Genomic DNA, 57039 nt, shown 5'->3' on the forward strand with positions numbered 1-57039 from the left:
AGCGTACCGAAGCGCTCACCATAACCAACGATATTCTGCATCAGGAAAAAGAGCTATTTCAGATTACGCTGGCAAGCATCAGTGATGCAGTCATCACCACAGATACGAATGGAAAGATTACTTTTCTGAATCCGACAGCGGAAAGATTTACCGGTTGGAGTAATGAGGAAATGCATGACACACCTCTACAGGAAGTGTTCAATATTATGGACATAGCCACCCATAAGCCGGCCCCGGATCCACTGGCAGATCACTTAAACGAACTTGAAATTTCTCCCAAGTACAGCGAATGTATATTGATCCATCGGGACAAGAAAGAATACATCATCGATTACTCCGTAGCACCGATCCAAAACGAACAAAAACATAGTATTGGTGCCGTGATAACGTTTCGCGATGTGACAGAACAACGTAAGCTGACGTTGAAACTTGCCTACCAAGCTGCACATGACTCGTTAACCGGTCTGCTCAATCGCAAGGAATTCGAGAATCGCCTCAGCAAAATCCTGACATCCATGCGCAAAAATGACATGCATGCGCTGCTGTATCTTGACCTCGATCAATTCAAAATTGTCAACGACAGTTGCGGCCACAGTGCCGGCGATAAGCTACTACGCCAAGTAACCGCACTATTACATTCCAAGCTGCGCGCAAGAGATACATTGGCACGTCTGGGTGGTGATGAATTCGGTGTTATTCTAGAGCACTGCCCCAAAGATCAAGCGCTAAAAGTAGCCGACACATTACGTGAGTTGGTACAAAATTTCCGTTTCCAGTGGCGGGGAAAAACTTTCACTATTGGGGTAAGCATCGGATTATTTCCGATCACTCATGAAAATCAAGGTCTTGAGCATGCACTCAATGCAGCTGACAACGCCTGTTATGCCGCCAAAGAACAAGGGCGCAATCGAGTACAGATATATCAATTCGTACCTCATCTGCAAGGTTCTGTTGAAATGCAGCAATGGTTGCCGCGTATTCAAAACGCCCTGACAGAGCAACGTTTTCAGCTTTATTATCAACCAATCCAATTAATCTCGTCGAAACACGCGGAACAAGAACAACATGGTGAAATTTTATTGCGCCTGCAAGATGAGAATGGTCAACTGATTATGCCTGGAGCATTTCTACCTGCGGCGGGGCGGCATGATCAAATACTGCTAATTGATCGCTGGGTGGTACAGCAGTCACTACAGCTCATAAAAGCGCATGCAACGCACACGATCAATGCAATCTACACCATCAATATATCCGGACAAGCACTGGTAAACGAAGATTTTCTTGATTTCACGGTAAACAGCATCAAAGCCAGTCAGCTGGATCCCGCTTGTATCTGTTTCGAAATCAGCGAACAGACTGCGCTGAACGATTTACAGCATGTCATACGTTTTGTCACCACCTTGAAAGAATTGGGCTGTCGCGTTTCCATCGATGATTTTAGCAGCAACTTATCATCGTTCAGTTATTTGAAAGATATTCCACTTGATTATCTGAAAATCGACGGACGATTGATCAAAAATATGCTTACTGATCCAGTCAACCAGGCAATGGTTGAATCGATTCATCACATCGGCCATATCATGCGGCTTAAAACGATCGCCGTATGGGTGGAAAATGATCAAACACTACAAATCCTGGAAAATATCGGTGTCGATTATGTACAAGGCTTCTGGGTAGCTGAACCCACACCCCTGAATGCGAGCTTACCCTTAACTGACAAAAAAGCTCAGGAATAATCCGCAACCCGCTTTCTTGTCTGCACTATACGCGTACAAACCAACTTTATTTTGAAATCCTTAGCAAAAGGATAAAAGCTTCAAATTGCGTTTTATCATTCATCATTCCCTTCTGCCCCGTATACTATTAAGTGTCGTATTGAGCGAAATACTTGCCGAGTATTCTTTTGTTCTGCTCCCTAACTACTCCATAACACTCGCAAGTGGTAGTCAACAACCCCTTGCGATCAAGCAATTCTATTTTACCCCGTGTGCGTTTAATAAGTCCTTTTTCCTGAAGTTGAGTAGCCGCGAGGGAAACACTTTCGCGGCGCACACCCAACACTTGTGAGATTCGCGCTTGCGTCAAATTAAAAACGGTAGATCGTAAAGTGTCGTTATAGATCAGTAGATATCGGCACAACTGCTGCTCAATGGAGTGCAGACGATTACAGATGATACTTTGCGAGAGTTGAACTATCAGCGTCTGGGTATAACATAAACAAATTTCCTGAAAACACGGTAATTCCTCAAAAAATTTCTCTACGTATTTAGCCTCCATGACATAAGCTTGACCAGGGTTCATGACCACTGCTCTTTTAGCCATTCGGGCATCTCCGACAAAGGTTACAATGCCAACCATACCTTGCCGCCCTGTCATTCCGACCTCAATCGAATTTCCGTCTTCAGTATCGTAGAGCATGCAGATCATGACAGTGGTAGGAAAATAGATATGCTTACGTCTTTCATCCATCTCCCATAAGACTTGATCCATTTCCAGATCGACCAGCCTTAACGAAGGCTTAATCGCGTCAAATTCGTTTTGTGGCAAAGCCGCTAAAAGCTGATTCTGTATTTTAGCGGTTACTTTTTCAACCGTAGACATATTGACATCTAGATTGCGATCTTTATCTGCATTGTCAGTTGACCCGAGAGCCTTTACTTTTAGAAAATCGTTAACGGTTTTGATACTAGCACATTAAAGTCTGATCAGTCATTATACTTTACCATTACTCAATATGAGGATGGCGATGGCAATCCATCTTGCGGGAAAACCCATAACACGGCCCACCTAACTCCATGCTTGGTATCGAGTAAATCACCACCGAAGTGCTATTAAGCCATATGATACAGACCAGCACTATCACTTATTTTATAAGGTTTATCTTTGAATTAGCTTGACTAATGGCTATATGCGTAAGCATATGATGGTATCTCGTAAAGTGGCTTGAGGGAACTACCACCAAAATTATGGTATGTAAAGCTTTCTTATGAGATTATCTGATATATAAATATGCATTAAAACTTAACGAATTCAATGCATTTGATACGATATGAAACTTTCTGAAAACCTTTATTGGTGCCGAGAGGGGGAATCGAACCCCCATGATGTTACCATCGCGGGATTTTGAGTCCCGATTTGATTTTATTGTTATTAATTAGTTATATAAAGAACCTGTTCCGCAAATCACTATGATTTGATGATCCAAGATCGTTTATCCATGCTGGGCAATTTATTTTTGCGGAATAGATTTATTTTCATTTTATTTGAAATAATGCTTGAAACTGTCGCAAATACGACATACAATAATCACATGCTTCGGAATTGGTTCGAAGCTACTCAAGGAGAGATAAAATGAAACAATATTACATTACAGAAGAATCAAACAGTGTTTGCGTTTGGAATGGCAAAACTGGCGAATGCGTGTTTCAAATATCACGATACGTTGATGGTTATACAGGTTACGAACAAGCTGTAGCAAAATGTGCAGAACTAAATGCTCAATAAAGAACTAAAAGCACTCAGGAAGATATTCTTCTTGAGTGTGGCAGAAGCAGCCGAGCATATCGGTTATGTTTCTGCGCGCACTTGGCAACGCTGGGAGTTGGGAGAATATAAAATTCCCGATGACGTTGAGAAAAAAATGAACGATTTGGCAGAGCGCAGACTTCAAATGATCGAATCTTGCGACGATGTCATGAGCGAACATGATCCGGAGTCGACTGTCTTTGATTTCGATATGACGTTTGATGATTACAGATCGCGGCATCCTGAAGCAAGCGTTATTGATTGGAAGCTTTCTCAAAGTGTTGCAGCATACTTCCTAGGCGAAGGTATCGCCAGTCTGAAATAATTACACCACCAAAACTAAATCCGGATTAGGATTCAGACCGCGCAAATTATCATTTTCAGTAGCTGTTATTTTTAGCCGGTAAGTGCCAGGATCCGTGATCTGATCATCCTCGATCCGGAGATTAATACTTGATCCCACCTTGGTAATCTGCCCGGCTTCCATGGTAAAGCTATAAACGTTTCCACTTTGACTTTCCAAAGCAATCGACATGTCCGTTATGTCGCCGACATCGATGCCGGTAACATTGATCGTTATATCGACGTCCGTTTGTTTAAATATTTTGATCGTCATGGCGTGGCCTGTATTGTTAAAGTTTCATATGCTGCAGATACTTCATGTTGTTCTAGCGCCGCATTGATCGAGTGCGTTTGGTAAGTTACATTGATAATTCCGGATGCTACTATTTCACCGTTACGGGTGCGGCCTGTAATGAGTGACCCTTGGCCAAGGAGATCACCGGCCGCAGTGTGAACAGTAACCGAGTCGGATCGATCAGCATCGCCGCTTAACTGTGCGCCCTGCCCCACCAACTCGCCGTCTGCATGGTGAGAGCGGTATCTAATTGCCAGGCCGAATAGTTCCGATCCTTGCCCGATCAGCTCCGCATTCGAGTCATGCGATCGATACCTGATGGCTTCGCCGCTGATATTACTTCCACCGGCAACCAAATTACCGGACGCATCTAAATGCCTGAATCTGCGTGCCGAGCCATCGATGTCAGATCCTTGACCTGATAACGCTCCCGATACTTCATGCGAGACATTATGGACCGCACTCCCCGCCAAGGTTGATCCTTGTCCGGATAGTGATCCACTGGCAGTATGGGTAACGGCGGCTTGCTTAAATGTCGCTACGGCCGCAACCCAGGTTTGTGCACTATCGATTTGCGCGGTGTAATCAACTGATGTATTTGCGTCAACAACCTGGGCAGCCAGTACGGTAGTATTTCTGGATGCCGTGGTACCGCCGGTTGATTGGGATGTGCCGACGATTGTTTGGCTTTGACCAAACGCTGTAAAATTTACAGTATCGCGCGCGCTGAAAAGATTAATAACAAGCTCCGCCGCTTGCGATAGTGTGCCAGTAGCGCCTGTATTTAATACTATGCTAGCAACGCCATTGTTGCCGTTGAATTTGTCCAGTGGAGTCGCATGAATTCCAGACCATTCGCTGGCCGCTCCGCTGGTTTTCTGACTCCCCGATAGCGTAAATTGCGCCGTGGTCGGTTCTGATGATCCAGCTATCTTGTAATAAATGGCGCCGTCAATGTTGGTACCATTGCCGGTACTAGCAGCAAGATTCCATCCCGACGGCACTCCGGTAACAGCGACATCGCCACGCCAAGCGAAACCTGCAACGAGTAAATTGCCGGGTGTCGGAGTATTCGGATAGTTGAATGTGACAGTTGTTAACTGACCAGCACCGACCGTATTGCGCTGCGCTGTGAGTTCAGTTATTGCCACGGCAATACCTTTATGCGGTCAAAGCGGTATAGGTAAGGCTCGACACTTCAACCGTATCACCAGGCGCAATAGTTAAACCACCCGTCATATTAATATCCGATCCGGATGCGCCAACTGCGCAATGAATAACAACGGTACCGCCCGAAGTTTCAAGCGTTGCATTGGCCACTGGCGATGCATTGCCTGTTGCATCCGTATCTGAACTGATGGCATTCGCCGTAGCCGTTCCATTCGATGAGTCACCGAATGCATCCGCTGACAATGGCAAAGTTGCAACCACCGCACCAGGCGCACCGATATTACCAGCCAATCTTAATTTTAAATTACCGGACGCTCCTATCAGGAGCGTCACTGCGTCCGTCGCTGCATCCCGCGCTGCCGTGCTGTGTGTCACTGTCATGCTGTTCTCCTAAATTATCTCCAAGCTTGCCAACCATGTTGTAAGTTTCCGCCCTTCCGGTGGCCGCTCTCGTTACTTTCAATTTGAATTTAAGCTCACCTTCCTGCCCGTGCAAATTCATTAATCCTCCAATTAGGTAATTACTTAAGGTCTGCAGAAAGTATTATTGTTCCAAGCCTTTTTACCTGCCAACAATACTGCAAAGAATCTAGCCCATATCCATGGATAAAACCAAGGCACGAATGAAAACAAACTCTTTAGCCATGCTAGTTTTGATTTCTTAAATGGATTTGAACTCACTACCATTCCGACCAAAAAACCCAAATCAGTAGCCCATTTGGTTGTTGGTCTCCCATAAAAGTCTAAGTGCGTGCGATACCTAAAATCATGCTTCTTGCATTCCCGCTTTAGGTATTGGCTTGCCCTACTACACCCATCCGAATGGACATAAAGCCCGATCAAGTCACAATCCTCATCGGTTAATTCCAGGTCATTACCGGTCGATAACTTCGACAGAAATTCTCCTACGTCATGATAGGTACCTAATTTGTCCGGCCAGAAGACATTCTTGATAGTGTTAAGAAGGAATACAATTATTTCTGTCATTTTTCAATAACCTTTTAATATCGATAAGTTAATCATCCTTTCCTTATCCGATTACTAATTTAAAGAAAATGCGTTTTCCTTTAAAATCTTCGTTCATTCGCTAACTTGTATTTGATTAATCCAAAGTTCACAAGAATTCGCTAGCGCTATTGCGGTTGACGCAATTGCTGTATCAATTGCATGATCCTCTCTTTCTCTGCTTTCGGAATCGTCAACGGTTCCGGGCATGGAGTTTCTACAGCGACCGGCACTGTTTGACATGCGCTTAGTAAGATTATCAACATCACGCTGAAATTTGCTCGCATGATCCGCGTATATTTCCGCTGCATTGTATGACCTCTCTGCGTTTTGTTTATTGATTGCGTCTACTTCTTTGTTCTTCTTATCCAAAAGCCGTTGCGTTGCTTTTTGATATTCTGATACGGCGCGGTCATAGCCGCCCTGATCAATTTTGTGATAGATGTAGGCCAGCGCAATTAATGCCGCAACAACACCAATTGCATGCGGAAGATATTTGAAAAATACCTCTTTGATTAAACTTGGCGGCATGGGAATCATCACCACACCCCCAATGTTTTAAGGGCTGTCACCAATCCAGCCAGGCTAAGTATTGAAACAACTACTATCTTCCACATGGTTCCGGTAATTTCCCACCAATCCACCGCCCTATCCCACCATGTCTGGAACGTTTTGGAACGCTTAACAATTGGATCGTGATCTTTTTCTACTTTTTCAGCCAAAGCGAAAACTGCCGCGGTAAGCTCGGTCATGGCTTTAGTCTGCTCAACGGATGCTTTAGTGTTCTGATCCAGAGCACTATCGCTGCGGCTGGCCCGCTCTTGCATATCTTTGTGCATCAGTTCACAAGATTCCATTTGCCCCTCGATCTTGGTCACCCTTTTGTCGAGGTCTTTTATAATCTCTTCGCTCATGGTTCCTCCGGAATCTTTACGCAAAATAAGAAGGGAAAGTACTTACCGGCCGCTCGGAAGGGTTGTTTGCTAGCAATAGCGGCAATATTCTTTGCCGCCACGTATCACCAGCAGTGCCGGAGACAGTAGCAACCACATGCCACAAAATGATATTGACACCTCGCGCACGCGCTTCCTGGGCGAGTTGAGACGGCGTTGCCGGAGGTGTGGGGTTCTGCTTATCCCCATTGCTCGAAAACAAAGACCCGCCATTTGACATATTTGTAAAGCGCGGTGTAATGCCAGCCATGGCATCGTTTGCATCGTAGCTAACATTAAGTGTCTGACCGACAATACCCGATCTCGGGTAGAAATCCTGCTCATGGCCACCGATCCCATTTGCAAGCATCCTTGCCTGAATCGTGGGATTGAAATCAGCAGGATCAAAAATACTTAATATGCCAGCAGCGGGGAAATTCGCCATCCATGTCATGGGCGTGGTCGGGAAAGCCGCCCTCGCGGCAATGACTGCATCCGACCATTTGTTGAAGAAATCACCCGTGACAGAAACGCTGGTTCTGGGATCAACCGGAGTCATGCCGGTACCAACTCCGCCAAGCATAGCGGTCTCATTAATCGTCATGCCCACAAGATCAGGATTGCCGTCGTACCTCTGCCCTATTGCAATCGCCGCATCCCTGTAACGATCGGCAACATCTTGCACCCATAGCTTGGCCTGGAATTGCTTGCCCGTCACGACGCCTTGAGCGTTTACTAAATCAGCACCTTTATATTCACCGTTGCGTGATTCGTTCGTGCCGCCAGTTGTGCCCGCATAATCCGTTCCCGCGGCTGACTGCATATAGGCTGGCACAGCACTGCTAAACCCGCCGTAAGTACGAGCTAAAAAATTGATCATAAATTTGCAGCCAGCACCGCCGATTCCAGACGGCGAGTTATTTATCAAGGCTATTTTGCTATCGATAAAATCCCAGTTATAAACACCCGGACTGGTTGGTTCGATATCATTCCAATAGACATGTATTTGGATATGCGGAGCCGGTGCGCCAGCCGCAACAATAGCCGGGATGTCAGTATTGAATAATTGATTGCGGCTTTGCGTACTTGTCCACATGCCCGGAGCCATCCAGAGCGCATGGCCAGGATGCCACTTGAGTGGATTGGCTTCGATTGAGATAGGAAGCTTTACATAAGACTGGGAGAATGGATTCATTACACCTCCCAGGCTGCTCTGATCATGTTGTAAGTAATTGATTCCGTACCAACCGGAACACTAGCATTCCCAAGAATCGCAATAATATTCATCGTTGTTGCAGCGGCATGAGCAAAGCTTCCGGTTGCCGGAACGGCGCTACTTGCCGCCTTACCTCCCGCAACACCGATTCCCAATGTCGCTTGTTTCAAAGTTGTACTATTGAGGTTGATAATCATCGGGCCTTGATAGGTAGCATCATTGCCTGACGTATTGTCATTTCTGTTGAAAAATCTGACACCTCCCCAGTCAACAACAGTCCTTTTGGTTTCTGTGCTGTCGTTATACAAGCTGGCGACAAACACTTCGATCGAGGATTTATCAGTTAAGGGCGGGATGCTGACGGTTTTTACTACTATCTCATCCGTCGCATTTCCTCGCGCAACCGTCGGTGTTCCCAGTGCGCCAGAGTAAGTCACATCCGGCAGATCGTAAGTGTTCGCGCTGACGTAAGTAAACCGGTAAAGACCTGCCGTCCAAGTTCCACCGCCAGAGATATAAATTCGTCCATTATTTTGCCCGGCGGTTAGTCCATGTGAGTTTGCCGTAACCCTGACCTTTCCTGATCCGTTGTCTGCAATTGCGGAGGCCAGCACCGCCGGGGCTATTACAGTTAATGGAAGTCCTGACGCTCTATAGATATTCGCCCTTCCATTCACTGGCCACCACTCGCCGCCATTCGCATAAACAAAACAATCTTGTGCAGTTACGTAATAAACATTTAGAGGTACTGTCGTCGGATCAGGCAGAGCGGAGAAAGTAGCAACGGCCGTGGTTCCTGATTTATCCACGCCATCGACCATCAGTCGACCCGTTACCGGATCGATATTGATATTGCTCGTGCCGTTGATCTGGAATACGCAGGGATCCTCATCAACAAATGCAGATTCCGAAATAGCCAGGTTGGTTATGGGTACGGTGAACCAGCCGGTATTGTTCGTCGGTGACTCGTCGAACTGAAACACAGCAAGCGTACTCCCCTCGGGCGAGTCAGTGCTGAGCATGAACTTGGCCCCGCCCGGTATTGCATTCAATAGAGCCGTCAAGTCCATTCCGGAGGGCGACATTGCCGAAATATACATTTCCGTTGCGAGGCCAGGGTTCGCATTGTTGAACTTAATGCCCCCCTGATCCGGCTGTGTTTCGTCAGTATCGGAACTGTATATGCAAGGAAAGCCGCCATTCTTACCGTTGATTCCGTCAGCCCCAGGAATGCTGACACCCGGCAATCCTTTTCTGTGGAACCACAATCCGGAGAAATCGGCGACCGTCAGCACAGCATCAGGCGCTGCAACTTTGATGGCAATGTATTCCAGTTCTGTAGAAGTTGTTAGGATGAAACCGGTACCGCTTGGATCCGAAGCGTAGGCAAAATGCGGGATCAATCCGCTGCCGCCGTTATTTTCTAAATTAATCGGGATAGGATTTCCATCAGCGTCAATAAATGCACCCTCTAAAAAACGGACAAAATTCTCATTCAAAATTTTTCTGATGATGTTTTCTATCAAGGTAGTTGCCATTAGTCGCCCCTGTAATTTACAAAATAAAAAAGCCGCTCTATGGCGGCTTGCGGTTTGCTGCTTAAATATTTGGTTATCTATCCAACCTCTATTGTCTTGGCGCTCAGGAAAGTCGAAGCGTTACGGGTTACTTGCATGACATGGGATGAATCAAGAACCTCACAGGCAAGATAACCAAGTGCATTTACCACGCCTGGATCAATCATCTCGGATGCTTTATTAATGATTACCTGATCATCGCTCGTGACGGTCAATATCATGGCATCGACTCCGCCGCTATACCCGCCTGTCCAGCTCAGATAGATTCTAGTAGGATCGAGTTTGACAGCAGACAAATTCGCCCCGGAGGTAAACAAGTCCGCCGGAATATTTTTAAAAGTAACAAGTACCGGAGTGCTGCCAGTTATGTTAATTAACCATAAAGTTATATCACCGTATGTACGATCATATGATCGGATCACAACAGCCCTGGAAGTATCTAAAATCACCACACAAAATGTTGCCGATGGCGCTGTGCTAACACTCGGGCCAGTAAGAATCAATGCAGACCCGGACGGAGCCGGAGTCGATCCGCTTACTGTTTGAAGTCTTAGCACAATCTGAAAAGATGGCCCTACAAAAGCAACTATGGATTTTGTCTCGCTGATGGATTCTGCGATTAAAAGCGGAGTATGAAGCGTTGAAAACGATGATGTATCCGCGGTCACTTCAGAATTCTCAGTGATCGTGGCACCGGACACATCGAGCACGCGCTCTTTGATTGTGGTCGCCCCGGAGTACATGTAAGCCAGTAACAGCTTGGTTGATGACAGCGCGGTCAATGATGTGCCATTAGCCCCTGTGGTTCCGGCCGCTGTCACGATTGTTTTAACGGTACCCGGCGTGATTGTGTTGCCGGAAATATCCAGCACATACCCTTTAATGTTCGTGCTGCCCGCATTCGCCTGGTATACCACAACGGCTTTTGTACCGGACAATGCTGCGATGCTGATGTTTTTTACCGCTTCGGCGGATATTTCCAGTGGTGTTCCGGATGCCGAGCCATAATTTAATACCACCGCTTCCATGAAACCGGTCGACAAATTCTTGTACGCGCATATTGCTTTGGTTGGTGACAATATAGCAACTGAAATAAAGCGCGAATCTACCGAATTCAAAACCTCCGGCGTGTTGCCGCTGTATATGTTTTCTATGTTATTGCCACTGGCCACCCATACACCCGCAGCCGTTGAAATATCCGCGCAGCTGAAGGCTACAACTTGTCCCGGATTCACATAGCAAATAAATATGCCGCCGTTCTTACGCACTCCAAACCGGTAAGCACCTGCATTCTTGATCACATAAAGATTGGCGCCTTTCTGCAGAGAGTTTGCAGCTGGTAAAGTTACCTTCTTACCCGATGCGGTCATGCTCACAACTTGCAACCGGCCGCTGGATGATGTCAGGGTGATATCCACTGCGCTGCTGGTCGTGTCTGATCCGCCGTAAGTGGTGCGTGTTTGCAATGCCCAGTTCGTAGGATCAAGACTCGGGTCGGTTGTGCCGGCGCCATTGGTTTTTCTGCGATAACTGAAAAAATCAATCGGGCTATATCTGACTTGGCCTGCGGTATATGTGGTACCGGATACCCAGGCCGCATTAGCCAGTTCTCCAGCTGCAGATTCTGCATTGAGGGCCAGTTGATTCATTTCTGACACGGCAGAATTAACCGCGGCAAAAATCGGATTAAGCTCGCTCACCAACGTATTCGCGCTTTGCTCAAACTCTTCTGCGGTTTGACTTAGAGTATTTGGCAGCGGTGTAGAAAATAATGGTATTACTGTGCCCATTTTTTAGATGCCTTTAAGGGATAGATTAATTTCTGCTTCTGCTGGGTTGCTGATATCAATCTGGAAATTTCTGTAAACACCAAATAAAATTAGTGCTTCTTGATATGGATGCTCAATATCATCCATACCGGACCATACAATAGCTTTAGCATTGGCCAGCTCTCTGAATTGCCGAACAGCATTCAATCTGTTTTTCTTAACTAAAATCTTTAATTCGTTGGTTGGTATGCTGGGTATCGGAGTGAGCGTCGCCTTACCAAATTCGCCCCAGTCAATCTTTGAATAGTTATCTGAATCATCAATAGGATTCCACTGTATAGCTCCTATATCGATTGATGATCCAATGGCCAGCCTGCCTAATTCAACAAATCCGGATGGATCTGATAGCGTCAAATAGATGACCGGATCAGCAGCCGGGGGGATATGAAAGTTTGCAACGGCTTTCGTATATGTGAACGGCGCGAAGAAATACTCATAGAACGAGTTGACATTGCGTGATCTCAGATATCCATCCAGTGTAAATATTGTGGCCCCATCTATTCCATTCTTTACAGTCAGATCAAGAAGCGAAGCCTTCAGACCATCGAACATGATGGCGTCGATTCTTTTGCCCGGGCGCAATACCACAGTCATGGGCGAAGTGCCCACGCTTGGATTGCCCTGGTTGTAATCGAACATGCGCCAACGGTTCGTATTGCCTTTCAATATCCACTTGGTTTCATCGGTCACCGGATTGCCGATATTTCCGGAAACGAGCGATTCATAAACCAGGTGCGTGTCAATATCGATCACACTGACTTGATCAAATTCCGCATAAGTAACTTCAAAGCTGTATCCGGGTTCGGATGTATCCGGTTCTGCAATCGTGCTGCTGATCAGCTTTGAATCAGTAATTGGATATGGCAGAAATGCTTTCATGCTACCGTCTTAACCCGAATGAAATCACCACCTTGAATTACCTGATCAAGCTTCTTAATCAATTTTTTAACGGAAGCGACAACCTCATCATTACCAATCGTTTTCTTTAGGTTGTTATTGCTGGTTATATGGCTCGGCCCTGTTCTTTCCAGTTCCGGTCCACGCTCGCCGACAATACGCAACCCGCCGCGGTGGAATCCACCATCGGCGAATCTTGGAATATGCGAATTATCCCGAAAGAACTTATCCGCTTCGGCTTGAGTGAATCTGCCGGTGTTAATTATCTGTTGAGATGTCACGCCATTTGCAGCAGCATCTCTTGCAATTTCTTCAGGCGTGCGTGGGACTTTGAAGTAATCAATGATGGCTTGATTGGAAATATTCGGATTACCGGAAATTTCGCCACCCCCAATTACGCCACCTCCACCCTGGCTCGATGCCAGATTGAAATTTGCGATCGCTTTGGTCAGATCAACAATGGAAGTATTCAATCCGTTGATCGAATTGATCTCCAATTGCGCCCGCTCAATCAGCGAATCCAGTCTATCCATCTCATTCTGGAACCCTTCCTGCAAAGTTCGTTGATGACCTTCCAATTGCTTCAGGCTACGTTCTTCAATGGTCAATTGAGAATCAGTGAGATCGCCCAGCTCTTGAACCAGATTGGCCGTCTTAGCCTGTTCCCGTGCCAGCTCAAAACTGCTGCGAGCGCCGGTAATATTGTTTGATTGCAATGCACTTAAAGCTTTGTTGATATCTCCTACTTCCGGCAATCCACCGCCCGCTTTGGCGGTATTGATTGCGCTCAATATCTGGAACTTCGCTTCATCCCGGCTGATCGGCCGCAGGGCATCAACCGTATTTGCCAATGCACCGGATAAATTCTTAAGCTTTCCGATGGAATCGGAAACCTGCTGGATACGGGAATTGACTTGTTCAAGCGCGACATTGTATTGATCAGTCGCGCGTTTTCTTTCCGCATCGACCGATTTTTGCAAATCAACAAAAGCGCTATTGAGTGCTACCGCGGCATTTTGTTTTATGGTATTGGCTGCGGCATCGGCTGCACTGTTCACCGCAAACAGCGCATCACCCAAACCCAACAGCTTGATCCGCGTCTCATCGGACAGGCTGACCGTTTGAATCAATGCCTTGTACTGATCATTGGTCAGATCGGCCGCCAACCCTAAGCCGGTTAACTGAGTTTTGAGATCATCACGGACAATCGCCAACCGTTCTGCATCGGTCAGAAAGTTTTTTGAGAAAGATGATGTCAGATTGGCCAATCGTTCCGGCCCGCCAGCCAGGTCAATAAATGCCGTCCGAGCTTCTATCGACATGTTCTTGATAAGCTCGCGCGCAAATTGCGAGGATGCACCCAGATTCTTAGCAGATTCAGTCAGCGCGGAGAATTCAGCTCCCAGACGGTTAACCGTTTGTATTGCCGTCTCGCCACGCTTCGCGAAGTTATCCACTTCCGGCAATAACCCACGGGCCAGGCCATCAGTAATGCGCGCGATCTCTTCCGATATTTGCTCATCGGACAGCATCTTGCCTTTCTCTGATACCAACTCGATGGTATGGCTGAAGTTATTAATGCCATCGACACTCAAGCCCAAATCAGCACCGATCTTGCGTAGACCCTCAGAGGTTTGTGTTGTGGTCTCGCTAATCAATCCGAGGATATCTTTTGACACTCTGGCCAGTCCGGCGGCAAACTCATTGAGCTTGCGATTATCCGTTTCTATTGCGCCGGTAACCGCATCGATTCTGGCAAAATCATTCTTATCGCTGCGGAATAAACCACCCTTGGCCACGAAATCAGTTTGCAGGAATCCGCTCTCAAAACCTTCCGCACCAATGGTACCGGTAAGCGATGTTGATTTTTGTTTGAGCGGGCCGCGACCGAACAGGCCATTGATTAATGGGCCAATGACAGGCACATAATTCAGAATCTTGCCAGCCGCTCCCCCGAGCATCTTGTCACCGGCCAGCAGGCGGGTAATCTGATCAACGGCAGCCACAACAATCGCTGGGCCAGCAAAGGCGGCAACCGACGCCCCGAGGCTGGCGGCACTAGCGGCACCTGATGTGAACCCACCTGCCGCCAATCCACCAATTGCGTCTCCTGCGAATCCTCCGCCGAATGCTGCGATTGATCCTGAGTTAAGAAAGCTACCAGCACCACTAATTGCCGAACCCAACAATCCAGTTGCACCAAATCCTGTTTTGAATAGTGTCGCAGCATTTGCACTGAGACTGGCAATATCAAATGCACTGGCACCGGTACCGCCAACACCTGATGCACTTGCCGCCCCAGGTACAGCAAACATTGCGCTCAGGCCAATGCTTTGGGAAAATTTCAATGCGGCAAATTCCGACAGAATGCGGCCAACTGCTGACTTAGCGTTGCGCCACATTCCATCCAGGCCATCATTAAAAAAGTCAAAAATGCTATTGGCAAATGTGGATTGGATATTCCGCCCGGCCTGGATCCATAACTGATCCATCTCAGTGGTAACTTGCCTGTTGACCGCGCCCACATCCTGCAATTCCCGCTTCGCTTTATCGAGTGCGCGTGTGTAGGCTTCTACGGTAAAGTAGGGTTTGAGCCGCTCTAGTTCTTCCAGGGTTTGGTTGTAACGCTCTTGCTTGGTGGCTACGCTGTCGGTAATGTCACGCGCCCGCTTAGCTTCGGATTCGTATTGCTTGAGTTTTACTACTTCCAGGTCGAATGCTTTCGTCTGCTTATCAATTGATTTAGTTGCGGCATCGACTGCAACGGGAAGTTTGACTTGGAAATCGATAGCTTTATTTGTTCCACCGACATCGATGGCTTGCGCTATTTGCTGTTCTCCGTTTAAAACGGTGTCAACAAACTTACGAAATTCTGCACGCGCTTTGATATTGTCCTCGGCATACGCTTGCCCGATGAACTTGGCCCCGGAAAAATCAAGGTTTGTCAATGCGGCAAATTGTGCCGCACGCGCGCCAATTCCCCGCCCAAGCTCATCTATGATACCAACCACAGAGGCACCCGCAATGGCCAATCCTTTTAGTACTGCACTTGCCGCAGTGCTAACAACTGAAAAAGAACTGATCTGCCCGGTGGAATTATTGACCGCCAAGGCAATATTATTCAGAGTGGGCAGAAGATCAACAGACAGGGAGGTAAAGAATCCGGTCACTCTGGCTTTACCCAAAGCCAACTGATCATTGAATAACGCAGCTTGGGCGGCGTTTGCCTGCGTTACTGCGGTGACATGATCAACACCTTGCGCCAGATTGTTAAGCATCGGCAATAATTCAGCACCGCTTTTACCGAACAGGGCTTGTGCTACGGCTGTCTTCCTGGTGCCATCTTCATATTGCTGTAGCGATCGCGCTACATCGATGTACACATCAGCCGCTGTTCGCAGCTCGCCATTACTATCGCGGGCTGATACACCGATGGCATCCAGCGCGCGAATTGCATTGGATGTGGGATCATCGATCTCTGCCAGACCTTTTGCCAGGCGGGTGATGCCTTGTTCAATTGGATTAAATGCATCACCGAAATTCCGTGCGACTTGTTCGATTCTGGATAAGTCTTCAATGCTTGATCCGGTTTTCTGCGCAGCATCATCCAGGCTGTTGAGAATATTGATGGATTCGGTAATGCGCGAGAATGCCGAATTCAAACCAACCACCGAAACTATCGCGCCCGCTACATTGCCAGCAACATTACCCAGGAATTCTTTCGCGCTGTTGCCCGCCTTGTCGAATGAAGTCTGCGCATTCTTGGCGAACTTGAGCGCTTCCTGGCTGGATTTATCTAGCCCTTGGGTGTACTCCGCATATTCAAGCGCAAGTTTTACAACTAGGCTACCCAATGCAGACATTATTGTTTCTCCCGGAAAACATCCAGCGCCGCTGATTCCATCATGCGCACATCCATAAATAGCGATGCGCGTTTTTTCTTTTTAACGGCTGACATTTTCATAGTGGATTCAAGCGAACCATAATTGATACCGAGAGGGTGACCGGCCGGGCTGATGTTCCACTGCGTACCCATTGCCAAAAACAGCAGGACGGACTCCCAGTTTTCCTGCCAAACTTCGCAGTCGTCTGAATCTTTGCCGCTAAAATTGCGCCGGGCTGCTTCAATAACTGCTTGCGGCGCATTGGCAGCAACCAGGCCATCGATAACATTTTGATCGATGCTTGGATTATCTTGACGGTCACCCGCCCAATAACGGGCAACCGCTTCTAGTTTTTTTCGCGCGCCTTAACGACTGAATTCCAAAATGCTATTGATAAACCATGCAAGGCTTCCGGGATACGAATCAGCGCCTCAAGGTTGTCATCATTAAATTCAACCGGCTGATTATCATCAGCAAGGAAATCCTCCCATCCTGATAATTTCTTGCGCATTAAATCCTGCTGCGGCAATTTGCGCAGCTCATCCAGTTCGCCAACGTCGGTACGCAGGAATATCGCTTTGAATTTTGAATGATCATGCCCGCACTTTTCATTCGGGGTGTACACATCCACTTGAGCGGTGAACGTTGGTTTCTTTGTTATTTTGAATGCCATGATTTACCTTATTGATTATGTCAATGCGATCGACAATTCGTCATTGCCGGTATCCGGGAGCAATTGCAGAGCAAGCCCCAGCATTACCACACCATCTTTATCCTGGTATTGCGGATTCGTCAGCTGCACTTTTGGCGCTGAGATTGTGAAGGTTTTGCCAGCACCACTGCCATGCGTCATTGATATGGCCGCAAGGGTTCCGTCTCGAACCATGTTATGCCATGCCTTAGTTGCTACGGATGTCATAGGTATTGATATGCTTCCGGTAACACGCCGATCGGTGATCAGAACTTCTTCCAGGGTTGGCATGTTGCGATACACAACTGTATTGCCTAAATCCAAAGAGAATTGATCGAATGGGTTAGTGGCTCCATGCAAAGTGAAAGCGGTAGTGTTTACCTTATTCACAGCTTGCGGAGCCAGGAATGCGGAGTAATCGGAATCTGTCGGTAGCGCGGTATCCGTTGTGTTTGAATATAGGCCGGTCAGCTTGACACTCACCCTCGGTATGCCGCGCGAGTTAAGCGTAAATGTCGCCGTCCCCATGCATCCAATCATTTTATGCAGCAGGCCATCCAGGAAGTAATAAATGGATACTGACTTGAAAGCGGTAGATATCGGCTCATAAGTAACGCTGGTATCTGCCACGATGGTTTCACCGAACCCGCAGGCTTTCAGCAACGCAGCCCAGCCTGGCACGACCCCTGCTGCTGATGCTCCGGCTAATTCAAATTCAACAGTCAGCTCGGAATGGGCAGAAACCTGCACGCTGCCTGACGAGCCCAGGTATGGTTTTACGTTATCCCGCTCCGCAAACTCTGCCACCACTGGCTGCACGTCAGATACTTTGGCGAGTATGGAATTAGCTGCTGATGTTGGTACGATATCAACGCCGTTTGTGGTTTCTTCTTTCACCGCTAAAACCACATTGCGCATTAGCTTTGCCATGTTTGCTCCTTAAGTAGTCGTTCGGATTCTAAAATTTTGGAAATAGGCATACACGCCCGGCAACTCTTCGAAAGAAGCATCGCCGCTTTCTTCTTCGGTGATGAAACCGGTGATGGCCTCCATTGCCGTTTGGATGGCCGCTTTGTAAGTTGAGAGTTCTGTTTTGGTATAGGCGAAGGTAACTACCGTTATCACGTGCTGTGTATAGCCTCCGCCAAGAACCCAGTCTGATTCCGGCGTGCTGTCGATTTCAAACACGATGGCAGGAAATGTTGGTTCCGGCGGCAATTCGACTGCCCAGGAGTTAGCCAGCACAGCAGCCAATGCTGTGGTGACTGTGGTTCCTATGGTCATGGGTTGTTGTATTTAGCCAGGTCTTTGACTAGACGATCTTCCATTGCGGCGATGGCTTCTTGTTTTTTGTTAACCAATGCTTGTCCAATAAATGATCTTCCGGGAATTCTTCTTGCACTTTGAGCGTTCCTTATTGCTTGCTTCTTTCCAGTGCCACCTCTTAATGCTTCCCCTGGGCCACGTGGAATCCACCCAAATTCAAGAAAACTCCAATAATAAGGATCATCGACATATCGAATACTGCCCTTACGCAGCACAAGCTTGCTCTTCTTCATCGCACTTTTGGTCAGATCCTTGCCGTGTCTGACACCAAGGTGATATTGCTCAACGCCCTGGGGAACCCTGCTTTCACGTTTAATTGCAATGTTTCTAATCAACGCCCCACTTTTATTGAATCCATGGGATTGAGCAATTGCCTTTGCTTCTTTGCGTAATACCCCACCACCCGTGGCCGCCATTCTGCGCGAAGTTTTATGCACCATTTCTTGGCGCAACTCCAGGAATTTTCCCAGCAACTTATCCCCGCCAGTGATAATAGTCTTACCTGCCATGATTCCCCCCGGTATCACAGGTAATAATCAAATACTCATTGGCTTCCATAAAATTATTCACATGCCGAACATTGAAATACTTGCCGTTAAACATGATCCTCATTTGATTAGTCACGCCTTCCAGAAAGTACAGAGTAAATTCAGTGCGAGATTCCAATGTTCGGCCACCTTGTTGAGTAATCGAACGCTCATTGCCGGATAGGTTGTTGACCTTCGCCCAGATATTCGCCGCAAAATCAGTCCATGTATCTATCATCCCACCCTCGTCATCCTTAGTCTGACTAAGCTGCTGAATGGTTATTTGTTTATTCAGTTGGCCTGCGCCCGGTACCGGCATGGTTATAAGTTATAAATTCGGTAAGCATTCAGCAGGTTGTCAACAAAATCCATTTTGCTTACGATGTTTCCGACATTCACAGATTCACGATTCCGGAACCAGTGGCTGATTTGCAATTTCATCCATTGCTTAAGTGCCTCGGGTACGGCATCTGCATTGGCATATCCGGCTACATAGCGGACACGAACATTGTTGATCCCGTTGTATAATTGCGGCCAGGATTTATTTGGCGCGATTACTACACGTGCGATTGAATTGCTGGCGTTATCCAAGACATACTCTGTGCTGGCCAACGTTTGCTCAGCCCCTTCCCAATCAGTAAATTTAACACTGGTGATACTTGCGACCGGAACCCGATGCAGGCGCATTTCACTCATAAAACAATCCAAGGATAATTCCCAGGTCTGCGGCAACAGCGCCCGCCCTGTTTCCTCTTCACATAGATTCCGCGCCGCTTTAATTAAAGATTGAATAAGCTCATCCTCAGCACTGCTAGTCCAACGCAAATGGGCCTTTGCCTGCGCGAGAGTCAAAGGCTCAGTGGCAGGAGCTGTGATTAATTTTTCAGGCATGAGTGATTATTTTGTGAGATGCTTTTTAATCACAGGATCTTTCAACGAAAGGCAGTAATCCACAGCAGATTGATTTGCATCAACGGATGATCCTAAATTTTTAATCACATTCGGATCCGCCTCGATAATGTTATCCGACTCATAACGCACGCCATTCAGAGTAAATCCGCCCAAAACCCTGGCGCGTTGCATCGTGTCTGTTTTCTCTTTTTTACTTGTCATCTTGGTTTTGTGGCGCAGCATCAGCAGGTTTTGGGCCAATGGCGGTAAACGAAGAATTTTCGAAAGCAATGGTTTTCTGCCCAGAAACCAATTCTCCACTTTCACCATTTTTATGCTTGAACGTTATTGATTCAACTTTAGTCGGATCAATACCCGCCAGTTCAGCCACCTTTTCTCGACCTAATTTGTATGATCTACGATCAAGCGCTTTGCCAAGCTCGTGTTTATTTCCATTCACCGTTATTTTCATTTCATCACCTAAAGTAAAATACGAATAATTTTATGTTCCATTCGTAACGGGAATTACCGTCACGAATGGTTGAAAGCAATTAAACAGGCGGGTTAGGTGTAGGCATGTTGGCCGGGTTGCCCAGGATGGCAACAGCAGACAATAAAGCTGCACTGGCATTGCCCACAGGGGTGATGGTCAACCGCGTGTAGCGTTTGTTTCCAATGTAGCCAAGTTTGCGGCATTCGTTGTCGTCATCGAACTGGAACGCTGCCAAGACTTCTGTACCTAGCAAGTATTTATCATCTACCGCATTAGCTCCAGACATTCCCGAATCATCACTTTCTTCCAGCAACACAGTAAATGTTGCATCGGCGTCTCCGATCGATCCGGTGGCAATTACATATTCCAGGGTATCGAATCCCTGGCGGTCAATAATTTGGCCAACTTGCGCGGTTGTGTCTGCCACGGATACCGGGCTGATGACGCGCTTTACATCAACATTGTTATGTCCATCACGCATTATGTGTCTCCTAAATAAGAAACCCGCCGAAGCGGGTTTTATGGATATCTACAAATCAAACTTTTAGCTTTCGGCGAATTTCATTAATTTGATAGCTTCAAAGTTTTTGATGCCGCCACCGACACGCTTTCGGAAATTGAATTTCGTGGTTCCCTTAGTGGTAAGGTTGTCACGAATCAATGTAATACCTTTACGATCCACTATACGGTAAGCGCGTTTGAAGTTTGCGTATGCAATAGAGTAGGAATTAGCTTCAATCACTGGCATGTTGTCATCGATCACCACAGGCGCACCTAATACTAGTCCGGAGAATTGTCCTGTAGGATCAAGCTGAAACAGATAAAAATGTCCAGTTCCATCTTTGATCTGACGCACTTTTGCCAGACTGGTATCAGCCATCAGTAATTGCGCGTCTGTCCGATAGATCGATTTCAACGAATGAAGAAAATCAATTATCTTATCGCCGGGATTGGATGCTGCAAATACGCCAGCTCCACCAGACGGAACATAGCCAACTTTACCCCAGGCGTAGGATGCATTTGCAACCATTGGGTATTTTAGAATACCGCGCGGTTTTTTTACCCCAGTGCCATTGATGAATGCATCGGCTTCTGCTTCACCAAAACCTATTCCAGCTTCTTCAACAATATCAGACTCAATATCAAAGTCGGCATCTTCCAGGGACTCATTATAGGCCCAGGGTTCTATTTCCATTTCTTCAGCAAGGATTTCTATCGCTGCATATTTCGCATTGGTTGTTTCTCCACCCGCCTCACCTTCTCCAACCCAGCGTGCTGATGTTCCGCTGGTTTTGACACGAGACTTCAATCCCATGGCGCCAATGGTGCGCACATCGGCAATATTTCTTAATGCAGCAACAGTGCCCGCAACCCGATCAATACTTGCTTCCATTTCAGAGTGAATCAATAATCCGCCATCCACATCGGATCCACGCTGGAATGCCTTCTTCTCCAATTTGGATAATTGGCTCGCATCCCCACCCTTGCGCAAGAACTTTTGCAGCGCCACTTTATATTCCAGTTGCTCCGGAGTTAAACCTTTGGTATCAATTGCCTGCGGACGATTGGATTTTTTGGCGACTTCCTGAATATCTCTGCTGAGTTGCGTTAAGTCGGAATCAATCTTCGCAACCTTTTCTACAGTGTCCGCAGGCGCATATCCTTTTTCTTCAATGGCCTTCAGCCTTGAATCATTAGCCGCCTTGTACTGTTCCCACGCATCGCCTTGTTTCTTAAGCAAATCTGTGATCTCTCCCATATTGACTGTATCACCCATCAGGAATGGAAGTAATGCTGCCGCCCCTAGCGCTTCCGGAGAAATGAGATCTGCAGTTGTAACGATATCGCAGGCTGTCAGGATGAACATAACACTCACGACAAAAACAATTGTCGCTAATCTTGATTTGATTATGGAATTCATTTGATTTCCCTTACTGTTATTGATTGGAAAAAATTGAGATGTTTCTTTTTAAATGTGCCGCCAGCTCATCCATTACCTCAGCGTCGCACTGATCTAAGGATTTGAATCCGTGAGCCAGAATTGCTTTTGACTCACTGCGAGAGAACCCGGCATCACGCAGGGCACGCTCGGCTATTTTGATATTGAGCCCGCTTTTAACCGATAACACGCGAGCTTCCGTGTTTGCTGGAAATGTCACCAAAGACACTTCCATCAATTTGATTTTTGTTAATGTTCGGTAAGCTTCATCAGGCCCAGGATTGTCATTGCGCTTCCATTCAACAGGAATATAACCAATGGATAATCCGTTGATTGCGGGTCGGGGTGACATCTTCATCAACGTGTAGGCATCACGACCGCGTTCGATATCTGCCAGTATCGCATCCATCTTCAGGCCGGTGTCATCCTCACCCATGTCGCTGATGATTCCGATCGGCGTCATGTCTTCGGCCGTTCCTGACCAGCCGCCATGCTGTAGCAACAATGATGGCCATATGCCTGTTTTCTTAATTTCTTTTAACGTTTCCCGAAATGCGCCTTTTTGTATTGCATCGCCATAACTATCCACATTGCCGAACACAGCGCCGTATCCGGAAAACTTCATCTCTTTGCTATCGACCTGATCCTCTCCGGTGCCATCTGAGAATTTCAACTCCATCAAGCTGCAGTTAAGATGCTGTATCGCCATTGTCATTTCCTTGCTTGTCTGAATTGTCGGGATCTTCTGTTGATGTACCACCGGGCTGTTCTGTATTCATGGCCACACGGTATTCGTCGCCGCCTTCATACGGGTTCATTTCTTCCAAATCCCTGACCTCGTTTGGATTCATCGCACCTATGTTGCACATCTTGGTGTAGTAATCCGCGCGATCTTTGGTGGCTCCCTGCATCAGAGCATTAACAACAAACTTTGGGTAATAACCTTCTTTTCTTTCCACTTCGGTAAGTAAGTTTACTGATGCTGACTGGCTAACCCGTGCATACCAGGATAGAAGCGTGTATTTGACATGCGCGCCAAACATTGCTTCGGCTGAAGCGTATGTGGCCGCCTTATCCGAGTGGCCGATCATTATTGGCATCACCCGAGCGCTTCTGCAGATTTCTTCTACTTGAAATCGCCTTTGCTCCAAATGTTGGGCATCCACGCCTGTCATCGCCAACGATTGCCATTTAAGCCCGCCATGTAATATTGCGGTCCTATAAGCGTTTTCATTTCCACCCTGCATGGATTGCCAAGCTTCTCTTAATTCATCAAGAGTTTCTTTTTTTAAGGTTGAGTCAGTTGATAGTACCCCACCGGTACGAGCGCCATTGCTAAACATTCTTGCGCCATGTTCTTCGGCTGCCAGTGATAAGCCTATCGCCTCGCGAGCTAGTTTCACCGCTTCCATACCGATCACCCCATCCCAGGATGGTCCGCGGATGTGCCACATGTTCTCGCAGGAAACCTTAATTAATCCTCCTTTGCCGTCGTAAACTTCAAAGCGCCGATCCCAACCATCCCTGACAATCCGCACGCTTTCCGGAGTAAATGGCAATAGCTCTACTATTTCGCCGCGCAGTCCACGCACTTTATATACATAGGCATTGAAATGGATCGCCAGATGAAGACCGATTTGCTCTCTAAGTTCAAATGATGTTTGCCACTCATTTGGCCTTAGATAAAGTAATTCATATAATGAATGATCGTCAGCAATATCCGATCCGCGGCCGCTCGATCGTTTCTTGTATAACTTGAACGGAACCTGCGCCAATCCTTCAGCAATGACTCGCGCGCATGCAAATACAGTGCTGACATGTAATGCATTGCGCCAGGTTACCGATACTCCGCTCTTGGAATTTGTTGTGCCAAAAATCTCTTTGTACAAATCCCTGGCGTTGATTATGGATTCACTTTTCTTGCCCCACGGAATCAGTGATGAAATTGAAAAACTCATGAGCGCCTTAGAGAACAAATATTCCGGGTTCGGCAGATTCAGATGTTTTATTGCTCAATGCAACACCAGCACCCATTACAGCCGCTACTATCAAATCAATGCGGCCCGTGGCTTTAATCTTGTTGAATTTTCTATTGCCAGCCTCATCACCAGCCACGATGGCATTGGCTGCGCACATGGTCAATACCGGATGCCCATTGTGAGCTACATCGCCATTGAGCAATGCAGTCTCAAACATCTCGATTGCCGGACTCATTTCTTTGTATCCTTGTCCAAAAGGTATCAATTCCGGCAGTGGATAACCATCATCAGATGCCATCTGAATCAAATCCTCCATGCGCCAACGATCGTAGGCGATGCACTGGATATCAAAGCAATCCATTAATTCAGAAATTCTTTGCAAAATAAATCTTTTGCTTATTGCTCTTCCGGGTGTGGTTTCCAAAAATCCAGCAGTTTTCCATGCAAAGTATGGAACTTTGTCTTGCTCTTCTTTCCGCCCAAGACCTTCATCTGGCAGCCAAGCGAAAGCTATCAATAGCCATGGCTCTCCTGGATTGTTTGGTTCTATCCACAACACGAGACCTGTCAGATCTGTTGTTGATCCTAGATCTAGACCTCCATATGCACGCCTGCCACGCAGGTCTTGCCAGTCATATACTCTACGCGCGCCATTCCAAATCTCATACGATATCCATGGATTGGATGCTTCTGTCCATTGACAAAAATTTATACGCCTGACCACAGCCTCCTGGCTCGGCATACCTATAGCATCTCTGACTTGCCCATTAAGATATTTCTTAGTCGGCAAACCGTAACGCAAGCTTGGATTGACTTTATGCCAGCATTTTTTATCCTTGAATGGATCATCATTCTCATCAAGTGCGCACACATATGCGAATAACTGATCGTCATTTCGTGACCCAGTCACGACTTTTATTGAATAGTCGTGATAAACCCCGCATGGCGTTTTTTTATCTGACCCGCTATTGGTAATCATTGCGATCAACGGCTGTGTGCGAAACTTGAATCCCGCTTTCATCATATCTATGACGTGCGCAGTTTTATGTTCATGCACCTCATCAATAAGGCCGATATGTGGTCTCGGTCCTGATTGCGCATCGTCGGAGGATATTGTGCGAAAAAAACTACCGTTTTTTAAATATGATAAATTCCATGTCTTGTCGTGACGCCCGGTTTTCTTTAATGCCTTTGAGAGAATCGGAGATTGATCCACCATCGCAACAGCATCGCGAAACAGCACCATCGCCTGATCTTTCTTTGTTGCAGCAGCGTATACCTCGGATCTCATTTCTCCATCAGCAACCAATCCATACAACCCTATGCCCGCTTCCATAGGAGACTTGCCACTTCCTTTGGCGGTCTCAATATAGACAATTCTGAATCTTCTAAGGCCAGCAGCATCAACCCAGCCGAAGATGCTTCCTACTACAAACTTTTGCCAATCGAGAAGTTCGTAAGGTTTGCCTTCATACTCACCACCATTGAGCCTAAGTACATCTCGAAAAAAACCAATTACTCGATCAACTTTTTCAAGGTCGAAAAAAAAGCCACGGTCAGTGGCTTTTTCCAAATCGTTAAGATGTCTTTGACACGCAGCTCGTACGGGCGGACCTGCAATTATTTTTCCTTGGACTACCTTCCGAGCGTATGTGGTTACCGGATCACGTGAGGTAATTTTTACCGGGTTCATCAGATGCGAATAAATCACCTTGCAATCCAGGCGTCACGCGGGTACGCGCAGCAGGCGACAAACCAAATTGTTGTAAATATTTATAACAATCTTCCATGGCACGATTAGCAACAATTAAATACGGATTTTGTATTGGGTATCCGTTTGGCGATGTAATGATCATTCCGTCACCACCATCAGCTTTATTCTCTCTAATTCTCTTTTCAGCTTCTTGCCACCTACCATAAGCTACGCAATAAAGAGCTAGCGCTGCCGTGTCAATGTCAGTGATGAGTTTGTATTTTTCAAGCAATAAAATTATTCTTAACCATTCTTGTTTTGCCGCGCCAGTCACATGTGCCGGACATTCTGGAGCTAAATATTTAGGTTTATTGTCGCCAACTGTCTTGAGCTCGGTTACATTATTTTTCTTTGGTACTGGTCCAGGTTTCATAATTTATTAAAATGACGGTTAAAGTAATTTAACCCCCCCTACCTTTAATTCAATTTTTTGCACACGAATTTAGGCGAACGGTCTATAAGCAAAAAGTTGTAGAGATTTGACCCGCCCCCGGTCAGTTGCTATCTATTCCAATGGTGATTAATGTCTGTAGGTTTACCGGTCAAGTCACATCCAGTATCAATTCCTGATTTCTCAAGTCTTTGCTTATGACTATCGTGGCAATGACTGCACAATGACTGCCAGTTATTCCTGTCCCAAAATAGATTCATATCGCCGCGATGAGGAACAATGTGATCAACCACCGTTGCGGCAACAACCTGCCCTCTCGCCTCATGATCAACACACAAAGGGTGATTTTTTAGAAATCCTTCCCTGGATTTCTGCCACTTATATCCATAACCTCGCTGAGCTGCAGATTTTCTATCGTCATATTTATGTGGTTTAGGCATAAAAAAAGCCAGCTCGCAATGGCTGGCTTCTGGAGTTTCTGTGAATGTTTGGTTATGCTGAACGTACTTCTAAACAACTTAGCAGATTTATATCATTTTTGTGCACCATGTGCAAATTTAAATTTAAATTATTTGCCACGATCTCACGGGCGTGATCTAAATAATTATAGTAAGAACGCTTCGAAATACCGCATGCATGAGCCTTTACTGCAGAATCTTTATATCCAGAAATATATTCGACTCGAACAACAATAAGCAATACATAAGGTAGCGCTTCAACAGCCTGGTTAGTTTGCACACACTCAGAATCAATCGCCTGACCACACCACTCGCTAGGACTGCTAGGATTTAACCCAACAAACGCAGCAGCGGACGGATACCCGAGCGCAACGCCGCTCCGCATCTTCCACTGGCCCCACTTTATCAATCGTGACGAAACCGTACCTTTATCAAACGTGTACAAATTATCTTTATCCATCATTATCTCCACTATTGATCACGAAACCACTTGCACCGATGCCCTACTCTCGGCACACCAACTTGACGATCATTCCTTCCATCACCACAAACCAACCGATCAAACACCAAGCGATGCGACAAACACGCCCGGCATCCAAGGTCATCCAGCTCTAATTTCTCCACCACATCCGCCGGATCACCATAAAAATAATGTGGTACCGCATTACTTCGCATGAGGTTTGTCCTTTTCCATATCACCCTCACTGGCACCATCCCCGGTCAATGGGTTACCTTGGAGGATGTCCTTCAAACTAACGGCCACATCCGGATCACACTCAGACTTCTTCCCGATAGACCGGCCACCTTCCTCGGCATAAGTCATCTTCACGCCAGGCCCGAACACATTGCGCACATGGTTAGCAAACTCAACACAGCTCGGGAATAAACGCCGAACCTCATCTTTATTCACAAAATACGGTAGGACGTCTCGCCCGATCTCATCATAGGATGGGCTTCTGCCTCATATTCCAACTCAACAAGCAGGAACTCGATCACATCATGCAAAGGAATAAATGGAGGATTCTGCACATTCGCATATATCCAATTCGATATATATTGATCTCTCGTGACCTTCTTTATACGATCATTTCCAGTAATTAAAGAAATTGCTTTACGTCTAAATTTTGGATCACAGTCATTAAAAGCCTCGATCATTCTCATGTAATACATATCGATAATCGCGAGCAAAGCAACTGCACGATCATGAATAGGTAATTGCTTATCCGAAACCACACCACAGGCCTTCCTCTTAATAACCTCCCCTTCAACATACTCAATCATATTAATTCCTTGTTTGTAAGTTACTGATTATTAAAACTGTTACGGTGTTACGACACTGTTACGGCAAAGTTACGACATAAGTTATTGAATATATTAATTGTTACGGTGTTACGGCTATTTTTTCCCTATATAGAAAAAATAAAAATTTTTATTATTTCTATATTGGAGAAATATAAAAAAATAAAATGCATACGCGCGCACGCGAGAAAATGCCGTAACACAATAAACCATGCGGGTTACAGCCGTAACTTTGCCGTAACAGTGTCGTAACACCGTAACATTTGAGGCGCGATCAATCTTCATCCTGAAACCCCCGCTTATATTTGCTTAAAAAGCCAGCAAACAAATCGATACAGCCAATTGCCCACTCGCCAATTTTGCCGTTACCAGGCCCATTATTTGCCGGAATCCACATCTTCACGCTGCTTTGTTCATTTCTTGTCGAAGGCAGCCTGACAACCTTCACATCAAGAATCGCGGCGCCATCTTGAGTACGCAGATGAGGAAGATCAATCGCTTTCCTCGCCGATGACCCGAAAGCACTCTTTTCCGGATAAAATCGAACGCCGTTCAATCTGCACCAATGCATGAATGCTTGATATAACTGCTCGACGGAGCAACCCATCAGAGGGAGAGGGAGAAAACCTTTAATCCATTCGTACATGAAACGTTGCGCAGGCCTGAGGCCCAGATCAATCAGCTCTTTCTTGGCAATCGTCATGATCGGCCGGGTGTATTCATTGAAGTCACCTAAATCCAAATGCATCAGGTGATAATAAAATGCCTCAATACCACCATTCTTAAGACATTGAGAAACTTCATCATATAAACCATCGGTACGCTGCGGCGGTGTGTAAACTACGAAATACCGTCGGTCGGACGGCTCAAGCGCTAATGGTTGATCCTCATTGGAAAGAAATACAACGTTGATATGATTTTTCTCTGTCCGAAGAGGAAGAAATTTAGGATTTACCTGGATAGTCTCGCCGGTGATAAATGCTTTCAGCTTGTTTTTTTGGTGATAAAGCTCCTGCCTGGCAATAACCTCATCACCGATCAAAAACAATTTGCATGACATCCAATCGTTATAAATACCTTCCAACTGCTCTTGACCAACGACCAAGGCATACCGGCCGTAAATGGCGGATATTATTTCAAAGAACAGATTTTTACCCGTACCCTGGGGCCCATGAAAAACCAACGAAGAGCGCATCTTTGCCCCCGGCTTCTGCAGTGGCAAAGCCAGCCATTTAAGCACCCAATTCATTACCTCATAAACACCCTCATCAGACCCTGCAGATTCAGCACAAAGATGATGGAGCAGCTCTAGAATCGGTACAAATCGACCCTGCTTAGGTTTTATATCGAAACCACGAAATAAATTGACTTCCTCATCCGAACAAGTTCGGCTCGGATCAAAAACCAACTGAGAAGGCAAAATCATCCTCCTGGATGGAGACTTCAACCACATATTGGCGTAATCGTTGGTGACAGCGAGGCGGAAATTCTTTACCTGCATGATGATCCCTTCTTGGATGTCATAGCAGGTATCGGTGCCATAGATCAGCACATATCGTTTAGTTATTGACTCAAATATGTTCCAATTGATATTATCTTCTTTACTTACCTTGGATTTCTTTGAAGATTCCTTTTTAGCCTTCTGCTCAGCGAAATCAATCACATTCGCTTTTGCCCCAGCAATACACGCACGCACCGTTTCTATACCCATCAATTTATGCATATCGTTAAAATCGGTATCGCTATCAGTGCGGCCTGTGCCGAACCCAGGCTTAACCATAAACCCATTGATAGCCACAGCCGCTTCAGCTGCTTTCGACATACCAGGATTGCCGTCAGTATTAAAATCATCATCTGCGCAAATCACAATCTTTGATTTCGGATATCTACTCCGCCACGCATTGCAAACCGGCAGAAAATTACCCGCATCAAAACAAACCACCACAGGTTTTTCGGTAGCTTCATAAACGCTACACCCAGTCGCCCATCCTTCAACGAAATAAATCGTATCTGAATCAAAATGTTCACCCCCTTCCGGACTAATTAGGCTAAAACATCCCTTTTTTCGCCCACCGGTAAGAAATTGCTTCGCACTATCCGGCATAATAAATTGCAACGAATGGAGCTCGCCATCAATGTCTCGCATTGGCAAAACCAGCATATTCTTTATCTGTTTTGCGGCAACAGGCTTAATCCCTTTCTTAATCAAATAAGCATGCTTTGCATCAACCATGCCGGAACGCAACCAAAGCTTGTTAGCTTTTTCCCTAGCCTGAGATCGAAGCTCCAGCTCCTCCCTTTCCCTCTGTTTGCGCGCGGCCGCCATACGCCTCTTATTCTCGGAGATTTGCTCCGGAGTCAGATCATCAACTTTATGAGCGCACCAATTTATAGGTGCCAGACCATTACTCCATGATCCAAATGCTCCCGCCGGCACACCATCTAGATGCAAAACATACCAGCCGTTTTTCTTTCCTTTCTTATCGTTAGCCATGCGACAACGATGCAAACGACCATCGGCGATGATATTGCCATGGATCTCAAATCCTGAATTTCGGGCCGCTTCAGCGAACTCAGCAACAGGATCGGAAAAATTATTCTTGTTGTCACTCATAATGGTATAAATCCACCCTTCCGACTATTTGCGCTTCTATCCGCGATCATCTTCATGTGACAAGACAGCAGCAATATCCAAATCTTTAGAAGTAATGATCGTATCGATACCTTCTGGAAGTATCTTTTTTAACCTATCTTTTATATAACCCACTTGTTGCTCATCTAATGGATGCTGACTTTTCAAAACCAGCACATCACCTTTCCGAAGGCTGAGTTTTTGTATCCGGCATTTAATAATCCTCTTATCCAAAGTTAAGCTGTCATAGATCGCACAAAAAAACCCGCAACTTAAAGCACCCAGTAAAAACAAGGATATGTCTTGCAAAGTATCAACAATCATCACTTTCCTCTCATATTTTTTAACTGCGCGATTTTGCGCTTGGATCGTGCAATCTTATTTTCTTCACTGAGCGCCATCGAGCTTCCCAACCGGGCTGTAGCCTCAAGAATGGCGGCAATGTACTTATAGGCTTGCTCTTTTATGCGCAAGAATTCATCCCAGTCGATATCACCACTTTCCATTGATTCGCTAATTACACTGGCCCACTGCCCCTGCTTTTTCTGGATATCCAAAAACAAGTCCATGAATGCCTTATCCGAAATATTCTCGAAATCGGGTTTCTTGATGCACATCAGGCCGCGGTCATTCGCAAATGCATCAGCAATTCTGTCGGTATTGCAGTAATCCTCGATTTTCCTGAGCTCTTTTACAGTCAGATCGTGGGTATCGTTGGTCGGCAACACTTTTTTGCGTAACGTATCAGCAGATTTACCCATCCGTGCCGCCAATGCCTCCACCCCGCCCGGATATCCGTGTGCAACATCATGTATTACATCGAGTGTGTTCATGTCCTGTTGTCCTTTATTCGGGCGTGTATTTATTGTTGGCATTAAATTAAGCTCAAGCTTCTATTAATTGGAGCCGATTATTTGGTTTTGGGGTTAATTGTTTTGATTATGGTTGGCATTTGCATTTCTCTATACTTTCTAGCTCAGGCCAAAGCGTTGCCCAATTTTCGGGACATAAATCAGCTCTTGAAACAGCGCCATTTGTCACCGACTCAATTTGAGGACATCGTTCAAATGGTATCGGTCTTATTCCATTTCTCCACTGACTCACAAGCGCAGGTGAAACTCCGAGCTTCCTTGCCAAACCGGCGTTGGTATCAAACTTTGATAAATATTCTTCTAGATCCATACGAAGAAAAATAGCAAATGCTATTAAGTCTGTCAATAGCATTTGCTAATTTACATTTAATGATTACACCACCACAATTACTTATGGTTACTGAAATCAATGAATTAAGAAGAAAGAGACTTGAAACCCTGGTGGAACAAGACGGAGGGCCTAGAGAATTTTGTGAAAAACGCCACTCGGATTCTGCTGACAAACCAAATAATCCAGATTATGTCTATCAGATCATCAAGGGTGATCGAAATTTTGGAGAAAAAGCCGCGCGGAATATGGAAAAAAGAGCGGGATTACCGGATGGTTACTTTGATGATCCTGAGATGACTCCAGAAACAGAAATTTTTAAAGAAAACAATGAGGTAATTAAACATATTATTAAAAAATTACAGAGCACACCAAAAGAGCACTTAAATATGAACGCAGCCAGAGTCATTGAAATGCTTATAGATGGAGGTCCAGATTTAGCTACAAAAACTGAGGGCATTATTACTTTTGTCGAACAAAAGCAAGCTGAATACAGCTCCGCAGCAGCCAGCAAAAAAAATGACAAAGCAGAGAATGAGCATTAAAAAAATAAAAAACATTGATGATTGGTGCAAAAATGAGCTATGCAAATGTAAAAATGGATAATTATGGTTTATAGAAAAACCTTATCTCACAAGATCACATCCATCCACATAACTGATGCTGTTGGCTAGTCTAGTCTGGGGCTTAAGATGCTCAATATGCGAGTGAAAGATGGCAATCATTAAATGTAAAGAATGCGGCAATGAAATAAGTTCTGAAGCAAGAAATTGTCCCAAATGCGGATATAAAATTCCTAAAAGTATTGGCTGTGGAACTGCAATATTAATAATTATTGCTATCTTTGTTGCTTTGGTAATGATTTCTGGCCCCGATACAGATTACGTCCAATCATCTCCTGAATCAGATCATTCACATTTACAGGCATTAGATCATCCCTCGCCGCAAAATAAAATTGAAAACCCAGGCGATCAATGGATTTATCAGCAGAGCAATGATCAGATGAGCAAAGATTTAGTTTATCAAGCTCAAGTATTCAGCACAAACACCGTGAATTTCGATTTTCCTTATTCTGGCGCTCAACACGGGTCGCTAACTTTAAGAACCCATCCTAGACACGGCAAAGACGTTATTTTTAATATTGCAAGAGGACAAATCTTATGCTACTCGTATGATAAATGTTCTGTTTTAATAAGATTTGACGATGGAGACCCGATTAAATATACCGCTTTATCGGCTGCAGACAACAGCTCCGAAACAATTTTTATTGAAAACTATAATAAATTTGCCGGGCAAATGCTAAAAGCCAAGAAGGTAAGAATTTCTGTAAATATTTATAAAGAAGGATCGCCGGTATTTGAGTTTGATGTAAGCGATTTTGATGTAAATAAATACAGGCCCACAAAAATAAATTGAATAATTAAGTTTATGTTCTATAAATGAAAAAAATGTATATGTTGATTGCCATAACCGCCCTTTTATTTGTTGGTTGTGTCGGCCCTTCAAAGGAAAGGATACAATCAGAAAGAGAGATGGCAATATGGAATGACCCAAACATCCCAGAAGACACCAAGAATGAAATTCTTCGCGCAATGTATTTAGACAGAATTTCTAAATTAGAAACGGTTCATGATCCATCGGAGTATAGGCCTGTTGTCGATCCCGGCACGTGCAGTGACTGCAATTATGACAAAGATCTTGCAACGTGCAGCAATTTAGCAAGAGAAAACACAAATTATTCCGGCAATATTATTGGTGGCGCAGCTGCTGGCGCAGGAATAGGTGCTGCATTAGCCGCTGTGACTGGTTTAGATGTGGGAACTGTTGCGGCGGGCGGCGCGACAGGTGGCGGCATCGGCGGCTTAGGTAATGAAGCAATGACAGTAAAGAACATGATCGCACGTTGCATGCAAGGGCGCGGATATAACGTTATAAGGTAAAAACTATCTTATGGCGTAGTCTGGACATAAAACCATTTGAATAAGCTAAAGGAGCATGATCATGACATTATATAAATCCACCCCCATCCCCATACCAGACCCATTACCGCACCCCGAACCTCGTCACCCTGATCCTGTGCCCAAGCCTGGTCCGGAAGATAATTAACATATCAACATCATGAACGCACCCAATATCTCAGCGATGTTCCTCCGGTCACAACCGGAGTTCAATATTGATTTGCCACTATACCTGGATAAAGTATCAGCCGGATTCCCATCCCCAGCCGCCGATTATGAAGAAAAGCGACTTAATCCCGATGATTATTTGATATCCAACAAAGACAGCACTTTCTTTGCTCGAGTTAAAGGCGACTCAATGATTGACGCCGGAATATTCGAGAATGATGTGATAGTGGTGGATCGCTCCGTCAATCCAAAAGTTGGCGATATTGTCCTGGCCGTTATTAACGGAGAATTCACCGTCAAATACCTGGGTAAAAATAAAGACGGTGCATTGCTGATACCTGCCAACAAAGACTTTCAAACGATAGAGGTAAAGGATAACCCAACATTTGAAGTTTGGGGAGTTGTTACTGGATCGATGAGAAAGTTTAAATAACCAGATTCGACGCGCTTATTATTCTTATAATCTTAATTTGATGATTTTTTAGAAATAACTTCAACCTCTTCTGTTTGTTCAATTAGCAAATTATCCTCTTTAAAAACCTCAAAACAGAATTGAAGCTTTCCATCACCAAAAATAGGAAATGGAAATAGCACTAATGGAATAGTAATGGTGGGAGCATTCTCTATTGATTCAATATTACCATCAACTTGAGCTTCCAGTTTTTCATCACGAATTATCTTAAATAAAAACCTATTAGGTGCTTCAGTAGAGTCTTCCATGTCGATACGAATAAATATGCCAAATCTGAATGGTATTGGCCATTTAACATCTTCTGGCTGATTTAATATAATTTCTTCGTTATAAATACCCATTATTGAGAATTTATTTCCAGTTTCATTCCTTATATCTTCCGCAATTATGAAGTCTGAAATTCTCATTTGGCGCCACCAGCCATACTCGTACTATTTATTTTTAACTGTGAATTAATTGCCCAATTACTAAGATCGTAACTTGGGCGGTTCTTAATTGAAACATTTGCTGTTATTTTTGTTTTGCTATCATCATAGTGAATTATGAAATCTCCGCTGTGAGATTTTATGGCATTTTTAATTGCGTTCCCCGCCTCTTCCAATAATTTACCATTTGCTACTGAGGGATCGAAATGCGAGTCAGCGACTTCAATTAACCAAGGATAAGTACGAATAATGCGCAATAAAGCCAATGTTGCTGCAGATAATTCGCCGCCTTTCCAGCGAGCAATAGTTCTGGCAGGCAATTCCAAAGCACGTTCTACATACGTCATTTTTAACCCGCGCTCAGACAAATAATGTAACATATCATTGACTGATTTCTTCTTGGCAATATCAATAGTTTCAGTAATTCTTTGATCATTTAAACCAGAAAAATCACCACTCTCTCCACAAACCAAACACTTATCCAATACCTCATCCAGTATTGCTGGATCACCATACACAATTGGCAGCATTTGTTTTATATTAGTAGTTTCAATTGAATCCGAGCCACAGGCCGGGCAGCTTGTATTCATTTTTATTTTCCCTTTTTAACTTGCATCATTAATTCTTTATATGCTGATAATTGATCAATCATTTTACTTGTACGTGGAACAGAATCTCGATTATTTTTAAATGACTTAATTAACCATTTTTTTGTTATCTGATTATAGAAAAAGGCTAAATATCCTTGCTTGGGACCTGAGTAGAAGCTATAAGCGTCAACCATAATAGAGAAATTAGCTTTATTTGGATTATTCTCCCACGGTTTAGTGTTTATATACCAAGGGCTTTCAAGCCCTTCGTTAGCTATAAATTCTAGAATCGCTTTATTTGTAGATAAATTAAAATCTTCTCGGGCAAATTTTAGTGCACTATTTAAAACTATTACCTCATTCGATCTATTACATGATTTAATAAAGTCATCAAGAATATAAACAGCCGTCATACTAATCTCATTTAATATTTATACGCAGCATATCAATAAATGACCAGTTAGTATACGGCAAGTTCAACGATATTCATTAAAGTAATAGCGTCTATTACACCCTATATTTGAAAAGCATTACATCAAATTCAAATGGTGCCTGCATCAAATTACGCGAATCCCATCGGTATTATTCTTTCCAGCCTTTCTTTTAATTCACTCACTTTCATGGATCTTCCTAGAGCCTTGTAATGAAACTAACCTGTCTTTTTTTATTAATCTCGCTTCTTTGGAATTGGCAAATCCCTTGGGGGAACATGACCTCTCTCAGTCCGATGCTCAGGAATTAGATTAATTTTTTTGCCAGCAAACACTCCTCTTCTAATCAATATCCAAACACTAAATGCAAATACGATAGCGCCCAAACTCAACAACGTAAAAACAACTACCACAACTAGACTAAAAATAGTTTCACAATTCATTTAAGCCTCCATAAATTCCCACCCACAAAATAATTTTATCATAAAAATAGCAATTGCTATTGACATAAATAATAGCAATTGCTATCGTTCTCACATCAACCTCAAAACCTCACTAGACCCGATGCTTTGAGTTGATAAAGACGGCGGCGTGGAAGGACACGCGAAACCTAGTGCCACACAATGCCAGTGTAAGGTTCGGTGCAGATAAGGAGAGTAATCCCTGCGGCATAGCCGGTATCAAGCCCGGCCCGTCTACTTAATAAAAACCTTTATTTTCAGGAGAAAAAATGTTTAAGGCCATCTTGTTAATGATCACAGCAGCATTCTTTGTTACACCCGCAGCACAAGCATCAAGCGACATGTTCACCAAAGTGAGCACCTACACCCTATCCGGTGTGGAGAGAATTAAACAAAGCAACTCAAGCGCTGTCTCAACTGTAAAAGTTAACATCACAGGGTATGCCAACGAGGGCAAATGCAATGAAGCAATTGCCGCAATTCAAAGCCGGACATACCCACTCGCAAAAGGGCAAATCCCCGCAGCAATAACAGACTTCACCGGCGAATGCCACGAAGTCAAAGAAATTATCCCAGTGTTAACCGTGGTTCTACCCGAACCACAACCACCCGCGAACTAACCCAACCCGCTCCGCCCAGCAATGGGCGGTATTGGATCAGGTTATTTATTATTTGACAAAGGAGGAATCATGAAAACAGTTTTCGATAGCAATCCAGAATTTTCATTGACCTATTCGCATCGCGGAATATCGATCACTTTGTCTGGGAAAATTTTAACAGAAGCTTATTTATCTACTGCAGACTCTGACCAAGACAATGAGTCGCTCCTTGGATTGGTTGTCGAGGGGTCACTACCAACCGCAGCTTCTCAAGCCGGATCATTATTGACGCAATTTCATCCTGAATTTGAGAAAGCTCTTGGTATATCTCATTCGAAGCAGGTTCTTTCACGACTTAAATCCTCGCTTAATGAAAATCAAGCAGAAAATGATACAGCACAACAAGCGGTCGTTCAAAGCCAAACGGAGGCAACCAAATGAGCATCATCATTTACCACCAGGAAGATAAGCTATCCGTTGAGGAAGTCGCATCCCTGCAAACGTTCTATCAGCTGGACAAGGTTGTATTCCAGCATGATCTTACTAAGCAACTGCCGGATGGCACGCTCGCAATACTCAACCTGGATGACGGTCCGCTGGCATTCCACAGTCAGGACTCAAGCATCCGCTTCATCCACGTCAATCAGGCTTTCGAGGATATGACCCAGCACGTATTCAAAATTCTGCAGCGCATCGAATCGGAACCAGACCCATACCGCGTACCTTTGGAAGAATTTATCCAGCATCAAAAAGGCGAAATCTTCACGCTGGATGATGTCTTCATGCACCTGGGAATCGATAAAACTAAGGATGGTGCTGATTATGCCGTGCCATCGATCGTCAAGTCCCTGATTGAGATCGGCTGCATCAAGGAAAACATGCTGGTATTCACACCGCCACAGCCAGGCGCACAACCGCAGCAGAAAAAACAACGGTTCGTAGAACCTTTTGAGATCGCAACCTGATCATCCTGCACGAGAAAAATCATGAACCATTCACCAATCAAACTAATCGGCTTACACGGCCCCGCAGGCTGCGGCAAAGATACTGTGGCTGAAATACTTTGCTCAGCCCAGGAATTCCGTAGCGTATCTTTTGCCGAGCCTCTGATCGATATGCTCGTGGCAGGCTTCAGAGTACCTAAAAGCTATTTCACTGACCGGAACCTTAAAGAAAACCCAATACCGGAATTATGCGGAAAATCTCCACGGCAACTCATGCAAACGCTCGGTACCGAATGGGGAAGGAATTATGTCGATTGCGACGTATGGGTAAAAATTGCGGACAGAAAAATAGAATATTTAAAAAAGCTCGCAGCAGCCGGTAACGCATACATCGAAGGCATAGTCGCAACCGATGTGAGATTCCAAAACGAATACGACTACATCCGCAACCATGGCGGCACGATCTGGCACATCCGCAGGCCAATCAATCCCAATGAAATCAACCCAACACATGCCAGTGACAAGCTGATGAAAATAGATACGGATCGTGATCGATTGATTTTAAACGATGGCGACATCGACCAGCTGGCCGAGAAAATTAATGCGATTCTGCATCCGACCGTAACGGAGAGCACATCGAATGACTAATTATACAACGGCAAATAGCAGCATGTTCAAACCATCTTTGCCATCAAGAAACAATGAATTAAATGCATTAAGAAAGAAAAATAACCCGCAAGATGAACCGGTTGGACATTTTACTGGACGCTGCGCGCATTGTGGCAGCAATGATCTGTGGGATGACAATCTTGCATACGGATGCAACAGCTGCGGCGCATTTCTTGCCGGAAATTAGTTTAAGGACACATCATGATTCCATTCGACACCAAACACTACCGAGCAAACCAGCCAGGATGCCTGCGCAAATACTGGCCGCACATTCTTACCACGATTGCATTGATTGCCTTATTAAGTTGGCTGGATAAATTAGACCGAGATTCACACTTAAATCGTGTGCAGCAGGCAGCGAGCGGACAATGCAAATGAAGCCAACAACTCTTTCCATTATTTATCTAATGTTAGCAATCATTGCCATCATTATTGGTTTTGAGCCCAACGGTATCTATACCTCAATTATCTTATCAAACACATGGTCAGCAGTACATTACTTGTCAAAGGATAAATCATGATCAATTTTAAAAGTGGGCAAGAACAATCGGCAATCATGGACATCACCCCGGACATTGCACGGCATTTATTGAGCACCAGCCCCGGCAACAGGAAAATACGATACTGGCACGTTGAGGTTCTTTCCGGCGCAATGGCTAGGGGAGAATGGCGAGTCACTAGCCAAGGCATTGGTATCGATAAAAACGGAAATCTCAGAGACGCACACCATCGATTGATGGCCGTGATCAAATCTAACGTCACTATCAGAAGCGTAGTTGTCATGGGCCTACCACCGGATGCATACCAGGTCACAGACACCGGCATCACAAGAAATATGGCGGACATCCTGGGCGAGAACAAGCGCGTCACTGACGTGCTGAATGCAGGCGCAAGACTTTATTACGATACACAAAGAACGGTCACTATCGACCAAATGCGTCCGATCATGGATTCCGGGTTGTTTGAAACAGCAAAGGAACTGATTAAATTCTGCGGAACGGCCAGAGTATTCTACTCATCGGCCCAGGTTAAATTGGCCGCCTGCATCACGATCATGAATGGCGGTGACGCTGATTATGTCATGCAGCAATACCGCGCACTGTGCCTGCTGGACTTTGAGCACATGTCAGCTGCATCTATGTCGCTCGTAAAACAGGTGAGCGATGGCAAAGCAAGCACGCGAACTTATAAAGAAGAAATCATTTGCCGAGCGCTCAGAGCTTTTGACATCTCACAAAAAGATTCCAACGAGTCCGGCGCAAAACCGGAACAAATTGCAGCAGCAAAAAGACTGGTCATCGATGTACTGAAAAACAAAATAGCACAACCAACAGATAATCCAGAGACGGAATCAAAACCAAATGTAATCGAACCGGTGAAAGTGATTAACAAACCCAAAAAATCAAAAGGCATTGATGACGAACTGAAAGAACTGCTTGATGACGGACAACACTCAGGCGGTAGCTACATGCACAAATCGGGCGATCGGAGAAAATATGTTAATGGGTAAGAAAGAACTGTCTATGTATACGTGTTCAACCGTACAGATAGAAGTAAATAAAAAGGGCATAATGCGTTCGTGTAATTCATTTTTTTTGAGAAATTTAAAATGAATTGCCCGCACCAGCCCGGGTGTCTGCTCACACTTAGTCGGAGGGCTGGAAAGTTGTCCTTATCCAGTGCGCGAACCTCCCCTTGCCCTTCTTCTCTGCGTACTGGATACCCTCTCAATGGGAAAAATAGCGCAACCGAATTTATACGAAATCATACCTCGTTGGTTCGTGCACGGTTTTGCCCACCCGTATTAAATTCACACAAATATCCACACCCGGTCAAATTAATTCTTTTGCTCGAAGAATTATGCTGCTCGATAACCAGGAGTAATTATGGCCTCAGTTAATAAAGTCATTCTCATCGGCAACCTGGGACAAGACCCGGAAACTCGATACATGTCCAACGGTGACGCCGTAACCACAATAACACTGGCCACCACCGATACTTGGAAAGATAAAAACGGCGACAAGCAGAGCAAAACGGAATGGCATCGAATTGTTTTCTACCGCAAGCTCGCAGAAATTGCCGGTGAATATCTAAAAAAAGGTCGATCTGTTTATGTTGAAGGCAGACTGGAAACCAGGAAGTGGACTGATAAACAAAATATCGAGCGCTACACTACGCAGATTGTTGCTGAAGATATGAAGATGTTGGGCTCGAAATCAGGCGGAAACTCTGCTGATTCCGGATCGGAGAGCGCTCCTACACAAAACAAAGCTAGCGCTGGCGATAGAAGTAATGACGACTTTGATGACATCCCGTTTTAGAACATAAAAATGGCCGCCGAGCGCTACTTACACTCGGCGGCCACTAAAGTTGCGATATTTATGCAACTTATATTACGACTCAGAATTTATAAACTTTAGGTTTAGTGATGATAACTAAATAAAGGGCAGGATTAAATGAGCTTTTTAGAATGGCCATGTGAAGTATTCTTGAGTGCTTGTACATTTTTTGTAGCGACAAAGGCTTTATTGGCGTTGATTCTTTGCGTTATCTCGGGCGGGATGATATTCCTAGCAATAAAAGAAATAATAAAGGATTTGAGGAAATAGTTTGAAATGAGCATATTCCTGGATGATGATGATGTGGCGAGACTGGCCGGGACTAAGATTAAATCCCGCCAGATTGCACAACTTCGAGTAATGGGAATATTATTCTACATCAATGCTGCTGGCCGCCCTGTTGTGCCAAAATCAGCAGTTGAAGCAAGAAATCAGGAAATTGAACAAGAGCAAACTTGGACACCAAATGTGCTGAAACATGGGCAGGAAGCCATCTAAAAATTTGAACATACCAAAGGGAATCCGCGCGCGTAAACGTGGCGTAAAGACTTGGTATTACTACGATACAGGCGGTAAACCGCGGAAAGAAATCCCACTTGGAAATGATTATGCTTTGGCTGTGAAAAAATGGGCTGAATTACAAATCAATGCAAAGCCACGTCACCAAGAAATAATTACATTTCGATATGTTGCTGAACGTTATGTGCGTGACGTGATCCCTACAAAGGCTCCAGCAACTCAAAAAGACAATCTACGTGAATTAGACTGGCTTTACAAATTCTTTGATAATCCTCCGGCGCCATTGGAAAAAATAGGCGCCATCAATATTCGGCAATACATGGACTGGCGCAAAACAATCCGCGCGAATCGAGAAAAAGCCCTGTTTAGTCATATTTGGAATAAAGGTCGTGAATGGGGTTACACAAATCTACCAAATCCTTGTGCTGGAATAAAAGGTTTCAAAGAGACTGGCCGCAAGAATGTCTACGTTGACGATGCCACGTATAACGCCGTACATGTAGCAGCAAGTCAGCCGTTGCGTGATGCTATGGACTTGGCCTATCTGACTGGTCAAAGACCGTCAGACGTGCTTAAAATGACTGAGCATGATATCCAAGATGGGTCAATAACAGTTACCCAAAACAAGACCGGCGCGAGATTGCGGATAAGTATAGAGGGTGAGCTTGATATTCTTTTGAAGCGGATAATGGCGCGAAAATCAGGTTACAAAGTACGAAGCTTTTACTTAATAGTTGATGATCACGGCCAAAGAATAACGCTCAGAACCCTGCAAGGTCATTTCTACCGCGCCAGAAAAGTCGCAGGAATTACCCAAGATACATTTCAGTTCAGGGATTTGCGAGCCAAAGCAGGAACAGATAAAGCGGATTCAAGCGGCGACATCAGACAGGCTCAGAGGCAGCTTGGACACTCATCAGTCACTATGACTGAAACTTATATTCGAGAACGGAAAGGAAGCAAGGTTAAGCCAACAAAATGAAGAATTGCGGAACAGAATTGCGGAACAGATCATTTTTACCAAGCTGCATTAATCTTGTGTTTCATTGAAAGCTAATGTTCATGCTGGTGCCGAGAGGGGGAATCGAACCCCCATGATGTTACCATCGCGGGATTTTGAGTCCCGTGCGTCTACCAATTCCGCCATCTCGGCCAAAACACTTTACTGTTCTTGAATAAACAGAAAACGCGATTATCACTGAAAACCCGGTGTACAGCAAGCAGCACGGGTGAAAAATGCACTATGAAATGGACACCCGTTACCCTAAGACGGCATCGATGCACCGAATGAGGAATTTGGACAGAAATCTATAAGTAGAATGTGAAAGAAGTACTTGAATCAATCCACAAAGACTTTGTTGTTTTGCAAAATTTGCTGCTAGGGTATTTCAATACATGCGGCCAGATCCTTAGCTAGCGTCTCCAGAATGACTGCTTCTTTTAGTCCATCGATCAGGCGCCTGGGAATACCCGACAAACCGGCTTGAGCACCTGCCAGTGCACCCGTGAGAATAGCTCGCGCCTGGTTTTGTCCACCGCCATTAACAGCATGGAGTACAGCCGATTCAAAATCGCTGTGGAAACGAGCTGCAAGATAATAGGCAGCAGGCAATTGGTGATAAATGGCACAGGGCATGCCATAAACAATCGATACTTTCCATGCCGGCTCTATACGAATTTCCGGATCATTAACGGCTGCGGCCATATACGAAGGTGTCAGCAATGCATCCGGTGAAGCGAACCGTCCTGCGCGAGGCGGGTCAGGATCACCCGGACATGGCATTTGTAAATTATCCCGCGTCACTACATGAAAGGGCAGCTCTCCTTTTTTTACTAATTTCATGAGCTTACCGGACAATTCCGTATCCAGAGCATGCCCCTGAATCAAAAGACCCAATACTGCACCATACGCGACAGTCAGTGATACTACGATTTCATCAGACTGAGTCAGGAAAGTATTTTTGGTTATAGCATCGGCAAGCTGATCGGGTTTCAGTGCGTAGCGCACAGCAATGGCAAGGGTACGCTCTATGGCTTCGGTCGTATCGGCGTGACTACCGGTTTTCCCCCAAGGCAGTTTTTGCTGCACCCGCCTTCTCCATACCTCACGAATTGACTGGCTGGTGTACCCGCCGGGTCCGCTCACCGGTGTCCCGTCAAGTAATGGTAAAAGCTCTTCATCCATGCGGCGGCAAAAATCTTCTGCATCATAGCCGCCCCGGTCAACAAGCGAACGCGCCATAAGCGTGAGTATGAAACCTGCTTGCGATAACTGGCCGCCTTTAAGGCCTGCATGATACCGATCAGGTTTGGGATCAGTATAGGTACTGATCCATTCCCCATAATCACGTCGAAGATCGTCCAAACTATAGTACCAGTGAGGGCCGAGGGCCAGCGCATCACCAATGAAAGCGCCCATGATGGCGCCACTAGCACGATCCTGAATGTTTTTTTTCGACATATGCACCTCCTCCATACAAACCTAGAGATTGCAAGCTTGAAATCACGTCTTACCCATAAAGCTTCCCAAGGCATTGTATCATGCGACTAAACGTGGCAAGGCATTCATAGCAACGATATAATCGTCTGCAATACGTGTCCCCGTCATCGGATACAGTCAATCGCCAGTTGAAGTATCGCACTGGAGGAATTATCGTACAATGAACAGCTGACCAGGAAACAAGCAATAACTAGCTGTTACGGGTATATTGAAGCGGCCTATACCTTGTGAGTATTTTGGTATGGATATCACCTTGAGCCGGGCCGTAAGACATTATAAAGCAGGTGGAAAAAGTTAACGAAGCCTCTAATACAAAGCAAATTCACATTTTGTGTGCAAATGATTTTGCACTTAGAAAAGAAAGAACGTGAAAAAAACAATAATAATCATATCATTAATTTTACAATTCCCGCTTCTGGCTGGCTGTGTGCACGGTATTTTTCACTCACACCCCAAGGGTGCAGAAAAATCCACCTTCATTCGTGCTCTGGAAGAAAACACCTCGCAATGTAGGCAAAGTATCGATAAAACAACACTTCCTAACATTCGCGACAAGATTTTCTGGACATCCGGTCTCAGCGAACCCACCTTGGCTATGCAAACTGACACGAGTTATATTCAGGAAAAAGAAAAATCAGAAATCGCCAAGCTATACCAACTAGTCGATTTTTGTCAGAGTATCTATCGCAGAACCGTCACCTCATTCATTAATGATGAATACGGAGAGTATTTCAAAAATCACCTGCTTTCAAAACATCAGAATCTAAATGATCTTAATGGCGGCATGATCACTTATGGCGCTTATAATCAAAAAGAAGTCGAACTAAGTAAACAATTGATTTCTGACTTACAATTGTTGAATGAAAAATATCCCGCTCAGGTCAGACAACAGTCTACCCCATACAATCTAACCTACCCGAATCCCTTTACCACACAACGAGTAACTTCAAGATTAATGCAATTCCTCTTTCTCGATTTCATTTTGTATTTGCCGATGCTTATTTTATAAATAAGCAATTGATTAAATATAATTAATGTTAAATGCAAGCAACAGCTTCATAAACTGCTTCTTAGTTGTAACGGTTCCTAAAATCAATCAGCAGGCTGACCAGCAACTCAACGATTTTCTCAAAACCACGGCAACGCTCGGGAACAAACAATCCATAGTACGATAAGTTATCCCCAAACCAATATTCAAAGCCTTGCCTTGACAGCAGAGTCCATGTAGTCTTCTCAAGTTATTAATCGTCTTAAATCAGACAGCTACAACTAAAGGAAATCATGAGTATTTTGCATAGATGGCATTTTTTCCGCTCCGGCGGTTTCGATCAAGTTCATTTAAACTCAAGCGCCGACTTAAAATCACTCGGCGAGCTCGACCCTAAACTCTGGGCGGCCCTGAGTTGCCCTACCGATCATTTGGAATTTGATGCTAAAACACTCGAATTCATAGATACCGATAAAGATGGCCATATACGCGTACCGGAGATTATTGCAGCCGTGAATTGGACCACATCCCTGCTAAAGAATCCGGAAGATATGATCCGGGGATCAAATTCCCTGCCTTTGAACGCTATCAATGATGACACGGCGGAAGGTGCTATTTTACTGGCCTCGGCAAAGGAAATATTGCTCAATATCGGCAAAGGCGAAGAGCCCGCAATCACCGTTGAAGATACGGCAGATTTAAACAAGATTTTTGCCAGCACAAAATATAATGGGGATGGCATTATTCCTTCGAGTACCGCGTCAGAATCCAATACTCAAACTGTCATTGAGGAAATCATTCTTTGTGTCGGAGCGGAGGAAGATCGATCGGGTTTGCCAGGCATCTCTGAAGAAAAAGTCAAACAATTTTATCTGGAAGCGAACGCTTTTTCTGAATGGTGGCGGGAGGCTGAGAAAGATTCGATCAACATTCTGCTGCTTGGCGATGAAACAGGTGTTGCCCAAGCCGCATTCGAGCGCGTTAAGGTTAAAATCGATGATTACTTTACACGCAGCAAATTGGCCGAATTTGATCAGCGCGCCAGTGATCCGCTGAATCCCGCACTAACCGAGTATGAAGCGTTGACCAGCAAAAATCTATCCACGGATTCTGAAGAAGTCGCTGCTTTTCCTTTGGCAAAAGTCGAAGCCAAAAAACCGCTTCCACTCGAAAATGGAATTAATCCTGCCTGGATCGAAGCGCTGGCTGAGTTTAAAAAGAAGGTTGTCACCCCACTGTTAGGCAATAAAGATAATCTAAGCCATGGAGATTGGCAGGAACTATGCAACAAGTTTTCCGCTTATCAGGCATGGTTGAAAGCCAAACGCGGCACTGCTGTTGAACCTTTAGGAATCAAACGTGTTCGCGCCATTCTGACAGGTGGATATCATGACAAAATCATGCAACTGATTCAGAACGACAAATCCCACTCCGGCACTGCGGATGCCATCAATTCGGTGGAAAAGTTAATTCGCTTTCATTGCCATCTTTTTCAACTATTGGATAATTTTGTATCTTTTCACGATTTTTATACGGCTCAGAACAAGGCCATTTTTCAGGCGGGATCGCTCTATCTGGATGGCCGTAGCTGCGATTTTTGCTTGCACGTTACTGACATCAACAAGCACAGCAGCATGGCAAATTTAAGCGGAACCTATCTGGCCTATTGCGAATGCCAACGACGAGGCGATGATAGTAAAAAAATGAATATCGCCGCAGCGTTTACGAACGGCGATGCCGACAATCTGATGGTAGGACGAAATGGCATTTTTTATGACCGCAAAGGCCAAGATTGGGATGCAACGATTGTAAAAATTATCGAACACCCTATCAGCGTTCGCCAAGCTTTTTGGTATCCGTATAAACGGATTGGCAAAATGATTGGTGAACAGATCGAGAAAATGGTCAGTGCCCGGGAAAAAGCAGTGCAAGACCAGGCTGTTTCCGGCATAACCAGCACCGCACAAACAACAGAGGCAGGTAAAGCCCCTCCCGCTCCATTTGATGTCGGCAAATTTGCCGGTATTTTTGCGGCAATTGGACTGGCCATCGGAGCGATTGGTACTGCGATTGCATCCGTCGTTACGGGATTCATCAGTTTAGTCTGGTGGCAAATGCCCTTGGCAATCCTTGGTCTGATTCTGTTGATCTCAGGCCCCTCGGTTATCCTTGCGTTTCTCAAGCTACGTAAACGCAATCTGGCCCCCCTCCTGGATGGCAATGGCTGGGCGGTAAATACGCGCGCCATCATCAATATTCCCTTTGGTGCTTCACTGACAAAAATGGCCAGCTTGCCGCCCGGTGCCCAGAGATCATTGGTTGATCCTTATGCCGAAAAAGAACGCCCATGGAAACTCTATTTGTTTATCATACTGCTGCTAAGCAGCATCCTATTATACCTTTGGACGAGTGATCACCTTACCCAAGGCTCTGGCGAAGAAACACAGAAACAACTCTCGGATAAGAAGAGTGGAGTCACCGCTGAGGACAAAGCAAAACTTGATAATCCCGCATCAGAAAATAAAATTCCTGACACATCCCAATCCGTGAACAGTTTACAATCCGATACCAAAGTTTCTACAGACAAGCAATCCGGATCGTCATCAGCAACAATTGTTCCCATACCCAAGCCAACAGGTCATTAAGAAACTGATTGATATTGTTTTAAACAACGAACCAAGATTGATGCAATCCTTGCCCAGGGAACTTGAAGAATTGTATCAATCTGACTAACTATCAATATCTTGACAGCCACTCGCCAATAAAGTCTACTATCAGCAACCTATCAGGCTTTGCATCCTAACTTGCAACAGTAAAACTCATCTCCGGCAGATTAATCAGGAAGGAATCATTGCGGTGTTTTCAGCGTTTAAAAATTTCAGTTTTATAACAGCGCTTGGCTATCTGGCATTTTCCGCAAGCTGGCTCGCATTTGCTTATTTCTTAGGGCGATTGATTCCGGATCAACAATTATGGTTTGCTTTGCTGGTAACACTCTTATTTGCCTTACCAATTTACTCTGCTGCTATTTATGCAGTAACCATACAAAGAATTTATCTTTCCAGTCAATTCAAGAAACTCGGTATTTTGCATTGGTTATTCACCCGGCGGATTTTGGCGTATGTCGCGTGGTTGCTGTGGTCGGTCATTTTTGCGTTTTTATTGCTGTTTTATCTCGGTGCGGCTGAGAAGCAGGAATGGATCGCATTTTTTGCAGCAATCCCCGTATTCGCAGCCATTTATGCTGTCTTTTCCCCTTTGGCCGCACGTGAATACAAACCCTACATTGCCGTGCACAAATCGTTATCCTGGTCACGCTGGGCAACGGCGCTGGTTATGGCAATATTTTTTGTGATTTTCATCAACCACAGTGATGTTAATCGCCAATATTCATCACTGGCTGAAGCAGTTATGACGGAAAGCAAGTATTTGGATGGAACAACAAACAGTGTTCTGATTCTTGAAACCAATCGGTTACTGGGTTTTATCGAAGGCATAAAGCGCTATGCACTCAGTAGCTTGCACTCATTCAGCAACGTGTTTTATTTAGGCGTGGTTTTTCTGGGCAGCTTGGTATTTTTCTTCAATGTAGCCTTGGGCATTTCCAGTTTTATGGTTCCGCTATCCGAATACCGCCGCGTATTTGCCCCGATACAGGATAGCGATGATCCGCCTGCGGTCTCCCCATGGGCTTGGGGTATCACATCCGCGTTAGCCACCTTTTTCGTTTTCTTCATTTATGTACCGTCTACTGTCTACGTCGATGCCTGGATGCGTTCCAATCCGGAAACTGTCGACGAAATTCGCGCTTCTCAGCAAATTGTCATTCAGACGGTGGAAAAAATTGGAGATGATTACTACCAGCCCGGAACTGCGGAACAAATCGAACAGGCTTATCTCGAAAGCCTGCACAAATTGGAAACTTCGATCGATCAATTGCGTAAAACCACCGAACTAGGATTTAATCAAATGATTGATAATGTGGATGATTATCTCGATTGGTATTATAGCTTGCCCGGCGAATATGAGCGTATTATCGCGCTTGCTACCGGCGTATTGGAAAACTGGATGGCGGAAAAACTGCAGAATTATCTGATGCAAGGCAATGCATTCGGTCCGGTACAGCAATCCATTGAAAGCCTGTTACAAAATAATCAGCAACTTCGCGCTGAACATTTGCAGAAAGTTGAGCGCATACTCAATGAAAATCGCGTTGATCTCATCGATAGCTCGCAACTTGAGATTGTCCGGCAAGCTTCGTTAAGCGCGCTGAAAGAACCTCCTACGCACAGTGTAATTGTCAATCTGGAAAACCGTATGCTGATTTCCGGCGGGATAGGTACCGCCGGTGCAATCACCGGTGCGATTGCCGGCAAGATCACAGCGAAAGTAGCCGGAAAAGGTATCATCAAGCTGGGAGCACAAGCGCTGATCAAAGTGACCGCCGGCAAAGCAGTTAGCGCTTTAGGCGGAGCGGCAGCGGGTGCTGCAACCGGCATGGCGTTAGGTTCATTCATTCCCGGTATTGGAACGGCCATCGGGGCAGCCATTGGTGGTATCATTGGCGGCATTACCATTGGATTAACAATCGAGAAATTACTCTTGATGCTTGAAGAAGCATTCTCGCGTGAAGAGTTTAAGCATCAAATCCTTGAGGCCATCGAGGAAGAACGTATCGAATTTGAGAAATTTTTAAATACTCCAATTTTACTGGACAAGCCCTGATGACATAGCCGGGAATTGAGAGACATCCATAAGTTTTCCTGAAACTCGATTGGCACGCCCTTACTGAACTACCTTAACTTTAAAATTTGAATGGAACATGACATTACACTGATCACCACGATCGCAGCAGGTTTTGGTTTGGCATTGATTTTCGGTTTTATCGCTGAAAAGCTGAAAACCCCCGCATTGGTTGGCTATCTATTGGCCGGAATTGCAATCAGTCCCGCCACACCGGGATTTGTCGCGGATATCGACATTGCCTCGCAATTATCGGAAATCGGCGTGATGCTGTTGATGTTTGGGGTCGGATTACACTTCTCCTTGAATGATCTGTTAGCGGTCAAGCGTATCGCCGTACCGGGCGCAATCGTGCAAATGACAGTTGCAACTTTACTGGGTATGGCCCTGGCTGATTGGTGGGGGTGGGATTTTGGTGCAGGGCTGGTGCTGGGTTTATCGTTATCCTGCGCCAGCACGGTCGTGCTCCTTAAAGCAGTTGAATCGCGGGGATTACTGGACACCATGACCGGCCGAATTGCGGTTGGCTGGTTGATTGTTGAAGATCTGGTTACAGTTCTGATTCTAGTGCTGCTGCCATCATTTGCCACCATGTTGGGCGGATCAAATAGCGCTGAGGCGACAACGGAACCCCTGTGGCAAACAATTGGAATCACTTTACTGTTAGTTTCGACCTTTATTGCAATCATGCTTATTGTCGGGTTGCGTGTATTGCCGTGGTTACTATGGCAGGTTGCCCGCACCGGCTCACGCGAACTGTTCACGCTGGCTGTAGTTGCCGCTGCCATTTGTATCGCCTATGGCGCTGCGGCATTATTTAATGTGTCGTTTGCATTGGGCGCTTTCTTTGCCGGCATGGTAATGCGTGAATCAAAATTCAGTCATCGCGCTGCGGAAGAATCCCTGCCGCTTCGTGATGCTTTCGCAGTGTTGTTTTTTGTTTCCGTAGGCATGTTATTCGATCCTGCCGTATTGATCGATGAGCCTATGCATGTTTTAGCGGTGGTCGCGATTATTATTGTGGGAAAATCGATAGCAGCTATGGTGCTGGTTCTGATTCTGCGTTATCCGTTAAATACTGCATTGACAGTGGCGGCCAGCCTTGGACAAATCGGCGAATTCTCGTTTATTCTGGCCGGTTTGGGGCTAACACTTGAATTGATGCCCGCGGAAGGGATGAGTCTGGTACTTGCGGGCGCGTTGATTTCTATTGCCTTTAATCCGATTGCATTTGCCGTTATTGCGCCTATCCGAAATTTGATCCTGAAGCATTCTGCCGTGGCTCGCAAATATGAAAGCCGGGATGATCCATATGCTGAGCTCCCGATGAGTACCGAACGCAAATATCTGCACGGTCAGGTTGTACTCGTCGGTTATGGTCACGTCGGCGAACGTATTGCACAGGCGCTTAAGGAACAGGATATTCCGTTTGTTGTTGCTGAGCAAAATCGTGAACTGGTACAGGATTTGCGGAAACAGAATATTAATGCGGTATCGGGAGATGCGACAGAACCCTCGGTATTAATCCAGGCGCATATCACCGACGCGGCAATGTTAGTCATTGCAATCCCCGATCCGTTAAATGTTCGTCAGATGATTGATACCGCACGTACCTTAAATCCTGAAATCGAGATTGTATTACGCACCCGCAATGAAGATGAAACGGTATTACTGCGCCAGGATAAGGTAGGCACCGTATTTTTCAGTGAAGAGGAGCTTGCTAAAAGCATGACTCATCATATATTGCAACGCTTTGATACAGATTTAGAGAATGGCACAGTAAAGTACTAAGTGAAAATTTTTGCGCACCCACAATAATGAGATCACTGCAATGTTAGAACAACTATATATCGGTATTAATCAAGATGAAAATGAAGGGCTTACCCATCTAGGACGCATTGTACGTGATGCCTGGGTGTTCGGCATTCTGCCCGACTCCGAGACCTGCGCAGGCTGGACTAGCGCACAAATGCAATCTCTGTATGAAAAAGTCTACGCTGCTTGGGAGCCCTATGCACACCTGCCAAGCCGTTTACCGGATGAATTACGTGAACGGCATGCACAACTGTATGCGCAAGCCATTGCAAGGGCGAAAGAGAAGGGCTGGGATACCGAACTGGATGACGATGATTAGCGTTTTACCGGAAAATGAAGAATCCGTGCCGCACCGTCCAACCTGGATTTGTTAATTAAGGCCTGTAATGCAAAGGGTAATTCTCTTTGCAATCGGATCATGATTTCCGCCATGTTCTCACGGTAATAAACTGCATCGTAAGTAACTGGCTGATTCAATGCATCACGATCTTGCCGCTGGAAATTGCACCAGGCGATATCAATCCAGCATTTGCGCTCCCCGTCAATAAACACAAATTCATTGCGATCGACAATGGCCATATATTGCATGGCACGGATAGGAACAAACAAATGCTGACTCGGACAGCGCTTTAATAAGGTAATGGCCAGATTATATGTATCTGCAGGTAAGTGACGAGTCTCTCGATAGATCTCCGGATCACGATAACAGGTAATCTCCATAATTGCTCCAATTAAGTATTTTAGATTGTTGCTACAACCCTTGATGCTTCCGCCTACTCGGTTGAGAAGCAAAATATCCATACTTGTGTTACCTTACCGCCGATAATCCGGGAACTCAAGATAATCAGCAATAATTTTTATTCACTCGCTAAACCAGGAAGTCAATTTTGTTGAGCCGACGAACAATCCCTATTGTTTCCCAGAACACCATGCTATGTCACCACCCAAGCTTTTAAACCATTTCATTTCACGCCTGGGCCCTGGATTACTCTATGCGGGCGCAGCTGTGGGGGTTTCTCATCTGGTTCAATCCACTCAAGCCGGCGGCATGTTTGGATTGGAATTAATTATTGCGATTATTATTATTCATTTAATCAAATACCCTTTCTTCGAATTCGGTCCGCGCTATACCGCAGCAACGGGGCAGCATATCTTGCACGGATATTTAAAACTGGGGAAATGGGCCATATGGCTTTATCTACTCTTATCGATATCGACCATGTTCATCGTTCAAGCCGCCATTACTGTAGTAACGGCTGGTTTAATAAAGAGTATTTTTGGTCTGGAGGGATTTGGTGGGCATGATCCGAAAATAATTGAATTTATTATCGGCAGTATATTACTGCTGTTTGCTTTGATTCTACTGGTCAGTGGTCACTATAAGCTTCTGGATAAACTGATGAAAATAACTATCCTGGTGCTCACAATCACTTCGGTTGCTGCTGTGATCATGCTGTTGTTTGACAACCCCGGACATCACAAATCCGCCACTATATTTTTCTCATTTTCTGATACGGCGCATTTAATCTTTTTGGCTACTTTTCTCGGCTGGATGCCCGCACCTCTCGACCTTGCCGTATGGCATTCCATTTGGGCTAAAAGCAAAAATGAGAGTAGCGGTAAGTTAACCAGCATGCAAGATGCCCTGTTCGACTTTAGAGTGGGTTATATTGGAACCGCTTTTCTGGCGATCTGCTTTCTATTATTGGGTGCGCTGGTGATGTATGGCAGTAACGTTCCTTTTGCGGCCGGAGGCGCTGCCTTTGCAGGACAATTGCTGGATATGTACAAACAGGCATTAGGCGAGTGGGCTTATCCCATTGTTGCCATCGCCGCACTGGCGACCATGTTCAGCACGACTTTGACCGTACTCGATGCTTTTCCACGCTCAATCAGCGCCTCCCTGGAATTATTATTCCCGCAAAAATCACTGCTGAATAATGAAAAAACCTATTTGGTCTGGCTATTGATCATTATTACAGGAACATTATTTATCCTCTTCTTTTATCTTACCTCGATGCGTGAAATGGTTAAAATCGCCACTGTCGTCTCTTTCGTTGCAGCCCCGCTTCTCGCCGTACTAAATATGCAAGCCGTATTTAGTAAAAATATGCCTGATCAGTATCGTCCGGGAAAACTGATGTGGATTTGGTGCTGGTCGGGGGTTGTCGCTTTGTCCGGATGCTCGATCACCTATTTGTTATTACTTTAATTTGCCTGCGAAATAATATTTGATGCGCCCTACCCGCCTTGAGAAGCCAGCGGCTACCCGCAGCAATCTTAAAACAATTGCAGCGCTGCTACCTTATTTATGGGAATTTAAAGTCAGAGTTGTGCTTGCGCTTAGCTTGCTGGTATTGGCCAAATTAGCCAATGTTTCTGTTCCATTGGTGCTGAAGGAAATTGTCGATGCCTTGGATCAAACGCGCGCCGAACTGACGCTACCCATTTTTTTGCTGCTGAGTTATGGCGTACTACGCCTGTGCAGCACTTTATTTGGCGAATTACGCGATGCCATCTTCGCCAAGGTGACGCAACGAGCGATCCGGCGCATTGCCAACAAAGTATTCAGCCACCTGCATTCCCTATCATTGCGTTTTCATTTGGAACGCCAGACCGGCGGCGTTTCGCGCGATATAGAACGCGGCACGCGCGGTATTTCATTCCTGTTGAATTTTATGCTGTTCAATATCCTGCCGACACTGCTGGAAATTGGTTTGGTATTGATCATCCTCATTAGCCAGTACGATATCCGGTTTGCCATCATCATTGTCTTGACCTTGTTGGCTTATATTGCGTTGACGCTGATCGTCACCGAATGGCGCATGATTTTCCGCCGCACCATGAATAATATGGACTCCAAAGCCAACACCCAGGCAATCGATAGTTTGTTGAATTACGAAACGGTCAAATACTTTGGCAATGAATCCTGGGAAGCCCGGCGTTACGATGAGCATCTTCAATCATGGGAAAAAGCCGCCATACGCAATCAAACTTCGCTGGCCGCGCTTAACGCAGGGCAAAGCGCAATTATTGCTGTTGGGGTCACACTACTCATGCTATTGGCAGCAGATCAGGTCATCGATGGCGATATGACGCTGGGCGATCTGGTGTTGATCAACGCTTTTATGCTGCAGCTCTATATGCCATTGCATTTCCTCGGCTTTGTATACCGTGAAATCAAGCATTCGCTTGCAGACATGGAACGCATGTTTACTTTGCTGGAAGAAAACAAAGAAATTCAGGACAAACCCACGGCAAAAATACTTGATGCCAAGAATGCAGCAATCCACTTTGATCGCGTCAATTTTAGCTATGAGTCTAATCGTCAAATCCTGTTTGATGTCAGCTTCGATATCCCTGCCGGGCAAAATATCGCCGTTGTAGGTCACAGCGGCTCAGGAAAATCCACACTGGCACGCTTGCTGTTCCGCTTTTATGACGTGCAATCCGGTTGCATCCGGATCAATGATCAGGATATCCGTGACGTCACGCAGCAAAGCTTGCGCAGTGCCATGGGCATCGTGCCACAAGACACCGTGCTATTTAACGATAGTATTTATTACAATATTGCCTATGGGCGCCCGGATGCCACGATGGATGAAGTTTATGCAGCAGCCAGGTCAGCGCATATCGACGATTTCATTGAGAGCCTTCCTGATAAATATGCAACCATCGTCGGCGAACGCGGCTTGAAACTATCCGGTGGTGAGAAACAGCGCGTGGCCATTGCCCGCACCATTCTAAAGAATCCTGCCATGCTGATTTTTGACGAAGCCACATCAGCGCTGGATTCACATTCAGAAAAACGGATTCAAGTCGAATTAAAGCGCATCGCAAAGAATCGAACGACATTGACCATAGCGCACCGATTATCCACCATTGCGGATGCTGACCAGATCCTGGTCATGGATCATGGACGCATCATTGAACGTGGCACACATCAGCAGTTGCTTGCCATGAACAGTAACTATGCGCGTATGTGGGAATTACAAAGACAACAAGAAATTGATCAAAACTTACCCCTAAATTTAACCGCTAGTTAACTCACCCATCCGCTATCATTGATAAATCAATCTGCATCAATGAGTTGAATACTGTATTTCTACAAATATCGCATGGCTCGTTTTCTTGTTATTGATCTGAATAAATAAAAAAACCGGAAAACGCAGGGAAAACCAACCTTTTCTTCAAGAATGATTAAAGTCGTGATGTGCTAACTTCTCACTTCAGAATTTGCCATCAAACAATTGCGTATTTACATTCTAGGGAGTCATCGCAATGCTCGTATCGGTTGGTTATCTCATTATTATTATTTCAGTATTTGGCGGTTTTGCGCTGGCAGGCGGTCACTTGGCTTCTTTATGGCAACCGGTGGAGGTTCTCATGATCGGGGGAGGCGCGATTGGCGCGTTTGTAGTTGGCAATTCCAATAAAGCGCTTAAGGCCACGATGAAGGCTTTGCCTACCGTTTTTAAAGGTTCCAAATATACCAAAGCGCTTTACATGGATCTGATGACATTACTTTATGAGGTGCTTGGAAAGATTCGCAAAGAAGGATTGATGTCCATTGAAGGGGATGTGGATGATCCGTCGAATAGTCCTATTTTCACCAAATATCCGGATATCTTGGCCGATCATCATATCACCGAATTTATTACCGATTATTTACGGTTAATGGTAGGCGGCAATCTTAACTCTCTGGAAATTGAGAGTCTCATGGATAGCGAACTGGAAACGCATCATCAGGAAGGGGAAGTGCCCGTTCATGTGGTAGCAAAACTGGGCGATGGACTACCTGCTTTTGGTATTGTTGCAGCCGTTATGGGCGTAGTACATACGATGGAATCCGTTCATCTTCCACCGGCTGAATTAGGCGTTCTGATCGCTGCAGCCCTTGTGGGTACATTCCTGGGAATTTTGCTAGCATATGGATTTGTCAGCCCACTCGCCGGTAAGCTGGAACACAATCTTCATGAATCCAGCAAAATGTTCGAATGCATCAAGATTACGTTATTAGCCAACTTAAACGGCTATTCACCTGTACTTGCGGTTGAATTCGGCAGGAAAGTGTTATTTACCACCGAAAGGCCTTCTTTCCTGGAATTGGAAGAACATGTTAAACAAAGTAAATCCAGGTAATTCATAGTCGCACCATAACACCTAC

63 protein-coding genes and 1 tRNA gene (1 of these 64 only partly in view) are annotated in these 57039 nt (G+C 45.2%); 24 read left to right on the forward strand and 40 right to left on the reverse strand.

What is annotated here, in order from left to right; genetic code table 11:
- On the forward strand, positions 1 to 1736 hold the 3' portion of the coding sequence (locus CPG39_RS05550; RefSeq protein ID WP_096292424.1) for an EAL domain-containing protein. 661 nt of this gene lie to the left of the window's left edge; 1736 of the gene's 2397 nt are visible here — the last part of the coding sequence; the start codon falls outside the window, past its left edge; it ends in the stop codon at positions 1734 to 1736.
- Positions 1737 to 1863: 127 nt separating this feature from the next.
- Here CPG39_RS05550 and CPG39_RS05555 read toward each other — a convergent pair whose 3' ends face one another.
- Positions 1864 to 2601 carry a Crp/Fnr family transcriptional regulator gene (locus CPG39_RS05555; RefSeq protein ID WP_096292425.1) on the reverse strand — a complete coding sequence of 246 codons (738 nt, stop codon included), beginning with the start codon at positions 2599 to 2601 and terminating at the stop codon, positions 1864 to 1866.
- A gap of 750 nt (positions 2602 to 3351) precedes the next feature.
- Between CPG39_RS05555 and CPG39_RS14490 the strand changes: the two genes are divergently transcribed.
- On the forward strand, positions 3352 to 3504 hold the full coding sequence (locus CPG39_RS14490) for a hypothetical protein (RefSeq protein WP_172424085.1): 153 nt from the start codon (positions 3352 to 3354) through the stop codon (positions 3502 to 3504).
- On the forward strand, positions 3494 to 3850 hold the full coding sequence (locus tag CPG39_RS05560) for a DUF1870 family protein (RefSeq protein ID WP_096292426.1): 357 nt from the start codon (positions 3494 to 3496) through the stop codon (positions 3848 to 3850). Before CPG39_RS14490 ends, CPG39_RS05560 begins: the two co-directional genes overlap by 11 nt.
- Here CPG39_RS05560 and CPG39_RS05565 read toward each other — a convergent pair whose 3' ends face one another.
- From CPG39_RS05565 to CPG39_RS05735, 33 genes are all read right to left on the reverse strand, one after another.
- Positions 3851 to 4141: a hypothetical protein gene (locus CPG39_RS05565; protein ID WP_096292427.1), complete on the reverse strand. Its 291-nt coding sequence runs from the start codon at positions 4139 to 4141 to the stop codon at positions 3851 to 3853.
- Positions 4138 to 5313 carry a hypothetical protein gene (locus CPG39_RS05570; RefSeq protein ID WP_096292428.1) on the reverse strand — a complete coding sequence of 392 codons (1176 nt, stop codon included), beginning with the start codon at positions 5311 to 5313 and terminating at the stop codon, positions 4138 to 4140. Before CPG39_RS05570 ends, CPG39_RS05565 begins: the two co-directional genes overlap by 4 nt.
- Positions 5314 to 5323: 10 nt before the next feature.
- On the reverse strand, positions 5324 to 5713 hold the full coding sequence (locus CPG39_RS05575; RefSeq protein WP_096292429.1) for a hypothetical protein: 390 nt from the start codon (positions 5711 to 5713) through the stop codon (positions 5324 to 5326).
- A 699-nt stretch (positions 5714 to 6412) separates the two neighbouring features.
- Positions 6413 to 6868 (reverse strand): hypothetical protein, encoded by a 456-nt coding sequence (locus CPG39_RS05585; RefSeq protein WP_145956214.1) that lies wholly within the window; start codon positions 6866 to 6868, stop codon positions 6413 to 6415.
- Between the two features lie 8 nt (positions 6869 to 6876).
- Positions 6877 to 7251: a hypothetical protein gene (locus tag CPG39_RS05590; protein WP_096292432.1), complete on the reverse strand. Its 375-nt coding sequence runs from the start codon at positions 7249 to 7251 to the stop codon at positions 6877 to 6879.
- Positions 7252 to 7267: 16 nt separating this feature from the next.
- Entirely contained in the window at positions 7268 to 8464 is a 1197-nt protein-coding gene (locus tag CPG39_RS05595) for a hypothetical protein (RefSeq protein WP_096292433.1), read from the reverse strand.
- Positions 8464 to 10023 carry a hypothetical protein gene (locus CPG39_RS05600; RefSeq protein ID WP_096292434.1) on the reverse strand — a complete coding sequence of 520 codons (1560 nt, stop codon included), beginning with the start codon at positions 10021 to 10023 and terminating at the stop codon, positions 8464 to 8466. The genes CPG39_RS05595 and CPG39_RS05600 overlap by 1 nt, the downstream gene beginning before the upstream one ends.
- A gap of 77 nt (positions 10024 to 10100) precedes the next feature.
- Entirely contained in the window at positions 10101 to 11852 is a 1752-nt protein-coding gene (locus tag CPG39_RS05605) for a hypothetical protein (RefSeq protein WP_096292435.1), read from the reverse strand.
- A 3-nt stretch (positions 11853 to 11855) separates the two neighbouring features.
- Positions 11856 to 12770, reverse strand: a complete 915-nt coding sequence (locus tag CPG39_RS05610) for a hypothetical protein (protein WP_096292436.1) — start codon at positions 12768 to 12770, stop codon at positions 11856 to 11858.
- Positions 12767 to 16651, reverse strand: coding sequence for a hypothetical protein (locus CPG39_RS05615; RefSeq protein ID WP_096292437.1), 3885 nt, complete (start codon positions 16649 to 16651; stop codon positions 12767 to 12769). Before CPG39_RS05615 ends, CPG39_RS05610 begins: the two co-directional genes overlap by 4 nt.
- A complete protein-coding gene (locus CPG39_RS15020) occupies positions 16651 to 16824 on the reverse strand; it encodes a DUF1799 domain-containing protein (protein ID WP_231990406.1) in 174 nt (57 codons plus the stop codon). The genes CPG39_RS05615 and CPG39_RS15020 overlap by 1 nt, the downstream gene beginning before the upstream one ends.
- Positions 16825 to 17018: 194 nt before the next feature.
- Complete coding sequence (locus tag CPG39_RS05625; RefSeq protein WP_096292439.1) at positions 17019 to 17345, reverse strand: phage tail assembly chaperone; 327 nt, start codon at positions 17343 to 17345, stop codon at positions 17019 to 17021.
- A 15-nt stretch (positions 17346 to 17360) separates the two neighbouring features.
- Entirely contained in the window at positions 17361 to 18293 is a 933-nt protein-coding gene (locus CPG39_RS05630; RefSeq protein WP_096292440.1) for a phage tail tube protein, read from the reverse strand.
- Positions 18294 to 18302: 9 nt separating this feature from the next.
- Positions 18303 to 18647 carry a hypothetical protein gene (locus CPG39_RS05635; RefSeq protein WP_096292441.1) on the reverse strand — a complete coding sequence of 115 codons (345 nt, stop codon included), beginning with the start codon at positions 18645 to 18647 and terminating at the stop codon, positions 18303 to 18305.
- Positions 18644 to 19198 carry an HK97-gp10 family putative phage morphogenesis protein gene (locus CPG39_RS05640; RefSeq protein ID WP_096292442.1) on the reverse strand — a complete coding sequence of 185 codons (555 nt, stop codon included), beginning with the start codon at positions 19196 to 19198 and terminating at the stop codon, positions 18644 to 18646. Before CPG39_RS05640 ends, CPG39_RS05635 begins: the two co-directional genes overlap by 4 nt.
- On the reverse strand, positions 19188 to 19535 hold the full coding sequence (locus tag CPG39_RS05645) for a phage head closure protein (RefSeq protein ID WP_096292443.1): 348 nt from the start codon (positions 19533 to 19535) through the stop codon (positions 19188 to 19190). Before CPG39_RS05645 ends, CPG39_RS05640 begins: the two co-directional genes overlap by 11 nt.
- Positions 19536 to 19537: 2 nt before the next feature.
- On the reverse strand, positions 19538 to 20107 hold the full coding sequence (locus CPG39_RS05650; RefSeq protein ID WP_096292444.1) for a head-tail connector protein: 570 nt from the start codon (positions 20105 to 20107) through the stop codon (positions 19538 to 19540).
- 6 nt (positions 20108 to 20113) lie between these two features.
- Positions 20114 to 20329: a hypothetical protein gene (locus CPG39_RS05655; RefSeq protein WP_096292445.1), complete on the reverse strand. Its 216-nt coding sequence runs from the start codon at positions 20327 to 20329 to the stop codon at positions 20114 to 20116.
- On the reverse strand, positions 20319 to 20579 hold the full coding sequence (locus tag CPG39_RS05660; protein ID WP_096292446.1) for a hypothetical protein: 261 nt from the start codon (positions 20577 to 20579) through the stop codon (positions 20319 to 20321). The genes CPG39_RS05655 and CPG39_RS05660 overlap by 11 nt, the downstream gene beginning before the upstream one ends.
- A 79-nt stretch (positions 20580 to 20658) precedes the next feature.
- Positions 20659 to 21081, reverse strand: a complete 423-nt coding sequence (locus CPG39_RS05665) for a hypothetical protein (RefSeq protein ID WP_096292447.1) — start codon at positions 21079 to 21081, stop codon at positions 20659 to 20661.
- Between the two features lie 63 nt (positions 21082 to 21144).
- The gene (locus CPG39_RS05670) at positions 21145 to 22521 is read right to left on the reverse strand and encodes a phage major capsid protein (RefSeq protein ID WP_096292448.1); all 1377 of its coding nucleotides are present in this window, start codon (positions 22519 to 22521) and stop codon (positions 21145 to 21147) included.
- 16 nt (positions 22522 to 22537) lie between these two features.
- Positions 22538 to 23248, reverse strand: coding sequence for an HK97 family phage prohead protease (locus tag CPG39_RS05675; protein WP_197702902.1), 711 nt, complete (start codon positions 23246 to 23248; stop codon positions 22538 to 22540).
- Positions 23229 to 24497, reverse strand: a complete 1269-nt coding sequence (locus CPG39_RS05680) for a phage portal protein (RefSeq protein ID WP_096292449.1) — start codon at positions 24495 to 24497, stop codon at positions 23229 to 23231. The genes CPG39_RS05675 and CPG39_RS05680 overlap by 20 nt, the downstream gene beginning before the upstream one ends.
- Positions 24498 to 24504: 7 nt before the next feature.
- A complete protein-coding gene (locus CPG39_RS05685) occupies positions 24505 to 26211 on the reverse strand; it encodes a terminase large subunit (RefSeq protein WP_096292450.1) in 1707 nt (568 codons plus the stop codon).
- The gene (locus CPG39_RS05690; protein WP_096292451.1) at positions 26183 to 26644 is read right to left on the reverse strand and encodes a phage terminase small subunit P27 family; all 462 of its coding nucleotides are present in this window, start codon (positions 26642 to 26644) and stop codon (positions 26183 to 26185) included. The genes CPG39_RS05685 and CPG39_RS05690 overlap by 29 nt, the downstream gene beginning before the upstream one ends.
- 128 nt (positions 26645 to 26772) lie before the next feature.
- Positions 26773 to 27102, reverse strand: coding sequence for an HNH endonuclease (locus CPG39_RS05695; RefSeq protein WP_096292452.1), 330 nt, complete (start codon positions 27100 to 27102; stop codon positions 26773 to 26775).
- A gap of 52 nt (positions 27103 to 27154) precedes the next feature.
- Positions 27155 to 27583 (reverse strand): hypothetical protein, encoded by a 429-nt coding sequence (locus CPG39_RS05700; protein ID WP_145956215.1) that lies wholly within the window; start codon positions 27581 to 27583, stop codon positions 27155 to 27157.
- Positions 27584 to 27591: 8 nt separating this feature from the next.
- Positions 27592 to 27795, reverse strand: coding sequence for a hypothetical protein (locus tag CPG39_RS05705; protein WP_096292454.1), 204 nt, complete (start codon positions 27793 to 27795; stop codon positions 27592 to 27594).
- A 231-nt stretch (positions 27796 to 28026) separates the two neighbouring features.
- Positions 28027 to 28401, reverse strand: a complete 375-nt coding sequence (locus CPG39_RS05715) for a hypothetical protein (protein WP_096292456.1) — start codon at positions 28399 to 28401, stop codon at positions 28027 to 28029.
- Between the two features lie 292 nt (positions 28402 to 28693).
- A complete protein-coding gene (locus CPG39_RS05720) occupies positions 28694 to 31033 on the reverse strand; it encodes a DUF5906 domain-containing protein (protein ID WP_096292457.1) in 2340 nt (779 codons plus the stop codon).
- Between the two features lie 36 nt (positions 31034 to 31069).
- Positions 31070 to 31375: a hypothetical protein gene (locus tag CPG39_RS05725; RefSeq protein ID WP_096292458.1), complete on the reverse strand. Its 306-nt coding sequence runs from the start codon at positions 31373 to 31375 to the stop codon at positions 31070 to 31072.
- Positions 31375 to 31926, reverse strand: a complete 552-nt coding sequence (locus CPG39_RS05730) for a phage regulatory CII family protein (RefSeq protein WP_096292459.1) — start codon at positions 31924 to 31926, stop codon at positions 31375 to 31377. Before CPG39_RS05730 ends, CPG39_RS05725 begins: the two co-directional genes overlap by 1 nt.
- A 64-nt stretch (positions 31927 to 31990) precedes the next feature.
- A complete protein-coding gene (locus CPG39_RS05735) occupies positions 31991 to 32275 on the reverse strand; it encodes a transcriptional regulator (protein ID WP_331716188.1) in 285 nt (94 codons plus the stop codon).
- A gap of 17 nt (positions 32276 to 32292) precedes the next feature.
- On the opposite strand from CPG39_RS05735, the gene CPG39_RS05740 reads away from it, so the two are divergent.
- The 4 genes from CPG39_RS05740 to CPG39_RS05755 all read left to right on the forward strand — a co-directional run bounded on the left by CPG39_RS05740 (position 32293) and on the right by CPG39_RS05755 (position 34810).
- A complete protein-coding gene (locus CPG39_RS05740; protein ID WP_096292460.1) occupies positions 32293 to 32796 on the forward strand; it encodes a hypothetical protein in 504 nt (167 codons plus the stop codon).
- Between the two features lie 169 nt (positions 32797 to 32965).
- Positions 32966 to 33667, forward strand: a complete 702-nt coding sequence (locus CPG39_RS05745; protein WP_096292461.1) for a zinc ribbon domain-containing protein — start codon at positions 32966 to 32968, stop codon at positions 33665 to 33667.
- 116 nt (positions 33668 to 33783) lie between these two features.
- Positions 33784 to 34191 carry a hypothetical protein gene (locus tag CPG39_RS05750; protein ID WP_145956217.1) on the forward strand — a complete coding sequence of 136 codons (408 nt, stop codon included), beginning with the start codon at positions 33784 to 33786 and terminating at the stop codon, positions 34189 to 34191.
- A gap of 178 nt (positions 34192 to 34369) precedes the next feature.
- Complete coding sequence (locus CPG39_RS05755; protein WP_096292463.1) at positions 34370 to 34810, forward strand: LexA family protein; 441 nt, start codon at positions 34370 to 34372, stop codon at positions 34808 to 34810.
- A gap of 32 nt (positions 34811 to 34842) precedes the next feature.
- Here the strand turns inward: CPG39_RS05755 and CPG39_RS05760 are convergent, their stop codons facing one another.
- Genes CPG39_RS05760 through CPG39_RS05770 form a run of 3 tightly spaced genes read right to left on the reverse strand, consistent with a single transcriptional unit; the run spans position 34843 to position 36277 of the window.
- Positions 34843 to 35256, reverse strand: a complete 414-nt coding sequence (locus CPG39_RS05760) for a hypothetical protein (RefSeq protein WP_145956218.1) — start codon at positions 35254 to 35256, stop codon at positions 34843 to 34845.
- The gene (locus CPG39_RS05765) at positions 35253 to 35864 is read right to left on the reverse strand and encodes a hypothetical protein (RefSeq protein ID WP_096292465.1); all 612 of its coding nucleotides are present in this window, start codon (positions 35862 to 35864) and stop codon (positions 35253 to 35255) included. Before CPG39_RS05765 ends, CPG39_RS05760 begins: the two co-directional genes overlap by 4 nt.
- A 2-nt stretch (positions 35865 to 35866) precedes the next feature.
- Complete coding sequence (locus tag CPG39_RS05770) at positions 35867 to 36277, reverse strand: hypothetical protein (RefSeq protein WP_096292466.1); 411 nt, start codon at positions 36275 to 36277, stop codon at positions 35867 to 35869.
- A 748-nt stretch (positions 36278 to 37025) separates the two neighbouring features.
- On the opposite strand from CPG39_RS05770, the gene CPG39_RS05780 reads away from it, so the two are divergent.
- The 9 genes from CPG39_RS05780 (at position 37026) to CPG39_RS05820 (ending at position 42808) form a co-directional block, all read left to right on the forward strand.
- Positions 37026 to 37376 carry a hypothetical protein gene (locus CPG39_RS05780; RefSeq protein ID WP_096292468.1) on the forward strand — a complete coding sequence of 117 codons (351 nt, stop codon included), beginning with the start codon at positions 37026 to 37028 and terminating at the stop codon, positions 37374 to 37376.
- 69 nt (positions 37377 to 37445) lie between these two features.
- Complete coding sequence (locus CPG39_RS05785; RefSeq protein ID WP_145956219.1) at positions 37446 to 37796, forward strand: hypothetical protein; 351 nt, start codon at positions 37446 to 37448, stop codon at positions 37794 to 37796.
- The gene (locus CPG39_RS05790) at positions 37793 to 38320 is read left to right on the forward strand and encodes a hypothetical protein (protein WP_096292470.1); all 528 of its coding nucleotides are present in this window, start codon (positions 37793 to 37795) and stop codon (positions 38318 to 38320) included. The genes CPG39_RS05785 and CPG39_RS05790 overlap by 4 nt, the downstream gene beginning before the upstream one ends.
- 21 nt (positions 38321 to 38341) lie before the next feature.
- A complete protein-coding gene (locus CPG39_RS05795) occupies positions 38342 to 38947 on the forward strand; it encodes a deoxynucleotide monophosphate kinase (RefSeq protein ID WP_096292471.1) in 606 nt (201 codons plus the stop codon).
- Positions 38940 to 39155, forward strand: coding sequence for a hypothetical protein (locus CPG39_RS05800; protein WP_096292472.1), 216 nt, complete (start codon positions 38940 to 38942; stop codon positions 39153 to 39155). The genes CPG39_RS05795 and CPG39_RS05800 overlap by 8 nt, the downstream gene beginning before the upstream one ends.
- Before the next feature lie 330 nt (positions 39156 to 39485).
- Positions 39486 to 40478, forward strand: a complete 993-nt coding sequence (locus CPG39_RS05805; RefSeq protein WP_096292473.1) for a hypothetical protein — start codon at positions 39486 to 39488, stop codon at positions 40476 to 40478.
- A gap of 376 nt (positions 40479 to 40854) precedes the next feature.
- Positions 40855 to 41289 (forward strand): single-stranded DNA-binding protein, encoded by a 435-nt coding sequence (gene ssb, locus CPG39_RS05810; RefSeq protein WP_096292474.1) that lies wholly within the window; start codon positions 40855 to 40857, stop codon positions 41287 to 41289.
- A gap of 294 nt (positions 41290 to 41583) precedes the next feature.
- Positions 41584 to 41805, forward strand: a complete 222-nt coding sequence (locus tag CPG39_RS05815; RefSeq protein ID WP_096292475.1) for a DUF4224 domain-containing protein — start codon at positions 41584 to 41586, stop codon at positions 41803 to 41805.
- A 4-nt stretch (positions 41806 to 41809) separates the two neighbouring features.
- Positions 41810 to 42808, forward strand: coding sequence for a tyrosine-type recombinase/integrase (locus CPG39_RS05820; RefSeq protein WP_231990407.1), 999 nt, complete (start codon positions 41810 to 41812; stop codon positions 42806 to 42808).
- A gap of 84 nt (positions 42809 to 42892) precedes the next feature.
- Here the strand turns inward: CPG39_RS05820 and CPG39_RS05825 are convergent.
- Together CPG39_RS05825 and CPG39_RS05830 are read right to left on the reverse strand one after the other, a co-directional pair.
- Positions 42893 to 42979 (reverse strand) — tRNA-Leu (locus tag CPG39_RS05825).
- Between the two features lie 225 nt (positions 42980 to 43204).
- Positions 43205 to 44287: an ADP-ribosylglycohydrolase family protein gene (locus CPG39_RS05830; RefSeq protein WP_096292477.1), complete on the reverse strand. Its 1083-nt coding sequence runs from the start codon at positions 44285 to 44287 to the stop codon at positions 43205 to 43207.
- A 406-nt stretch (positions 44288 to 44693) separates the two neighbouring features.
- Between CPG39_RS05830 and CPG39_RS05835 the strand changes: the two genes are divergently transcribed.
- The 5 genes from CPG39_RS05835 to CPG39_RS05855 all read left to right on the forward strand — a co-directional run bounded on the left by CPG39_RS05835 (position 44694) and on the right by CPG39_RS05855 (position 52191).
- Positions 44694 to 45335 (forward strand): hypothetical protein, encoded by a 642-nt coding sequence (locus CPG39_RS05835; protein WP_096292478.1) that lies wholly within the window; start codon positions 44694 to 44696, stop codon positions 45333 to 45335.
- Between the two features lie 272 nt (positions 45336 to 45607).
- A complete protein-coding gene (locus CPG39_RS05840; protein ID WP_096292479.1) occupies positions 45608 to 47959 on the forward strand; it encodes a hypothetical protein in 2352 nt (783 codons plus the stop codon).
- A 211-nt stretch (positions 47960 to 48170) separates the two neighbouring features.
- Positions 48171 to 50039, forward strand: a complete 1869-nt coding sequence (locus tag CPG39_RS05845; RefSeq protein ID WP_096292480.1) for a hypothetical protein — start codon at positions 48171 to 48173, stop codon at positions 50037 to 50039.
- A gap of 90 nt (positions 50040 to 50129) precedes the next feature.
- Positions 50130 to 51848, forward strand: a complete 1719-nt coding sequence (gene ybaL / locus CPG39_RS05850; protein WP_096292481.1) for a YbaL family putative K(+) efflux transporter — start codon at positions 50130 to 50132, stop codon at positions 51846 to 51848.
- 40 nt (positions 51849 to 51888) lie between these two features.
- Entirely contained in the window at positions 51889 to 52191 is a 303-nt protein-coding gene (locus CPG39_RS05855; RefSeq protein ID WP_096292482.1) for a hypothetical protein, read from the forward strand.
- Here the strand turns inward: CPG39_RS05855 and CPG39_RS05860 are convergent.
- Complete coding sequence (locus CPG39_RS05860; RefSeq protein ID WP_096292483.1) at positions 52188 to 52592, reverse strand: hypothetical protein; 405 nt, start codon at positions 52590 to 52592, stop codon at positions 52188 to 52190. The two genes, CPG39_RS05855 and CPG39_RS05860, sit on opposite strands and share 4 nt — an antisense overlap.
- Positions 52593 to 52806: 214 nt before the next feature.
- Here CPG39_RS05860 and CPG39_RS05865 point away from each other — a divergent pair, with 214 nt between their 5' ends.
- From CPG39_RS05865 to motA, 3 genes are all read left to right on the forward strand, one after another.
- Complete coding sequence (locus CPG39_RS05865; RefSeq protein WP_096292484.1) at positions 52807 to 54084, forward strand: NRAMP family divalent metal transporter; 1278 nt, start codon at positions 52807 to 52809, stop codon at positions 54082 to 54084.
- A gap of 22 nt (positions 54085 to 54106) precedes the next feature.
- On the forward strand, positions 54107 to 55918 hold the full coding sequence (locus CPG39_RS05870; protein WP_096292485.1) for an ABCB family ABC transporter ATP-binding protein/permease: 1812 nt from the start codon (positions 54107 to 54109) through the stop codon (positions 55916 to 55918).
- 235 nt (positions 55919 to 56153) lie between these two features.
- Positions 56154 to 57014: a flagellar motor stator protein MotA gene (gene motA, locus CPG39_RS05875; RefSeq protein WP_096292486.1), complete on the forward strand. Its 861-nt coding sequence runs from the start codon at positions 56154 to 56156 to the stop codon at positions 57012 to 57014.
- Positions 57015 to 57039: the final 25 nt, after the last annotated feature.

Source organism: Nitrosomonas ureae (assembly GCF_900206265.1).
Classification (GTDB): domain Bacteria; phylum Pseudomonadota; class Gammaproteobacteria; order Burkholderiales; family Nitrosomonadaceae; genus Nitrosomonas; species Nitrosomonas ureae_C.

Bases quoted from the DNA above. Each gene is read 5' to 3' on its own strand.
- CPG39_RS05555 (WP_096292425.1), bottom strand. From the start codon at position 2,601: ATGTCTACGGTTGAAAAAGTAACCGCTAAAATACAGAATCAGCTTTTA.
- CPG39_RS14490 (WP_172424085.1), top strand. From the start codon at position 3,352: ATGAAACAATATTACATTACAGAAGAATCAAACAGTGTTTGCGTTTGG.
- CPG39_RS05560 (WP_096292426.1), top strand. From the start codon at position 3,494: ATGCTCAATAAAGAACTAAAAGCACTCAGGAAGATATTCTTCTTGAGT.
- CPG39_RS05565 (WP_096292427.1), bottom strand. From the start codon at position 4,141: ATGACGATCAAAATATTTAAACAAACGGACGTCGATATAACGATCAAT.
- CPG39_RS05575 (WP_096292429.1), bottom strand. From the start codon at position 5,713: ATGACAGTGACACACAGCACGGCAGCGCGGGATGCAGCGACGGACGCA.
- CPG39_RS05585 (WP_145956214.1), bottom strand. From the start codon at position 6,868: ATGCCGCCAAGTTTAATCAAAGAGGTATTTTTCAAATATCTTCCGCAT.
- CPG39_RS05590 (WP_096292432.1), bottom strand. From the start codon at position 7,251: ATGAGCGAAGAGATTATAAAAGACCTCGACAAAAGGGTGACCAAGATC.
- CPG39_RS05595 (WP_096292433.1), bottom strand. From the start codon at position 8,464: ATGAATCCATTCTCCCAGTCTTATGTAAAGCTTCCTATCTCAATCGAA.
- CPG39_RS05600 (WP_096292434.1), bottom strand. From the start codon at position 10,023: ATGGCAACTACCTTGATAGAAAACATCATCAGAAAAATTTTGAATGAG.
- CPG39_RS05605 (WP_096292435.1), bottom strand. From the start codon at position 11,852: ATGGGCACAGTAATACCATTATTTTCTACACCGCTGCCAAATACTCTA.
- CPG39_RS05610 (WP_096292436.1), bottom strand. From the start codon at position 12,770: ATGAAAGCATTTCTGCCATATCCAATTACTGATTCAAAGCTGATCAGC.
- CPG39_RS05615 (WP_096292437.1), bottom strand. From the start codon at position 16,651: ATGTCTGCATTGGGTAGCCTAGTTGTAAAACTTGCGCTTGAATATGCG.
- CPG39_RS15020 (WP_231990406.1), bottom strand. From the start codon at position 16,824: ATGGGTACGCAGTGGAACATCAGCCCGGCCGGTCACCCTCTCGGTATC.
- CPG39_RS05625 (WP_096292439.1), bottom strand. From the start codon at position 17,345: ATGGCATTCAAAATAACAAAGAAACCAACGTTCACCGCTCAAGTGGAT.
- CPG39_RS05630 (WP_096292440.1), bottom strand. From the start codon at position 18,293: ATGGCAAAGCTAATGCGCAATGTGGTTTTAGCGGTGAAAGAAGAAACC.
- CPG39_RS05635 (WP_096292441.1), bottom strand. From the start codon at position 18,647: ATGACCATAGGAACCACAGTCACCACAGCATTGGCTGCTGTGCTGGCT.
- CPG39_RS05640 (WP_096292442.1), bottom strand. From the start codon at position 19,198: ATGGCAGGTAAGACTATTATCACTGGCGGGGATAAGTTGCTGGGAAAA.
- CPG39_RS05645 (WP_096292443.1), bottom strand. From the start codon at position 19,535: ATGCCGGTACCGGGCGCAGGCCAACTGAATAAACAAATAACCATTCAG.
- CPG39_RS05650 (WP_096292444.1), bottom strand. From the start codon at position 20,107: ATGCCTGAAAAATTAATCACAGCTCCTGCCACTGAGCCTTTGACTCTC.
- CPG39_RS05655 (WP_096292445.1), bottom strand. From the start codon at position 20,329: ATGACAAGTAAAAAAGAGAAAACAGACACGATGCAACGCGCCAGGGTT.
- CPG39_RS05660 (WP_096292446.1), bottom strand. From the start codon at position 20,579: ATGAAAATAACGGTGAATGGAAATAAACACGAGCTTGGCAAAGCGCTT.
- CPG39_RS05665 (WP_096292447.1), bottom strand. From the start codon at position 21,081: ATGCGTGATGGACATAACAATGTTGATGTAAAGCGCGTCATCAGCCCG.
- CPG39_RS05670 (WP_096292448.1), bottom strand. From the start codon at position 22,521: ATGAATTCCATAATCAAATCAAGATTAGCGACAATTGTTTTTGTCGTG.
- CPG39_RS05675 (WP_197702902.1), bottom strand. From the start codon at position 23,248: ATGGCGATACAGCATCTTAACTGCAGCTTGATGGAGTTGAAATTCTCA.
- CPG39_RS05680 (WP_096292449.1), bottom strand. From the start codon at position 24,497: ATGAGTTTTTCAATTTCATCACTGATTCCGTGGGGCAAGAAAAGTGAA.
- CPG39_RS05685 (WP_096292450.1), bottom strand. From the start codon at position 26,211: ATGAACCCGGTAAAAATTACCTCACGTGATCCGGTAACCACATACGCT.
- CPG39_RS05690 (WP_096292451.1), bottom strand. From the start codon at position 26,644: ATGAAACCTGGACCAGTACCAAAGAAAAATAATGTAACCGAGCTCAAG.
- CPG39_RS05695 (WP_096292452.1), bottom strand. From the start codon at position 27,102: ATGCCTAAACCACATAAATATGACGATAGAAAATCTGCAGCTCAGCGA.
- CPG39_RS05700 (WP_145956215.1), bottom strand. From the start codon at position 27,583: ATGATGGATAAAGATAATTTGTACACGTTTGATAAAGGTACGGTTTCG.
- CPG39_RS05705 (WP_096292454.1), bottom strand. From the start codon at position 27,795: ATGCGAAGTAATGCGGTACCACATTATTTTTATGGTGATCCGGCGGAT.
- CPG39_RS05715 (WP_096292456.1), bottom strand. From the start codon at position 28,401: ATGATTGAGTATGTTGAAGGGGAGGTTATTAAGAGGAAGGCCTGTGGT.
- CPG39_RS05720 (WP_096292457.1), bottom strand. From the start codon at position 31,033: ATGAGTGACAACAAGAATAATTTTTCCGATCCTGTTGCTGAGTTCGCT.
- CPG39_RS05725 (WP_096292458.1), bottom strand. From the start codon at position 31,375: ATGATTGTTGATACTTTGCAAGACATATCCTTGTTTTTACTGGGTGCT.
- CPG39_RS05730 (WP_096292459.1), bottom strand. From the start codon at position 31,926: ATGCCAACAATAAATACACGCCCGAATAAAGGACAACAGGACATGAAC.
- CPG39_RS05735 (WP_331716188.1), bottom strand. From the start codon at position 32,275: ATGCTATTGACAGACTTAATAGCATTTGCTATTTTTCTTCGTATGGAT.
- CPG39_RS05740 (WP_096292460.1), top strand. From the start codon at position 32,293: ATGATTACACCACCACAATTACTTATGGTTACTGAAATCAATGAATTA.
- CPG39_RS05745 (WP_096292461.1), top strand. From the start codon at position 32,966: ATGGCAATCATTAAATGTAAAGAATGCGGCAATGAAATAAGTTCTGAA.
- CPG39_RS05750 (WP_145956217.1), top strand. From the start codon at position 33,784: ATGGCAATATGGAATGACCCAAACATCCCAGAAGACACCAAGAATGAA.
- CPG39_RS05755 (WP_096292463.1), top strand. From the start codon at position 34,370: ATGAACGCACCCAATATCTCAGCGATGTTCCTCCGGTCACAACCGGAG.
- CPG39_RS05760 (WP_145956218.1), bottom strand. From the start codon at position 35,256: ATGAGAATTTCAGACTTCATAATTGCGGAAGATATAAGGAATGAAACT.
- CPG39_RS05765 (WP_096292465.1), bottom strand. From the start codon at position 35,864: ATGAATACAAGCTGCCCGGCCTGTGGCTCGGATTCAATTGAAACTACT.
- CPG39_RS05770 (WP_096292466.1), bottom strand. From the start codon at position 36,277: ATGACGGCTGTTTATATTCTTGATGACTTTATTAAATCATGTAATAGA.
- CPG39_RS05780 (WP_096292468.1), top strand. From the start codon at position 37,026: ATGTTTAAGGCCATCTTGTTAATGATCACAGCAGCATTCTTTGTTACA.
- CPG39_RS05785 (WP_145956219.1), top strand. From the start codon at position 37,446: ATGAAAACAGTTTTCGATAGCAATCCAGAATTTTCATTGACCTATTCG.
- CPG39_RS05790 (WP_096292470.1), top strand. From the start codon at position 37,793: ATGAGCATCATCATTTACCACCAGGAAGATAAGCTATCCGTTGAGGAA.
- CPG39_RS05795 (WP_096292471.1), top strand. From the start codon at position 38,342: ATGAACCATTCACCAATCAAACTAATCGGCTTACACGGCCCCGCAGGC.
- CPG39_RS05800 (WP_096292472.1), top strand. From the start codon at position 38,940: ATGACTAATTATACAACGGCAAATAGCAGCATGTTCAAACCATCTTTG.
- CPG39_RS05805 (WP_096292473.1), top strand. From the start codon at position 39,486: ATGATCAATTTTAAAAGTGGGCAAGAACAATCGGCAATCATGGACATC.
- ssb (WP_096292474.1), top strand. From the start codon at position 40,855: ATGGCCTCAGTTAATAAAGTCATTCTCATCGGCAACCTGGGACAAGAC.
- CPG39_RS05815 (WP_096292475.1), top strand. From the start codon at position 41,584: ATGAGCATATTCCTGGATGATGATGATGTGGCGAGACTGGCCGGGACT.
- CPG39_RS05830 (WP_096292477.1), bottom strand. From the start codon at position 44,287: ATGTCGAAAAAAAACATTCAGGATCGTGCTAGTGGCGCCATCATGGGC.
- CPG39_RS05840 (WP_096292479.1), top strand. From the start codon at position 45,608: ATGAGTATTTTGCATAGATGGCATTTTTTCCGCTCCGGCGGTTTCGAT.
- ybaL (WP_096292481.1), top strand. From the start codon at position 50,130: ATGGAACATGACATTACACTGATCACCACGATCGCAGCAGGTTTTGGT.
- CPG39_RS05855 (WP_096292482.1), top strand. From the start codon at position 51,889: ATGTTAGAACAACTATATATCGGTATTAATCAAGATGAAAATGAAGGG.
- CPG39_RS05860 (WP_096292483.1), bottom strand. From the start codon at position 52,592: ATGGAGATTACCTGTTATCGTGATCCGGAGATCTATCGAGAGACTCGT.
- CPG39_RS05865 (WP_096292484.1), top strand. From the start codon at position 52,807: ATGTCACCACCCAAGCTTTTAAACCATTTCATTTCACGCCTGGGCCCT.
- CPG39_RS05870 (WP_096292485.1), top strand. From the start codon at position 54,107: ATGCGCCCTACCCGCCTTGAGAAGCCAGCGGCTACCCGCAGCAATCTT.
- motA (WP_096292486.1), top strand. From the start codon at position 56,154: ATGCTCGTATCGGTTGGTTATCTCATTATTATTATTTCAGTATTTGGC.